The sequence below is a fragment of the Agathobacter ruminis genome (assembly GCF_002735305.1).
In the GTDB taxonomy this organism is placed as follows: Bacteria; Bacillota; Clostridia; order Lachnospirales; family Lachnospiraceae; genus Roseburia; species Roseburia ruminis.
The window spans coordinates 1-40,709 of record NZ_PDYG01000070.1 but is presented as its reverse complement, the minus strand read 5'-3'; the positions used below and the strand labels follow the sequence as shown (position 1 = coordinate 40,709).

General features: G+C 45.5%; 35 protein-coding genes. 32 read left to right on the top strand and 3 right to left on the bottom strand.

The genetic code is table 11. The annotated features are described in order from the left end of the window. Nucleotides 1-228 precede the first annotated feature (228 nt). The 19 genes from CSX02_RS08860 to coaBC all read left to right on the top strand — a co-directional run bounded on the left by CSX02_RS08860 (nucleotide 229) and on the right by coaBC (nucleotide 22,869). A complete protein-coding gene (locus CSX02_RS08860) occupies nucleotides 229-906 on the top strand; it encodes an IspD/TarI family cytidylyltransferase (protein WP_099386405.1) in 678 nt (225 codons plus the stop codon). A 54-nt stretch (nucleotides 907-960) separates the two neighbouring features. Continuing rightward, on the top strand, nucleotides 961-2,034 hold the full coding sequence (locus CSX02_RS08855; protein ID WP_099386404.1) for a galactitol-1-phosphate 5-dehydrogenase: 1,074 nt from the start codon (nucleotides 961-963) through the stop codon (nucleotides 2,032-2,034). 133 nt (nucleotides 2,035-2,167) lie between these two features. Further along, nucleotides 2,168-4,330, top strand: a complete 2,163-nt coding sequence (locus CSX02_RS08850; protein ID WP_242970453.1) for an LTA synthase family protein — start codon at nucleotides 2,168-2,170, stop codon at nucleotides 4,328-4,330. An 85-nt stretch (nucleotides 4,331-4,415) separates the two neighbouring features. Further along, complete coding sequence (locus tag CSX02_RS08845; RefSeq protein ID WP_189281458.1) at nucleotides 4,416-5,984, top strand: response regulator transcription factor; 1,569 nt, start codon at nucleotides 4,416-4,418, stop codon at nucleotides 5,982-5,984. Continuing rightward, nucleotides 5,981-7,783, top strand: a complete 1,803-nt coding sequence (locus CSX02_RS08840; protein ID WP_099386402.1) for a sensor histidine kinase — start codon at nucleotides 5,981-5,983, stop codon at nucleotides 7,781-7,783. Before CSX02_RS08845 ends, CSX02_RS08840 begins: the two co-directional genes overlap by 4 nt. 180 nt (nucleotides 7,784-7,963) lie before the next feature. Further along, nucleotides 7,964-9,475, top strand: coding sequence for a sugar ABC transporter ATP-binding protein (locus tag CSX02_RS08835; RefSeq protein WP_099386401.1), 1,512 nt, complete (start codon nucleotides 7,964-7,966; stop codon nucleotides 9,473-9,475). Beyond that, a complete protein-coding gene (locus CSX02_RS08830; RefSeq protein ID WP_031544086.1) occupies nucleotides 9,475-10,434 on the top strand; it encodes an ABC transporter permease in 960 nt (319 codons plus the stop codon). Before CSX02_RS08835 ends, CSX02_RS08830 begins: the two co-directional genes overlap by 1 nt. A gap of 2 nt (nucleotides 10,435-10,436) precedes the next feature. Continuing rightward, the gene (locus tag CSX02_RS08825; RefSeq protein WP_031544087.1) at nucleotides 10,437-11,444 is read left to right on the top strand and encodes an ABC transporter permease; all 1,008 of its coding nucleotides are present in this window, start codon (nucleotides 10,437-10,439) and stop codon (nucleotides 11,442-11,444) included. 42 nt (nucleotides 11,445-11,486) lie between these two features. Next, nucleotides 11,487-12,566, top strand: a complete 1,080-nt coding sequence (locus CSX02_RS08820) for a substrate-binding domain-containing protein (protein ID WP_031544088.1) — start codon at nucleotides 11,487-11,489, stop codon at nucleotides 12,564-12,566. Nucleotides 12,567-12,717: 151 nt separating this feature from the next. Then, a complete protein-coding gene (locus CSX02_RS08815) occupies nucleotides 12,718-13,680 on the top strand; it encodes an SseB family protein (protein WP_099386400.1) in 963 nt (320 codons plus the stop codon). A gap of 17 nt (nucleotides 13,681-13,697) precedes the next feature. Continuing rightward, a complete protein-coding gene (locus tag CSX02_RS08810; RefSeq protein WP_031544090.1) occupies nucleotides 13,698-14,282 on the top strand; it encodes an HdeD family acid-resistance protein in 585 nt (194 codons plus the stop codon). After that, nucleotides 14,279-14,509 carry a hypothetical protein gene (locus CSX02_RS08805; protein ID WP_031544092.1) on the top strand — a complete coding sequence of 77 codons (231 nt, stop codon included), beginning with the start codon at nucleotides 14,279-14,281 and terminating at the stop codon, nucleotides 14,507-14,509. The genes CSX02_RS08810 and CSX02_RS08805 overlap by 4 nt, the downstream gene beginning before the upstream one ends. Further along, entirely contained in the window at nucleotides 14,502-15,062 is a 561-nt protein-coding gene (locus tag CSX02_RS08800; protein WP_031544093.1) for a TetR/AcrR family transcriptional regulator C-terminal domain-containing protein, read from the top strand. The genes CSX02_RS08805 and CSX02_RS08800 overlap by 8 nt, the downstream gene beginning before the upstream one ends. A gap of 183 nt (nucleotides 15,063-15,245) precedes the next feature. Further along, nucleotides 15,246-17,357, top strand: coding sequence for an efflux RND transporter permease subunit (locus CSX02_RS08795; protein ID WP_099386399.1), 2,112 nt, complete (start codon nucleotides 15,246-15,248; stop codon nucleotides 17,355-17,357). Nucleotides 17,358-17,367: 10 nt separating this feature from the next. Then, the gene (locus tag CSX02_RS08790; protein WP_099386398.1) at nucleotides 17,368-19,446 is read left to right on the top strand and encodes a hypothetical protein; all 2,079 of its coding nucleotides are present in this window, start codon (nucleotides 17,368-17,370) and stop codon (nucleotides 19,444-19,446) included. A gap of 21 nt (nucleotides 19,447-19,467) precedes the next feature. Further along, a complete protein-coding gene (locus CSX02_RS08785) occupies nucleotides 19,468-20,052 on the top strand; it encodes a manganese efflux pump MntP (RefSeq protein ID WP_099386397.1) in 585 nt (194 codons plus the stop codon). 139 nt (nucleotides 20,053-20,191) lie between these two features. After that, on the top strand, nucleotides 20,192-20,974 hold the full coding sequence (locus CSX02_RS08780; protein WP_031544098.1) for a type III pantothenate kinase: 783 nt from the start codon (nucleotides 20,192-20,194) through the stop codon (nucleotides 20,972-20,974). A 41-nt stretch (nucleotides 20,975-21,015) separates the two neighbouring features. Continuing rightward, nucleotides 21,016-21,639 (top strand): ECF transporter S component, encoded by a 624-nt coding sequence (locus CSX02_RS08775; RefSeq protein WP_099386396.1) that lies wholly within the window; start codon nucleotides 21,016-21,018, stop codon nucleotides 21,637-21,639. A gap of 36 nt (nucleotides 21,640-21,675) precedes the next feature. Then, the gene (gene coaBC / locus CSX02_RS08770) at nucleotides 21,676-22,869 is read left to right on the top strand and encodes a bifunctional phosphopantothenoylcysteine decarboxylase/phosphopantothenate--cysteine ligase CoaBC (protein ID WP_099386395.1); all 1,194 of its coding nucleotides are present in this window, start codon (nucleotides 21,676-21,678) and stop codon (nucleotides 22,867-22,869) included. A gap of 63 nt (nucleotides 22,870-22,932) precedes the next feature. Here coaBC and CSX02_RS08765 read toward each other — a convergent pair whose 3' ends face one another. After that, nucleotides 22,933-23,400: a hypothetical protein gene (locus tag CSX02_RS08765; protein ID WP_099386394.1), complete on the bottom strand. Its 468-nt coding sequence runs from the start codon at nucleotides 23,398-23,400 to the stop codon at nucleotides 22,933-22,935. A 262-nt stretch (nucleotides 23,401-23,662) separates the two neighbouring features. Here CSX02_RS08765 and CSX02_RS08760 point away from each other — a divergent pair, with 262 nt between their 5' ends. The 13 genes from CSX02_RS08760 to CSX02_RS08700 all read left to right on the top strand — a co-directional run bounded on the left by CSX02_RS08760 (nucleotide 23,663) and on the right by CSX02_RS08700 (nucleotide 38,692). Continuing rightward, nucleotides 23,663-24,271, top strand: a complete 609-nt coding sequence (locus CSX02_RS08760) for a 2-oxoacid:acceptor oxidoreductase family protein (RefSeq protein WP_099386393.1) — start codon at nucleotides 23,663-23,665, stop codon at nucleotides 24,269-24,271. 10 nt (nucleotides 24,272-24,281) lie between these two features. Then, nucleotides 24,282-24,584 carry a 4Fe-4S binding protein gene (locus tag CSX02_RS08755; protein ID WP_031544104.1) on the top strand — a complete coding sequence of 101 codons (303 nt, stop codon included), beginning with the start codon at nucleotides 24,282-24,284 and terminating at the stop codon, nucleotides 24,582-24,584. Beyond that, nucleotides 24,585-25,766 carry a transketolase C-terminal domain-containing protein gene (locus CSX02_RS08750; RefSeq protein WP_099386392.1) on the top strand — a complete coding sequence of 394 codons (1,182 nt, stop codon included), beginning with the start codon at nucleotides 24,585-24,587 and terminating at the stop codon, nucleotides 25,764-25,766. 4 nt (nucleotides 25,767-25,770) lie between these two features. Continuing rightward, nucleotides 25,771-26,712 (top strand): thiamine pyrophosphate-dependent enzyme, encoded by a 942-nt coding sequence (locus CSX02_RS08745; RefSeq protein WP_031544106.1) that lies wholly within the window; start codon nucleotides 25,771-25,773, stop codon nucleotides 26,710-26,712. A gap of 12 nt (nucleotides 26,713-26,724) precedes the next feature. Further along, entirely contained in the window at nucleotides 26,725-27,594 is an 870-nt protein-coding gene (locus tag CSX02_RS08740; RefSeq protein ID WP_031544107.1) for a LysR family transcriptional regulator, read from the top strand. A 526-nt stretch (nucleotides 27,595-28,120) separates the two neighbouring features. Next, nucleotides 28,121-29,212 (top strand): tryptophan--tRNA ligase, encoded by a 1,092-nt coding sequence (gene trpS / locus CSX02_RS08735; protein WP_031544108.1) that lies wholly within the window; start codon nucleotides 28,121-28,123, stop codon nucleotides 29,210-29,212. A gap of 56 nt (nucleotides 29,213-29,268) precedes the next feature. Next, on the top strand, nucleotides 29,269-30,309 hold the full coding sequence (locus tag CSX02_RS08730; protein ID WP_099386391.1) for a substrate-binding domain-containing protein: 1,041 nt from the start codon (nucleotides 29,269-29,271) through the stop codon (nucleotides 30,307-30,309). Between the two features lies 1 nt (nucleotide 30,310). After that, complete coding sequence (locus tag CSX02_RS08725; protein ID WP_099386390.1) at nucleotides 30,311-31,798, top strand: sensor histidine kinase; 1,488 nt, start codon at nucleotides 30,311-30,313, stop codon at nucleotides 31,796-31,798. Nucleotides 31,799-31,801: 3 nt separating this feature from the next. Next, the gene (locus CSX02_RS08720) at nucleotides 31,802-33,397 is read left to right on the top strand and encodes a response regulator transcription factor (RefSeq protein WP_099386389.1); all 1,596 of its coding nucleotides are present in this window, start codon (nucleotides 31,802-31,804) and stop codon (nucleotides 33,395-33,397) included. Between the two features lie 25 nt (nucleotides 33,398-33,422). Further along, nucleotides 33,423-34,493, top strand: coding sequence for a substrate-binding domain-containing protein (locus CSX02_RS08715; RefSeq protein ID WP_099386388.1), 1,071 nt, complete (start codon nucleotides 33,423-33,425; stop codon nucleotides 34,491-34,493). A 185-nt stretch (nucleotides 34,494-34,678) separates the two neighbouring features. Further along, entirely contained in the window at nucleotides 34,679-35,836 is a 1,158-nt protein-coding gene (locus tag CSX02_RS08710; protein WP_099386387.1) for a substrate-binding domain-containing protein, read from the top strand. Between the two features lie 108 nt (nucleotides 35,837-35,944). Continuing rightward, complete coding sequence (locus tag CSX02_RS08705; RefSeq protein WP_099386386.1) at nucleotides 35,945-37,480, top strand: sugar ABC transporter ATP-binding protein; 1,536 nt, start codon at nucleotides 35,945-35,947, stop codon at nucleotides 37,478-37,480. Nucleotides 37,481-37,504: 24 nt separating this feature from the next. Then, nucleotides 37,505-38,692, top strand: coding sequence for an ABC transporter permease subunit (locus tag CSX02_RS08700; RefSeq protein ID WP_031544117.1), 1,188 nt, complete (start codon nucleotides 37,505-37,507; stop codon nucleotides 38,690-38,692). A gap of 180 nt (nucleotides 38,693-38,872) precedes the next feature. Here CSX02_RS08700 and CSX02_RS08695 read toward each other — a convergent pair whose 3' ends face one another. Both CSX02_RS08695 and xth read right to left on the bottom strand, forming a co-directional pair. After that, nucleotides 38,873-39,778: a class I SAM-dependent methyltransferase gene (locus CSX02_RS08695; protein ID WP_099386385.1), complete on the bottom strand. Its 906-nt coding sequence runs from the start codon at nucleotides 39,776-39,778 to the stop codon at nucleotides 38,873-38,875. Nucleotides 39,779-39,873: 95 nt separating this feature from the next. Further along, nucleotides 39,874-40,629: an exodeoxyribonuclease III gene (xth, locus tag CSX02_RS08690; RefSeq protein ID WP_099386384.1), complete on the bottom strand. Its 756-nt coding sequence runs from the start codon at nucleotides 40,627-40,629 to the stop codon at nucleotides 39,874-39,876. Nucleotides 40,630-40,709 lie beyond the last annotated feature (80 nt).

Here is a 40,709-nt window from a genome sequence, read left to right as displayed (position 1 = left end):
TTTGCGATGAAAAGACAGTTTGTCGAAGTGCAAAATCGGTGAAAGGACAACCTCTTGAAGTGACGCGTACGGCTTTGGAGAATTTCAGTCTTGGGGCCTATCATATGAGGGAGGGCTGAGAAAGGGTGGGCAGTTGTGGCGAATGAGCGACAGAAAGGTGAGCGGGACGGCTGAGGGGAAGTGTGGTATAATGAAAGGTAGTGCGAAATTTGATGGAGAGGGCAAAAGATGAAACGATATGCGGTTATGCTGTCAGGAGGAACCGGGACCAGAATGGGGGATCCGGTGCCGAAACAATATCAGAGAGTGAAGGGCAAAATGCTGTTTGAGTATACGCTGCAGTCTTTGTGTGCGGTCGCATTTGAGGCGATTGTGATTGTGGCTGCGCCTGAGTGGGTGGATGCAATCAGGCAGGTGCTGCCGGACGGAAAGTTTTTGTTTGCTGCGCCGGGCGAAAACCGGCAATTGTCAGTCTGGAATGCGCTGCAGGTGCTGAAGGCTGAGGAGGACGACGCAGTGCTAATACAGGATGCCGCAAGACCGATGACGAAACCGGAATTGATAGAAGCATGCCTGGAAAAACTGGAGCAGGAAGCAGATGCGGACGGCGTGGTGCCGGTATTGCCGATGAAGGATACGGTCTATTTGTCGAGGGACGGAAAGTGTCTGACGCAGACACTCGTGCGAAGCGAGGTGGTCGCAGGTCAGGCGCCGGAAGCATTTCGGTTTGGATTTTATTATCGCGCCACGGAGAAGCTGTTGCCGCATGAGATTCTTACAATCAACGGAAGCGCGGAACCGGCGATGCGTGCCCGGGGACATATCTGTACGATTGCCGGCGATGAGAGCAATCTCAAAATTACGACACCGCTTGATCTGGAGCGGTTTATACATGAATTAGAATGAAATCTTAAGAGAAACTTAAGATTAAATTGACACAAAGGGTGGTAAAATGGCTTTATGAAAGCGTATGTACTCGATGGAATCGGTCAACTGAATCAGCACGAATATGTGCTGCGGGATCTGCAGCCGGGAGAAGCACTTGTACAGGTTGCTGCGGCAGGAATCTGCGGCTCGGATCTTCCGAGAATATTTGAAACGGGAACCTATCATTTTCCGACGATTCCGGGACATGAATTTGCCGGTGTTGTGAAAGAATTATATGCCGACGCAGACGAAGAGATGCTGCGCCAATGGATGGGAAAGCGCGTTGCGGTATTTCCGCTGATCCCATGCAGGACATGTCGGTCATGCGCGAACCATCAATATGAGATGTGTTCCAATTATAATTATCTCGGTTCACGGACGGACGGTGGATTTGCGGAATATTGCATTGTACCTGTCTGGAATCTGCTTCAACTGCCGGATGAGGTTTCATTTGCGCAGGCTGCCATGATGGAGCCGGCCGCAGTTGCACTTCATGCGATTCGCAGAGGCGGCTTGCATCCGGATCATCCGGAGACGGGTATCGGTAAGCGCGTGCTTGTCATGGGCCTTGGCACAATCGGAGGATTGATTGCGCAGTGGCTTTCGCAATGCGGCGTGACAGAGCTGACCGCAACGGGACATCATGCCCCGCAGGAGGAACTGATGCATCGATATGCGAATGAAAATTATCGATTTATCAATACGAATCAGACCGCATGGACCGATGATGAGAACACCTATGACCTGATTTTTGATTGTATCAATGATTCCGAATCTGTGCAGCAGGCGCTTCGTTATGTGAAGCCGGGCGGACAGATTGTGGCTGTCGGCAATCCGAAAAAGGACCTGACTTTGCAAAAAGATATCTATTGGAAGCTGTTGCGCAAGCAGGTTTGCATGACAGGAACCTGGAATTCGTCTTTTTCACATGATTCGAATGATGACTGGCAGATTTTGCTGCGTTATCTGCAGGAACAGAAGCTGCATCCGCAGGCACTGATTACACATCGTCTGCCGTTTGCCCAATTGCCGAAAGGTCTTGAAATCATGCGCTTGCGGGAAGAATTCTACAATAAGATTATGATTGATTTAACAGTTTGTTCATAATTTCCGAATTGAAGAGTTTTACTGTTATTTTTTCATAAAATTTACACATTGTTTTTGTTTACTTTTTTCAGTAACATATTGCATGGTAAAAATAGAAGTTTTGTCGGCATTTATAGATGGAGGTTCTTAGACAATGAAGAAACTGAATGAAAATATGCCTAAATCGAATCATAGATTGTCCGCAATCGGACAAAAAATCAAGAAAGGATTTCAGGCGGTTGGCCGCTTCCTGTTTGTGCGTACAGAGCATGCACATTCAGAGCGCTTTGAAAAAGTAGTCGATGTGTTGAACCGTTATGCGGTTCTCTTCCATATTGCACTTTCACTTTCAATAGTGTTTGTTGTGGAATTGATTTCACGCAGAAGTGTATTGAGTGCGCTCAATTTTATCCGCATTCATCCGCTTGCATATCTGTATAATTCCTTTATCGTATTTGCATCTTTGATGCTGGTATTTCTGTTCCGCAGAAGAGGATTCTTCCGTGTATTGATCACTTCATTCTGGGTTCTGCTCGGAATCATCAACGGTTGTATTCTCTCAAACCGCGTAACACCGTTTACCTATACGGATTTGAAGTGCGTCAGTGACCTTTTGAGTATGACCAATACGAACTATTTCACAGCACAGCAGGCAACTGCGGTTGTATTTGGATTTGTGATTTTTATCCTGCTGATGGTGGCTTTGTTTATCAAAGGACCTCGTTATCAGGGTAAGAAGCATCCTGTAGCTTATCCATTATCGGTTCTGGCTGTTTTGTTCATCGGTATTCCGGCAGCGACAAGCGCAGCAACCAATACCCATATCGTAGATACTTATTTTTACAATATTGCACAGGGTTATGAAGACAACGGTTTCATCTACAGCTTCTCTTCAAGCGTGGTAAACCGCGGAATGAGCAAGCCGGAGACCTATTCAAAAGAGACCATTGATACCATCGAAAATCAGGTGAATACACAGGTGGCAAAGACAAAGTCTTCCAAGCCGAATATCATCTGCATTTTGCTGGAAAGCTTTGTGGATCCGGAGGAATTGACTTACTTAAAGACCAACAAGGATCCGATTAGTTTCTATCATTATCTCGAAGATAATTATACAAGCGGATATCTGACAGTACCGGTAGTCGGTGCGGGAACTGCAAATACGGAATTTGAAATCCTAACCGGTATGAGCATGCAGTATTTCGGTACCGGTGAGTATCCGTACAAAACGATTTTGAAGCAGACAGATTGTGAGTCCATCGCATCCGATCTTTCAAAGATTGGTTATGGAACACATGTGGTACATAACAACGGTGGTAACTTCTACAGCCGTGCAAATGCATTCTCCATGATGGGATTTGATACATTTACCAGCAAAGAGTGCATGAACATCACAGAATTCACACCAAACGGAAACTGGGCAGAGGATGCCATCCTCGTAAATGAGACCATCAAGGCATTGGATGCAACAGAGGGTTCTGATTTTGTTTATACCATTACTGTTGGTACACACGGTGATTATCCGAAGCAGCCGATTCTTGACAATCCGGAATTTGTGGTAACCGGAGCAAACAGTGAGGAATCCGCAAACCAGTGGACTTATTTCGTTAATCAGGCACATAAGACAGATTTGTTCATCCAGAATCTGGTTACAGAGCTGGACAAGCGCGACGAAGATACCATCGTAGTTATGTTTGGCGATCATTTGCCAACCATGGGTCTGACCAATGAGGATACCGTTCCGGGCGATATTTACAAGACCAAATATCAGACATGGAACAACATGGGACTGGAAAAGCAGGATGCGGACCTGTACGCATATCAGCTGCTTGCGTCTGTGACCGATTCAGTTGGTATCCACGAGGGAACCATTTGGAAATATCATCAGAATGAGCTTGCAAACAACGAAGCCAAGCTTGACCGGGATGCTTATCTGAACGGCCTGGAGAATCTGCAGTATGACCTGCTTTACGGCGACCGTTTTGCATATAATGGTGAGGACCTGTATCCGGCAACAGAAATCGTAATGGGAATCGATGAGGTAGTGATTGAGAAGGCACAGAGATTTGAAATTTCAAATGCACTGATGCTTACCGGTTCTTCCTTTACACCATGGACACGTGTCTATGTGAATGATTCGAGAGTGGATTCTGTTTTGGTCGACGGAAAACATATGAGAATCAGCCTTGATGATGTCGAGGACGGAGATGTGATTCAGATGAAAGTACTCGGCTCATCCAATTCCGTATTCCGCGTATCGAATGAATTCGTTTATGACGATCCTACAGTTGAAGATACGGAAACGACAGAAGAATAAAATAATATTCAAAAAGGTGTTGGCATTGCCGACACCTTTTTTTGATGCTATAATTACAATCCAAGGGGTAATTAAGGAGAAGGAAATGAAGATCTTAATAGTGGATGACGAAAGTTTAACCAGAGAAGGGTTGATTGCGTCTGTTGATTGGGCGGCTTTGGGCATTGATGAAATCTACCAGGCTGATGATGGACTTTCCGGATTGGAAACCGCACGGGAGAATAAGCCTGATATTATTTTGTGTGATGTGCGCATGCCACGCATGAACGGGATTGAGATGCTTGAACAGATTGAGGGGTTTGATCCGGATGTAACGGCAATCTTCATGAGCGGTTATTCAGACAAGGAATATCTGAAGGCTGCGATTCAGTTAAAGGCAATCAATTATATCGAAAAACCGATCGAGCTTGGGGAAATGCAGCAGACATTGCAACGCGCAGTGGAGCAGTGCGCGCGTCAGCGACTTCTGGGCAACAAAGGCGTAACGCTCGAATCGGAGCAGGGTGCACAATTAGCCTATCGCTTTACCATGCCTTTTGCGGCACATCGTGATGCAATCGAGGGATTGTTGCGCAATTTTTCTGCTGTATCGGCAAAGAACAAATTCAAGTATATTACAACCTATATCGTGAAACTGCAGGCAATTCCGGAGGACCCGCAAATTCTGCGTCAGATTAAGGAGGCGCTGCAGGGCTATCTGATTCCGATGCATTTGAATGTGATCTATACCGAAAAACGGGTATATCATATTATTTTTCATATTTACGGTGAATTGGAAACAACAGCAGGTACGCGTGAAATGATTGCTTCCCAGATAGCGAAACTGTTTCATGGATGCGGTGCATTTTATATTTCCATCGGCGATACCGTATCCGGATATCAGGAAGCATATCATTCGTATGAGAGTGCGGTCATTTATCTGCAGGACAGCTTTTTCTTTGAGCCGTGTAAAGTACTCAGTGCGTCTGTAATTGATGGCTGCCGGGACGTGGATCAGACCTTGCTGCAACAAAAAATTACCGAAGCCAAGACGATGGTGCGCGAAAGTGGAGAGGAAGCGACCATGCAGGTGCTCGATGAAATCGCGCAGCTGCTCCGCGGCAGACGTGGCATGCTGCAAAATCAAATCAAAGGCCTGTATTACGAACTGTTTCTGTGTCTGTATGACGCGCGCCTTAACCGACAAATGGTGCCGGATATGGCAATCGAAAACCGCGAGAATATCATGGATATCATGGACCAGTGTTTTTCGTTCTATCAACTGCATCAAATGCTGGTGGAAAAGACGCACAGATATTATGCGGATATTAAAGAGAACAGTTCGGAGAACCCGACGGTTGCAATCATTCGCGAATTTATCGCGGGCAATTATGCAGATGCGGCATTGTCTGTAAAAGACATCAGTGATTATGCGAATCTGTCGGTGTCATATGTATGCACCTTGTTTAAGAATGAAACAGGAACCACCATCAACCAGTACATCACAGATTTCAGAATGCGAAAGGCCAAGCAGCTGCTGGCGGATCCGCGCAATCGTGTCGGTGAGGTGTCTGCATGTGTAGGTTATAATGATGGCAATTATTTTGCGAAGAGTTTCCGCAAATTTACCGGACTCTCCCCGTCTGAGTTTCGAGAACAGGTGGTGCGTGCATGAAAATTCCGGTTCGCATCAGAAGTCTGCGGCTGCAGACCAAATTCGTATTATGTATTCTGCTGGCTGCCTGTCTGCCGATCATCACAATCGGCGTGGTATTTTTTGGCCGGTTTTATGATATGTTAATCTCTGATACCGTTAAGTCGGAACAGGTACAGACGGCATCGCTGATTCCAAAAATCAAAGAGCGATTAGGTTCAATTACCGAGAGTATGAGTGAAATCGAAGCTTCGGATTTGTATGCGACCATGTTTCACGGAGAGTTCGACGGAGACCCGGTTGCGCTGATGGAGTCCGATCAGGCAGATCAATTTGCAAAGCTGGCAGAGTCTATTATTCAGGAGACAGCTGTAACCGATATCAAAATCTATTGTTCATTGGATGAGGATTCGCCGATTTATGAGACAGATTTCGGACGTCGTTTTCTCGTGCCTGAGGATCGGATCAAGACGACCTACTGGCATGGTATTTTCAGTGCGACACCTTCAGCATCATTGCACTGTCCGAAATTTTATCTAGGTAATTATGAAATCGAAAATTATGATGACTGCGCATATATGATTCGACGCTCCTGGCTGGTCAATCGCAAATTCGAGACCTGCTACCTGGCTGTATATTATCCGAGTGAGATTTATTCCGGTCTGCTGAGCGAATCGATTACGGTCGATGACTCGGTATCCTATATCATCAATGAGCGTGAGGCCGTGATCGCTACGACCAATGAGGCACTCTCCGGATTGTATCATCTGGATTATTATGACATTCAGGCGCTTCTGATGGCCTCCAACAGTTTCGTGCGACAGGACGTCAGCGGAGGTAGTGTCTATGCTGCTTTTTATTATATCGAGGAAACGCGCTGGTTTGTTGTGACGGTATTGCCCGAGCGGCCATTGCTCCATATGGCAAACAGAACTTTCATACAATTTGTGATCATCTGTATTGTCAGTCTGGTGCTCAGTATCCTTGTAGCAATTGTGATTGCGCATTCCATGACAAGGCGGATTTCCAAACTTTCCAAGCAGATGTCCTCCGTGGAAGAGGGGGCGCCGGTGCCGATGAAAGAGCCGCGTACGCGGGATGAAGTCGGCAAATTGATCAGCTCCTACAATTACATGACACGGGAGATCAATGACCTGATGCAACAGCAGAAAAAGACGGCAGAGGAATTGCGCCTCGCGGAATTCCAGTCTCTGCAGGCACAGATCAATCCGCATTTTCTGTATAATACCATGGACATGATTCACTGGATGTCATTGCAGGGGCGAAATGAGGAAGTCAGCGAAGTCGTGCAGAATCTTTCCCGTTTCTACAAGCTGACATTGAGCCGCAAGCGCGATTTGAGCTCAATCGAAAATGAACTTGAGCATGCGCAGGTCTATCTGCAGCTGATGAACATGCGCTATGATGACAAGATCGACCTGGTGGTCGATGTGCCAAACGAATTATTGCAATATCGCATCCCAAAACTGACTTTCCAGCCAATCCTGGAGAATTCCATCCTGCATGGAATTCTGGAGAAAGAGGAAAAATCAGGAACCATCGTTCTGACAGCCTGGGAGGAAGAAGGCGACATTGTCATCCTGATTTCGGATGACGGAGTCGGTATGACCGAAGATGAAATCGCAAGGATTTTGTCGGAGAATGTGTCGCATGAGCGAAAAGGAAGCAGTATTGCAATTTATAATATTCATAACAGACTGCGATTGCTGTATGGAGAACCATATGGACTGACATACCAAAGCAATGGCGGATGCGATGTCACAATCCGCATTCCAAAAATCAAAAAATCATCTTCATAATCAAATCACAAAAGCTCTTGAGTTTCGGCAAACTGTTGTAAATGCTGACATCAAGAGCTTTTTTGGTGCGAAAGTACCAAGAAAAAATTTACCCTTCATCAAAAAATTTTCCTGTTTTTGAACCCATGTATCAGAGGATAAGATAAACATGTAAAAAGGAATCAGGAAAGGAGAAGGAGCGTGTCTGAGTATGTATTGGAGCTAAAAGGGATTACCAAGATCTTCCCGGGTGTAAAAGCGCTTAATAATGTCCAGTTTCAACTGAAAAAGGGTGAGATTCATGCTTTGATGGGTGAAAACGGAGCAGGCAAGTCGACCTTCATTAAAGTAATCACGGGAGTACATCAGGCCGAAGAGGGCGAGATGTATTTGGACGGAACGAAGGTAGATTTCAAGGGACCGGGTGATGCGCAGGCTGCAGGAATCGCAGCGGTATATCAGCATCCGACGAGTTACCCGGATCTGAGTGTAACAGAAAATATTTTCATGAATCATGAAATTAAAAAAGGCGGGGTGCTTCAGTGGAAGCAGATGAACCGTGAGGCACAGGTGTATCTGGATCAGCTCGAAGCTGATTTCAAACCGACTGCCGAGATGGGAACGCTTTCTGTGGCACAGCAGCAGATGGTTGAAATTGCAAAGGCAATCTCAACACATGCGCGCATCATCATTTTGGATGAGCCGACTGCATCACTGACTGCAAACGAATCGGAAAAACTTTACAAGATTGTGGAAAAGCTCAGAGATGACGGCGTATCCATTATCTTTATCTCACACCGATTTGAAGATATGTATCGTCTGGCATCAAGAGTTACGGTTTTCCGTGATTCGCAATATATCGGAACCTATGATGTAGATAAAATTACAAATGCAGATTTGATCAAGGCAATGGTTGGCCGTGAGATTTCGGATATGTATCCGAAGGTTGCGGTTGAGCCGGGAGAAGAAGTTCTCCGCATCGAGAATTTTAGCCGTCTTGGCTACTTCAAGGATGTCAGCCTGTCCGTTCGTGCAGGTGAGATTGTCGGACTGACCGGACTTGTCGGTGCCGGCAGAACCGAAGTGATGGAAGCGGTATGCGGAATCACTGCAAAGAATTCCGGAACCGTATTCTTAAATCAAAAAGAGGTACATGTGAAGAATCCGACGGATGCAGCTGATCTTGGAATCATTCTTTTGCCGGAGGATCGTCAGAAAACAGGATTGATCATGAGCTGGGGGCTGGGACGCAATGTCACACTTCCAATCATGAAAAAGATGCGCAACGGATTGTTCATCAATGAAAAGAAAGAGAACGAACTTGGCAAGAAGTTCCTTGAGGAAGTTGATACGAAAGCGGTTACCGTTTTTGACCCGGCAAGTTCCCTTTCCGGAGGAAATCAGCAAAAGGTTGTGGTGGCAAAGGCACTCGCACAGGACAACATGAAGGTGGTCATCATGGATGAGCCGACCAAAGGTGTGGATGTCGGAGCCAAAGCTGAAATATATGCCATTATGAGCGATTTGGCAAAGCAGGGATATGCCATCATCATGATCTCATCCGAAATGCCTGAGATTCTTGGTATGTCAGACCGCATTTATGTGATGTGCAACGGACGCATTACAGCAGAGCTGGATGCAAAGGAGGCGACACAGGAAATCATCCTTGAGCATTCCATGGAAAAAACTGAAAAGAAGGAGGCAGTAAGATAATGCAGAAACGCGAATTAAGTCTGGTAATCGTACTCGTTCTTCTGATTGCGGTTGTTAGTTTTGTCAATCCATCGTTCTTTACGATCGACAACTTTTTGGACATTTTAAAAAATAATGTAGTTACACTGATCCCGACATTGGGAATGCTGATGGTGCTTTTGATCGGTGGAATCGATATTTCCATTGCATCAACAATGGCGCTGGCCGGAATGGTGGTCGGATTGCTGTTCAAATACAACAAGATTGAGAGCACATTACTGGCATTTATCATTGCTCTTGCAATCGGTGCGGTATGCGGATGCCTGATGGGAACCATCATTGGTCTGGGCAATGTCCCACCGATCATTGCAACAATGGGAGGTATGTATATCTTCCGCGCATTGGCTTATATCGTAGGAGACAGCCAGTGGGCAGGCGCAGAGGCGCTTGGGAATTACAAGGACTTCGCGCTGAAAAATATATGTGGCGTGAATGTGACAATCTGGATCACATTATTATGCTATATTCTTTTCTTCATCCTTCTAAAGTGGACTAAGTTTGGCCGTAATATTTACGCAGTCGGAAGCAATGCTGAAGCTGCTCAGATTTCCGGTATCAAAGTAGCCCGTGTAAAAATCGCCGTTTACACAATTATGGGTGTGCTTTGCGGACTGACCGGAGCCCTGAACACTTCCATTTATGCTTCCGCGCAGCCAAACAGTCTGACAGGAAAGGAAATGGATGTAATCGCGGCTTGTGTAATCGGTGGTGTCAGTATGAGCGGAGGCCGTGGAACCGTTGCCGGTTCATTGCTCGGCGGACTTGTTTTGGCAGTCATCGCAAAGGCGCTTCCATTGATTAAGATTCCGGCAATTGCACAGAATACAATCAAGGGTGTCCTGATTGTTGTGGTTATTATCGTCAATGTCATTACGCAGCGCATGATGAACAAACGTGCACTTGCGAGAAGGGAGATGTAATCATGGCAGGAAAATCAGGAAGAACCATAAATGCAACACCGCAGAATGTGTGGAGAAAGCGGATACTCAGCTGGGAGGGCGTGCTGATTGTCATACTGGCAGTCGTGCTGGTACTCTGCAGAGCAATGTCCGCAACCTATACACTCGAAAATGTATTGCGTGAAATGCCAAAATATTTGGCGGAAATGTTTTTGATGCTTCCGATGGCATTTATCTTGATGATGGGTGAAATCGATATTTCGGTCGGCTCCATCGTGTGTCTGTCGGGAACACTCGGCTGCTTTGCAGTCAACGCGGGAATGCCATTCCCGGTTGCTTTGCTGATTATGCTCGGTACAGGTTTGATCTGTGGGGCAATCAACGGAGCCATCATTGTTATCTTTCCGGAATTGCCATCCATGATCGTAACCCTCGGAACACAGATTATTTTCCGCGGAATTGCAGAGATCATGCTTGGTGGCGGCGGCAGTATCGCAGCCAAAAATGCGGACGGATTCCGCGCAATCGGAAAGAGCCTGGGCATTGTCCCAATCGTATTTTTCTTAGTCATCATCTCCGGAGCCATCTTTGTTATTATCTCCACAAAGATGAAATTCGGTCGCGAATTAATGGCAATTGGAAGTAATCGCTTGACCGCATTCTATTCCGGAGTTAAGGTAAAGAAAGTGTTGTTTATCAGCTATGTAACAATGGGTGCATTTTCTGCACTGTGCGCCATTTTCTTTACCGCTGCAACATACGGCGCAAATACCACAACGGGAAAAGGCTTCGAAATGGATGCCATTGCGATGGCAGTATTCGGCGGTATCTCGTCCACCGGTGGTAAAGGAAAGATGATTGGTGGTATTCTTTCCGCATTTGTAATCGTATGTTTGCGCATCGGGCTTGGCCAGAAGAATGTCAATTCTCAGGTCATCCTATTGATCATCGGTATCCTTTTGATTGGTGCAGTCCTGTTGCCGAATATTTCCGCACGAATTTCGGCCAACAAGAAAAAAGCAATCAGCTAGGGGTATCACAAAAACTATATTTTTTCTAAGGGAGGAAAAAACATGAAAAAGAAACTTTTAAGCTTACTTCTTTGTGCAACTCTCGCAGCCGGTGCATTGGCAGGCTGTGGCGGTGGTGGAAGCACCACAGATACGGGTTCAAAGTCTTCATCCGAAAGTAAGGGCGGAGACAGCGGCAAGAAGCAGTATGCAATCGTACCAAAGAGTGCCGGAAACCCATACAACGAGAAGGAAGTAGAAGGATTCAAGGCAATCATTGAGGCCAACGGAGGAGAAGCCGTTGTGAACTATCCTCAGGATGCAACTGCAGATGCTCAGATTACCGTTATCAACTCTTTGATTTCACAGGGTGTTGATTCCATCGCAGTCGCAGCAAATGATGAGAATGCACTTCAGTCCGTATTGGAAGATGCAATGTCAAAGGGAATCAAGGTTTCCTGCCTCGATTCATCTGTAAATGCTGACAGCCGTCAGACTTTCGCAAATCAGGCCGGTGTGAAGGAAGTAGCTCAGGCACTTTGCGATGCGGTTTATGATATTTCCGGTGGTTCAGGAGACTGGGCAATCCTTTCTGCATCATCTCAGGCAACCAACCAGAATGCATGGATCGAAGCAATGAAGGGCATCATGGCAGACGACAGCAAGTATGCAGACTTAAACCTTGTAGAAGTTGCATACGGAGATGACGAAACTCAGAAGTCTACTGACCAGACACAGGCATTGCTTGCAAACTATCCAAACTTAAAAGTAATCTGCGCACCGACCACTGTAGGTGTTGCAGCTGCAGCAAAAGTTGTTCAGGATACAGGCGCAACCTGCCGCGTAACAGGACTTGGACTTCCATCTGAAATGGCTGAATACATTGGCAAGCCGGACAGCGGAAAGTCTTGCCCATATATGTTCCTGTGGAACCCAATCGACCTTGGAAAGCTTTCAGCATACATCTCTCTTGCACTGGTTGACGGAACCATCACAGGTGCAGCAGGAGACACCTTCGAAGCAAAGGAACTTGGCGTAACTTACACCATTACCGAAGCAGCTGACGGTGGCACAGAAGTAATCCTTGGTGCTCCATTCGAGTTCAATCCGGACAACATCGAAGAGTGGAAGACCGTATACTAAATCGTTACCTATATAAACTAAAAATAATCTTACCCCTGAAGGACCGGCCGTTTGGCCGGTCTTTCGCATGTGGCCGCCAAGGTTGCAAATGGCTGAACGGATGTGTATAATTTAGTGTATATGTGACGACTAATACAGAATGGAGCAAAGTATGGCAAAGATTACGAAATTCCCGGGGCCACGTAAGAATGGAGCACCGAAGGTGCCACAGAGCCCGCAGGAGACGATAGATGTAAAGAATCCGGAAGTGGAGGAAAAGATGACCAGTTATGTGGCAGATAAAACGCCACAGAACCTGAATGCGCTTGTAGAAGCTCTCGTCAAGACCAGAGTGCTGAATCCTGCGACACTGAATGATCAGAAATTCCCGATTCCGGTGGCAATTAAGAACAAAAACGGAGAAACCTTCCTGCCGATTTATACGGAGAAGACACAGATTCCGAAGGATCCGCAGTCGGCTGTCATCATGAATCTGCCGTTCCTCGCGGTTGTGGAAGTGGCTTTGAAGAATCCGGAAAGCGCAGGGGTGGTCATCAATCCATTTAGCAACAATCTGATACTGAAGAGACCATTGCTTGAGCGCATCAATGAGGTGGAGACCGCAAGGCGCGAAGGCAAGCCGATTCCGCATGCACCGGTTCAAAAAGAGATTAAATTGACGGAGGAACAGTATTTGCTCTTTGAGCGCAATCGCTATGAATTTGCGTCATTGCCAGCAAAATTCTTTGAGGATGTGGATGCGTTTATGGAGACGCTGAGCAAACGCAAAGAGGAATATATCGACGAATTGTTTGAAGAGAGCTATCAGCAGAAACGCATGTATCCGTATCTGCCGGAAGACTTTTCGGTAATGGCGCTTGGCCTGTCTGAATCGACAACCGCCATCCGTCTGGATATGCCAAGTCGTGACCGTGGAATTCCTTGCAGTCTTCGTATCTATATGGTGCGCGATAAGGAAGCGGATATTGCCCGTTATTTCCTGATTGAGCAGGGAAAAGAAAAGGTGGAGCTGACCGAGATGACAGCAGAAAAGAAGCATGTATCCCATGGCGAAGCACCGGTTGAAGGGGCAGAACTGCAGACGATTTTGGACTTGATTCAGGAAAATAAATAAAAAAGCGGGAGAAGACTATGAGAGAATTTTTTAAGAGAATTCGGATTGACTATTCCTTATCATCATTGATTACCATTGCTTTGGGAATTTTCTTCGTGGCACATCCGAGTTTTACATTTAGTGCGGTGGGTGTGATGGTCGCAGTGATTCTGTTGGTGATGGGTGTGATTTTACTCAGCTCTTATATGTTCAGACCGGAAGCATATGGCATCTCGGCATTTATGGGTGCGGTACTGATGCTTTTAGGAATCTGGATTTTGATTCAGCCAAAGATTGTAATGGCACTGATTCCGATTATTTTGGGTGTGTTGATGTTCTGGCATGGCATCCGTGGAATGAAGACCGCAGTTGAGGCAAAGAATTTTGGAAGTGAACATTGGTGGATTGGATTTTTGACCAGTGTGGCATCTGTTGTATTCGGTATTTTCTTTGTCATTGATGCATTTGGTGTGCTGGATGTGATGGGTGTGGTATTTGGAATCGGATTGATTTTCAATGGCATTTCCAATCTGATTTGTGTCACTGACGCATCGCGTTCCGAGCGCCAGTATCGCAGAGATCATCCGATTGATACGGAATTTATAGAGGATCGTCACGCATGAGACAGATGGAATTCAAGATGGAGCGTCCGGGGCTGACAAAGCCCGGAGAGCACCTGAAAATAACAGAGAGCAAACTCCCTACTTCCTATTATTATACGATTGAACATGCAATTGCCATGTCCGGAAATTATGAAGTAAGCCAGCGACTGAAAAGCCGTGAAGGTGTGGTCGTAGATGTGCGCGAAACGGAGAAAGGTTACTTTGTAACCATGGAATTTGATGAATAATAAACCTGGAATTGATGAGGCGCTTGCTGCAAGCTTTAAAGAACTTGCGGATAAGAGGCCTCTTGAAAAAATTACAATTAAAGAAATAACCGATTGTGCCGGTGTCATCAGACCAACCTTTTACAATCATTTTCAAGACAAATACGAATTGATGGAATGGATCATCAATACGGAGCTGTTGCTCCCGATGAGACCATTGATTGAAGCCGGGATGATTAAAGAAGGCATGACCCTGTTGTTTACCAATATTGGAAAAGACCGGGTATACTACGGCAAGGCGGTCAAGATGGACGGACCGATCAGCTTTCACCAGATTGCAATGAAAGCAGTCCAGCAGTTTCTCGAACAGATTCTTGGCGAGATGACAAGCGGCAAGTCACCGCGGCATGCATGGCTGTCTACGGAAGTGGTATCAACCTACTATGCGCAGTCGATGGTTTTTGCGGCAGAAGAATGGATCAAGGGCAATATGGATCTCGATCCGGCTGAGATGGCAGAGGCATATTTATATATTATGTCCCGCTCCTTTACGGATATTATTAATGAAATGTAACACGCATTTGTGGATGACACAGATGCGTGTTTTTGTTTTTGGGGGATATACAAATCGACAATTTTGTATATGGAACCGGACGAATCACCGAAATTGAATATTCATTTTGCAGACAATACAGAGTAAAGTAACTCTCAGGAAAAAACAGCATTTCAGTAAGAACGAAGAAAGTGAGTGAAGAAAATGATTAAGTTTGGAAAGGCAGTTGTGAAATGGAGAGTGCCGATTCTGATATTGTCACTGTTGTTGATGATACCCGCAGCAATCGGATACTTCAACACAAGAGTCAACTATGATATTCTTTCGTATCTGCCAAAAGACATTGAGACAATGGAAGGCCAGGACATCCTGCTGAACGAGTTCGGCACGGGAGCCTTCTCATTGATTGTCATAGACAATACGGATGACAAACAGATTGAGACGATTGCAGACAGCATTTCGGATGTCGATCATGTCAAGAAAGTGCTCTGGTACGGAAGTGTGGCGGATTTGTCCATCCCGAGAGATATCCTTCCGGAAAAAATGTATGAATTCTTTAATAATGCAGATGCCAATTCTCAGCTGATGGCAGTCATCTATGATGAGTCAATGGCCTCTGATGAAACAATGGCAGCACTTGACCGGATTGATGAGCTGGTGGATGAACATTGTCATGTGAGCGGAATGGCTTCCGTAATTCGTGACATCAAGAATCTTTCGGAAAAAGAAACACCGATTTATGTCGTTATCGCGGTTGTACTTTCGCTGATCATCCTGATGCTGACCATGGATTCCGCTCTTGCGCCGGTTCTGTTTTTGCTCAGTATCGGAATGGCAATTGTTTATAATATGGGAACCAACTTCATGGGAGACGGAGAAATCTCTTATGTGACGCAGGCACTGGCAGCAGTCCTTCAGCTCGGTGTTACCATGGATTATTCCATTTTCCTGTGGCACAGCTACGAGGAGCAGACAGAGCGATTCAACGGAGATAAGAAGCGTGCGATGGCACATGCCATTTCCAATACCATTACTTCGGTAGTCGGCAGCTCCATCACCACCGTGGCCGGATTTATCGCTTTGTGTTTCATGAGCTTTACTCTGGGTCTTGACCTTGGTATTGTCATGGCCAAAGGTGTATTGTTTGGTGTGCTTGGATGCGTCACCATCCTTCCATCCATGATTTTGATTTGTGACAAAGCCGTACAGAAGACCAGACACAGGGTTATCATCCCGGATCTGGGTGTGATTGCGGACTGGATTACCAAGCATTATCTGATCTTTATCGCATTATTCCTGGTAATTCTCGGACCGGCAATTTATGGATATACACATACAAAAGTTTATTACGATCTGGCCGGATCGCTTCCGGATACACTGGCAAGCCGTCAGGCCGACGCAACATTACAGGAACAGTATGAGATGGGAGCCACCCATATTGTGCTTGCAGATGCGAACATGACGGAAAAGACCTGCAACGACATGGTTTCAGAGCTGAAATCGGTTGATGGAGTCAAGAATGTGCTGGCACTTGACTCCTTCCTCGGTGGAACCATTCCGGAGGAAATCCTTCCTGATAAAGTAAGAGAAATCTTCAAAAACGGAAATTATCAGATGATGCTCGTATCCAATGAATATGCAATTGCATCGGATGAAGTCAATGACCAGATTGAGCAACTGAACAAGATTGTAAAGTCTTATGATGACAAAGCGATGGTAATCGGAGAGGCGCCATGTACCAAAGACCTGATTGAAATTACCAATCTCGACTTTGCCCGTGTCAGTGCCGTATCCATCGGAGCAATCTTCCTGATTATTCTGATTGTATTCAAATCCATCAGTCTTCCAATCATCCTGGTGGCTGTCATTGAGTTTGCAATCTTTATCAACATGGGTATTCCGGCATATACAGGAACCGTGCTTCCGTTTATCGCATCTATCGTAATCGGAACCATCCAGCTGGGTGCAACCGTCGACTATGCGATTTTGATGACCAACAAATATAAGAAGAACCGCTTCCTTGGAATGGACAAACAGCCGGCAATCGCCGCTGCATTAAAGAGCTCCATTCAGTCGATTATGGTCAGTGCATTTGCATTCTTTGCAGCGACCTTCGGTGTGGGAATGTATTCCGACATTGATATGATTTCTTCTTTATGTATTCTGATGGCACGCGGTGCAATCATCAGTATGTTTACGGTAATCTTCGTATTGCCGTCCATGTTTATGGTATTTGACAAGATTATTATTCACAGCAGTGTCGGTTTTCGTGACAAGAGCAAGATAAGCACAAGACCTGCAACCGTTGGAAAGTGAGGATAAAATTATGAAATTCAAGGAATTAAAGAACAAATTAAAAGACCGTTTTCTGATTACCGCGAGCGCAGGCGTTCTGGTATTCTCTTTGATCGTTACCGGTGTGACATGCACCGCTTATGCAGCAAAGAATCGTGATCAGGCTGCATCAACCGTCGAGGACAAAGATGACACGGACAAACTGGTGGATGACATCCTTGGCGATGGCAAAGTGACAGAGAAGAATATCGGAAAAGAGGAGACTGTCTATCTGATTTCCGATGCATCCGGAAAGGTCAATAAGACCATCGTATCCGATCATCTCGTCAACAAAGAAAAAGCAGCACAGCTGGATGATCGCAGCAATCTGACGGATATCACCAATGTCAAAGGCGATGAGACATTTGAGGAAAAGGACGGCGCGTTGACCTGGAAGGCAGACGGCAATGATATTTATTATCAGGGAACCACCAGCCAGGAAGCACCGATTACCCAAAAGGTGACCTACAAACTCGACGGCAAGGAAGTCACACCGGAAGAGCTCGCAGGTAAGAGTGGAAAAGTAACCATCCGTTTTGATTATACAAACAATACCAAGTATGTTGCCAAAGTTGACGGAGAAGAATGCGAAGTTAAGGTACCGTTTGCAGCAGTCAGCGCATTGGCACTCAATGACAGATTCTCCAATGTGGAAGTGACAAACGGCAAACTCGTAGATACCGGAAATGGCAGCATGGTTGTGGGATATGCAATTCCGGGATTGACCGAAAGTCTGGATCTGGATGATTCCGCACTTGACGGAATTCAGATTCCGGAATATGTGGAAGTAACAGCAGATGTCAAGAATTTCGAAATGAATGTTGCCATGACGGTGGCAGTCAATGCAGGCAATTTCCTTTCTTCAGGAGATTTGTCATTTGACAGCATCGATGATCTGGTAGATGCATTAAGTGATGCTTCTTCACAGCTTTCAGATGGTTCGACCGATTTGGCAGACGGAATGAAGACCCTGCAAAAGGGATTAAAAGATTATACCGCAGGTGCATCCAAGATCAATAATGGAATCGCAACCCTGCAGAATAAGTCAGGCAGCCTTGTGAGCGGTGCAAGTGATTTGAATGATGGGGCACAGGCACTTTCCGAAGGCCTTGTCAGCTTAAACAGCGGTGCAAAAGATCTGTATGGCGGATTGAAGTCACTCGAGAGCGGCGCTTCCGATCTGTATGAGGGAATCGGCAAACTGAGTGCAGGTGCAACCACCCTCAGCAATGGCCTTTCTACCCTGAATGGTTATTCAGACAGCATGGCTAAACTGATGGAACTCGGTGTCAAATCAATCCTGAATGATTTGAATGCTTCAGCATCCTCTGTATTCGGCGCATTGGCAGCAGTCACCTCAAAGCCTGCGCTGGCAACTGTTACCGTGGACAACATGACTCAGGTTTACGGTGCAATGAAGCAGAACGAATCAACTGTTGTCGCTGCAATTGTAGGATCCGGTGCAATGGATGAAGCACATGCAACCGGAACGGTACAAACCGTAGAAGGATATCTGGAGCAGGCCATCGGCGGACAGCAGCTTGCAAGCGGAATCAAGCAGAATCTGAGTGCTTTGAGCACAGGCGCAGACACACTTGCAACCAACCTGAGTACTGCTGAGGCAGGTGCAAAGAAGGTTTCCGGCGGAGCTACTGCCGCAAAGAAGGGCGCCAAGAAAATATATAACGGTGCAACCACCGCCAAAGAGGGTGCTGCCAAGATTGCAGAAGGCACACAGACACTTGTCGATGCAATGCCGAATCTGACAACCGGAATCAAGGCACTGGCAGACGGATCAAACAAACTTGTTGCAAATAACAAGGCACTTTTGGATGGTGCACAGAAATTAACAGACGGTTCTGCAAAACTTGCAGACGGAATCACCACCTTCAACAAGGAAGGAGTACAGAAGATTGTGGATGCATATGACGGAGATGTCAGCGCATTGCTCAATCGTGTGGAAGCAGTCAAGGATGCAGCCGAAAACTACGGTGCATTTACCGATGCTGCGGATTCTGTAAATACCAGTGTGAAGTTCATCTACAAGCTTGCTGAAATCAAGGCAGAATAAAACAAGGAGACGCATCAGATTATGGGCTGGTTCGAGAATTTGTTGATTGTCGCGGGAATATCTTTGGACTTGTTTGCCAATATGGAATGCCAGGGATCTCTGGTCGCAAAAGTAAATAAGAAACATCTGACGCTGATCTGCCTGATTGTCGGGGCGTGGCAGCTGGCAGCTCTTTTCGTCGGATATTTCTTTGCAAATCTGCTTTTGACAAAGCAGCATATCGCGAACGACTTTTTGGTCGGAGAACTGATTGCGGTAATTATCTTTCTCGGACTGGGTTGTCGCCTGATTGTAAAAGGCATCAAGAATGAGCGGATTCAGGAACATCTCGAGATGACGCTCGGCTATAAACGATTCATCAGAATGGCTTCTCTTACAAGCATTTATACCGTGCTCGCGGGAATCGCATTTGCTTTCTTCGGGACGGATATGCGCATGATCTTAATCATGATCGTGAGCTTTAGTATCGTATTTGTCATTTCCGGTATGTATGTCGGATACCATTATGGTTTTGAAGCAAAAGGAAAAGCATATTTTGCGGGAACTTTTCTGCTGTGGGCCGCGGGGATTGATTTGATTGTACGGCTCGTGATTCAATACCGGTAAGGAGCTTTGCGCCACGCGTGATGCGTGGCGCACAAGCTCCTTTTTTGATGCGGTTTTTTTCGGGTACAATACTTGCAATGACTGTGTGATAATGATATAAAAAGAGAGTAAAAACGCAATCAAAGAAATGGAGAAAAATATGGTACTTGCATTAGATGTAGGGAACACGAATATTACATGCGGTGTGTTTGCGGATGAGGAGCTGGTGGCTTCTTTTCGTGTCACCACCAAGATTCCCCGTACATCCGACGAATACGCGATTGTATTGGAAGAATTATTGGAAAAGAATGAGATTCGCGCTGAGGAAATCGAAGATGCGATTATCTGCTCGGTTGTGCCGAACATTATGCATTCACTCGAGAGTGCGCTGATCAAATATTTTGATATTTATCCGATGGTAGTGGAAGCCGGAATCAAGACCGGTATCCGCATTGTTACACCGAATCCGCAGCAGATTGGAGCGGACCGTATTGCGGATGCAGTCGGCGCTTATGAGTTGTATGGCGGACCGGTGATTGTCATTGACTTTGGCACTGCGACCACCTATGATTTTGTGGATGCGCAAGGCGCTTTTCTCGGTGGCGTGACAGCTCCGGGACTTCGCATTTCCGCAAAGGCTTTGTGGGAAGATGCGGCAAAGCTGCCTGAAGTGGAAATCAAGAAACCGGATACGGTATTGGGCAAAGAAACGATTCACAGTATGCAGTCCGGACTGGTTTACGGACAGATTGGACAGACCGAGTATCTGATTGATCAGATCCGCAAAGAGACCGGCATCGCAGATGCAAAAGTGGTCGTTACCGGTGGATTGGGTAGAATTATTTCCGAGGGAACCGCAAAGGTAGATATCTATGATCCGAATCTAACCTTAAAGGGTATTAACCTCGTTTATAAGAAACAAAAAAGAAAAATCAAAAAATAATACGCTGTATTTCATCATTGAAAACGGCAGTAGGAGGAACAATGGACCAAAATAATAACAAGAGATTAAATGTAAGATTTATGACAGAGCTTGCATTGCTGACCGCAATCGAGCTGATTATGTGCTTTGTGCCGGGATTGGGATATATTCCGATCGGCGCGTTAAAAATTACATTGCTTTGTATTCCTGTCGCTGTCGGCTCCGTCGTACTCGGACCGAAAGCAGGCGTCTTTCTCGGATTCGTATTCGGTATGTCAAGCTTTCTGGATCCGGCCAAGTCTGCCATGATGGCAGTGATTCCGGTACAGAGTTTTGTCACTGCAATTGTACCGCGTCTGTTTGTCGGACTGGTACCGGGACTGGTATTTATGGCATTGCGCAAGACGCGCATTCCACACTCCGTGAGTGTGTCAATTGCCTGCCTTCTTGCCCCGCTGACCAATACCGTTTTATACCTGCTGTTCTTTGTCATCTTCTTAAGACAGTACATGCTTGAAATTAATCCGGATGTCTACAATTTCTTTGGCAATCACGGATTCCTGGTTAGCTACGGAATGATGTTTGCGCTCAGCGCACTCAATATTGTGCTTGAGGCGGTTGCCGGACTTGTAATCGGATCTGCAATTTGTAATGTTCTGTTGCATACCGTCAACAAATCGAAATAGTCCGCTGTTGCATTTCATAAAACAGGAGGATTCTTTATGTTAAAAGGAAAATGCATTGTACTCGGGGTGACAGGAAGTATTGCGGCATACAAAATCGCAAGCCTTGCTTCTGCGCTTGTCAAACTGCATGCGAATGTACATGTGATTATGACAGAGAATGCAACGAATTTTATCAACCCGATTACATTTGAAACACTGACCGGAACAAAATGTCTGGTCGATACCTTTGATCGCAATTTCGAATTTCAGGTAGAGCATGTCTCGCTGGCAAAGCAGGCAGATTTGTTTCTGGTCGCACCGGCATCTGCCAATGTCATCGGCAAGATAGCAAACGGAATTGCGGACGATATGCTGACCACTACAATCATGGCAGCCAAATGTCCGAAGCTGATCTCTCCGGCAATGAATACGAATATGTTTGAAAACCCGATTGTTCAGGACAATCTCAAGAAGCTGGAGCATTATGGCATGCAGGTCATTTCTCCGGCAAGCGGATATCTGGCATGCGGCGACACCGGTGCAGGCAAGATGCCGGAGCCGGAGACACTGCTGCAATACATTTTGCAGGAAGTCGCCTATCCGAAAGATTTGTGCGGCAGGCATGTTCTGATTACCGCGGGACCAACGCAGGAGAAAATCGATCCGGTCCGTTATATTACGAATCACTCGACCGGTAAGATGGGCTACGAGACCGCAATCCACTGTGCGCGTCGCGGTGCACAGGTGACATTGGTCGCAGGACCGACGAATTTGCCGGATCCGTTGTTCGTCGAAACAATTCATGTGACATCGGCGGCGGAGATGGCGGAAGCGGTGAAAACCCGCTTTAAACAGTCTGATATCGTGATTATGCCGGCGGCTGTGGCGGATTATCGTCCAATCAATCCGGCAGATGAAAAGATCAAAAAAGACAAGAATACGGATGAGGCATGTATCCGCTTAGAGCGCACAGAAGATATTCTGTCGTATCTCGGACAGCATAAACGGGCAGACCAGTTTATTTGCGGATTTTCGATGGAGACCGAAAATATGTTGGAAAATTCCCGTGCAAAGCTGAAAAAGAAAAATGCAGACATGATTGTCGCAAACAATCTGCGCACAGAGGGTGCGGGATTTGGTACAGATACCAATGTGGTAACACTGATTACGGCGACAGAATGTCGTGAGCTGGAATTGATGAGCAAAGACGAAGTTGCACGCGCAATTGTGGATGCCATCATCCAAAAATAAGCAAATCAAAAAGCAAGGTTTCCTGACCGGATAAAGTCGGAAAACCTTGCTTTATTTTTATTGTTATGAATTTTGCAGTTCGGATAACATATCGGTGAAAGCATCCTTTTTTTCCGCCAGGATACTCGCAGCCTGCGCAGCAGTATCTTCGCTAATCGGGCCGGTGCCGTATGCGCCGGAATAAGAATTGGTCGCAGCATTGTAATTCGCCTCATTTTGCGCAGCAAAAGCAGCTTCGATTTCCGCCTGCTTGACTGCTTCGTCGGCAGCTTTTTCTGCTTCCAATCGTGCAAAAATCTCGTTGGCATTTCGAATTGCTTCTTCCTGTTCCGGAGTTAATTCCGCTTCCGGTTCGGCAGCAGTCATGCCGGGTTCGTCAACGGGCGGCTCACAATAATCCGAACCATCTGTATCTGCATCTACAAAACGAACATTCCAGCTTTTGATGACACTGCTGGAAATCTTGAGTTTTTCATCGCGTTGGGCAATTAAGTCGACAGGATATTGCGGTTGATGATCAAATTGATACATAGGCATTCTCCTTAAACTGTTACTTTTGTCCTAGTTCTTATATCATATACCCATTTGAGCCAAAATGCAAGCGAAGGCGTTGAATTCCAATCATATAGTTGAATTGGTTTCATCTTATTTGTGAAAAGCTTTTCACATTTTCACTTTACTTTGTTAAAATGTGCGCTATAATTATAAATGTTAGGCACGGTGTAGAAAAAGATTCACTCGTAAGATGAACAAAAGTGTAAAAGAGATTGTAAGGAAAGAGAGAGCGTTGGCAATGAGCAAAGATTTAGAAATCAGATGGCACGGCAGAGGCGGACAGGGCGCCAAGACAGCAGCCCTTCTTCTGGCCGATGTTGCATTTTCAACCGGTGCGCATGTGCAGGGATTTCCGGAATATGGACCGGAGCGAATGGGTGCGCCAATTACGGCATATAACAGAATCAGCAGAAAGCCGATTCGGGTACATTCCAATATTTATGATCCGGATCTGGTTATGGTAGTGGATGAGACATTACTGGAATCGGTCAATGTGACGGCAGGACTGAAGCCGGACGGAGCCATTGTAATCAATACCCCGAAGTCGGTGGAAGAAGTCAGACCGCTTCTGCAGGGCTATGAGGGAAATGTCTATACGATTGATGCGAGAAAAATCTCAGTGGACGCATTGGGCAAATATTTTCCGAATTCGCCGATGCTTGCGGCAGCAGTTGCTGTCAGCGGCGTGATGGATCAAAAGGATTTTATCGAACAGATGAGAGGATCCTATAAACATAAATTTGCAAAAAAACCGGAAGTGATTGATGGAAATATGCGCGCGCTGACACTGACACTGGATGCAATTGCACCTGCGCTTTCCGGAAAGAAACCATTGTGCGCAGAATAAGGGAGAGATTATGAGAACAGATGTAAGCAATTTGAATGAACAGACACCACATCAGAATCTGACGGAAGGGCTGATGTATTTTGGTGCAGGTAGTACCAAACAATTCAATACCGGAGAGTGGCGTACCAACACACCGGTATTTTTGGCAGATAAGTGTAAACAATGCCTGCTTTGTGCTCCGGTTTGCCCGGATTCGAGCATTCCGGTAGTGAACGCAAAGCGTTTGGATTTTGATTATGAGCATTGTAAGGGCTGCGGTATTTGTGTAGAGGTTTGCCCGTTTGATGCAATTGTGATGAAGGAGGGCAAATAAATGGCACGCAAAGACCGAATGTCCGGAAATGAAGCAGTATCGTATGCAATCCGGCAGATTAACCCGGATGTCATGCCGGCATTTCCAATCACACCATCCACGGAGATTCCGCAGATGGTTTCAACCTATATCGCAAACGGACAGATGGATACGGAATTTATTCCGGTTGAATCAGAGCACTCTTCCATGTCCGCAACCATTGGTGCAGAAGCTGCGGGCGCTCGTTCACTGACTGCGACGAGCTCAGCCGGTCTGGCACTGATGTGGGAAGAATTGTTGCTGGCGGCCAGCAATCGCATGCCATGTGCGCTTGCATTGGTAAACCGTACACTTTCCGGCCCGCTGAACATCAACTGTGACCATTCTGACGGAATGGGCGCGAGAGATACCGGATGGATTCAGATTTATGCGGAGAACAATCAGGAAGCGTATGACAATTTTATCCAGGCATATCCGATTGCGGAGGATCCGCGTGTGCATCTGCCGATTATGATCTGTCAGGACGGATTTATCACAAGTCATGCCGTGGAGAATATCGAGTTGCTTGAGGATAAAGAGGTAAAGGAGTTTGTCGGAGAGTATCATCCGGAAGAATTCCTGCTGAATCCGGGCAAGCCGATTGCGGTTGGACCTTATGCAGTCAGCAATTATGTCATGGAGGCACGCAGAAACCAGCTGGAAGCACTCGAGCGTTCCAAGGAGGTTATCCTCGAAGTGGCAGACAAATTCAGACAGTTATCCGGAAGAGGTTTTGGCCTGTTTGAAGAATATAAAACAGAAGATGCAGATTATATTATGGTCATTATCGGATCTGCTGCAGGAACCGCAAAGGAAGCTGTCGATCAGCTCCGCGAAAAAGGCAAAAAAGTCGGTGTCTTAAAATTGCGTGTGTTCCGTCCGTTCCCTGCAGAAGAGATTGCAAATGCAATCAGACATGCGAAGGCTGTTGCAATCATGGACAGAACCGAAAGCTACAATACACACGGAGGACCGCTCGGCAGTGAAATCGAAGCCGGTCTGTATCGTGCAAAGGCGACAGTCATGGCAGTGAATTATATTTACGGTCTGGGTGGTCGCGATTTCACAGTGGATCATGCGGCCTCTGTTTTTGCAGAGCTCGAATCAGCTGTAGAAAATGAGACAGAAGTGAAACAATATCAATATATCGGATTGAGAGAGTAGGGCAATGGCAAATTATAATTTGAAAGAAGTAATGAATAAACCGGAGCGACTGGCTCCAGGTCATCGTATGTGCGCAGGCTGTGGCGCAACCATCGGTGTCAGAGCAGTGCTTCGCGCTCTTCATGAGGGCGATCGTGCCGTAATCGGAAATGCGACAGGCTGTCTGGAAGTATCCAGCTTCACCTATCCGTACACGGCATGGGAAGACAGTTATATCCATAATGCATTTGAAAATGCTGGCGCAACACTCAGCGGTGTGGAGACCGCCTACAAAGCACTGAAAAAGCGCGGTCGTTTGCCAAAGGATGAGAATTTTAAATTTATCACATTCGGTGGAGACGGTGGTACCTATGATATCGGTTTTCAGTCTCTGTCCGGTGCAATGGAACGAGGCCATGATCTGGTCTATGTCTGCTATGACAATGGTGCTTATATGAACACCGGTATCCAGCGTTCCTCTGCGACACCGATGTATGCGGATACGACCACTACACCGGTTGGATCGGAATCAAACGGCAAGATGCAGAATCGTAAAGATCTCGCAGCAATTATCGCGGATCATGATGTGCCATATGTGGCACAGACCACCTTCACTTCGGATTTCCGCGACCTGCATTTGAAAGCAGAGAAGGCAATCTATACGGAAGGACCTGCATTTTTGAATCTGATGACTCCATGCCCGAGAGGATGGAGATATGACGCAAAAGATATCATGAAAATCTGCAAACTCGCGGTAGAGACCTGTTACTGGCCAATGTTTGAGGTGGATCATGGCAAGTGGCGCCTGACCTATGAGCCGAAGAAGAAGCTCCCGATTGAAGACTTCCTCAGAGAACAGGGCAGATTCAAGCATTTATTTAAGCCGGGAAATGAAGACCTCTTGGTGCAGTTCCAGGCAGAAGTAGACAGAAGATGGGAAGATTTGCTGTATAAGTGTGCACGCTAGGAGAGTATTTGTATGACACTATTAACCTATCAGGTATTCAAAACAGTTGCGGATATCGGAAGCTTTCATAAAGCCGCCGATATTCTCGGTCTGACGCCTTCCGCAGTCAGTCATTCTGTTTCCGCACTGGAATCGGAACTTGGATTTGCGGTACTGAATCGAAGCAAGAGCGGCGTGACCCTGACCAATTACGGAGAGCATCTGCTCCCTTATGTCAATGCGGTATTGAATGCAGACGAGAGCCTGCATCAGTTTATCGCGGAGACAAACGGATTGAAACAGGGAAAAGTCAAGATGGCTGTCTTTTCTTCGGTTTGTACGAACTGGTTGCCGGAAATCCTCAGTTCCTTTCACAAGAAACATGAGGGCATCACGATTGAAGTGTTCCAGGGAACGTATGATGATGTGTCTTACTGGCTGAAAAACGGAGTGGTGGACCTGGGATTTCTTTCCGTGTCTGCGGCAAAAGACATTCCGATAGAACCACTGTTTCGCGATCCGTTGTTATGTGTTCTTCCAAAAGGGACCAAGAAAAGCGGTAAGACGATGACCATAGAAGAAATGCGTACGCATCAGTTTGTCACACAGCGTGAGTCGACGGATGCGGATATCCAGAATTTCCTGAAGGAAAACAAACTGGATGTGCAATCGCATTACCATGTGGTGGATGACCTTGCGACGGTGCGCCTGGTCGAAAAAGGATTTGGAATCTGCCTGATGCCGGAGCTTGTTATGAACGATATCCCATACGAGGTGGATACCTACCCGGTTGAGCCGGCGGCTGCGCGCATCATCGGAATTGCAACCATGAATCCAAACTTCATGGCGCCGGCTGTTCGCACGATGTATCGCTACATCATCGACTATTACAAGCGCATTTAGTTTTTCAATATGCAAAAGGCGAGCATCACTCATGTGTCTTTTGATGAATGAACGATTTTGGAAAAAGGTTTATGAAGTGGCGGACATCACCTTTATTGATATTATGTACTCCTCAATCTAAGGGATAACCGGGTTCAGACTCCGTTTGCCAAGTAAAATGACAAAATGAGTTTTGTGTTTATAGGCACCATGCATTACGCAACGTCGTGTTGCAATCGCATTTGCGCCGCCTTCCGTGGCGGCGCATACCTATAAACATCAAAACTCATTTTTATTTCACTAGGGCTCACTCCAATTCACCCGGGTATCCTTTAGATGAGAAGTACATATACGAAAGTTTTTGGTGCCCGCCAACGATAAACCTTTTTCAAAATTGTGTAGGCATTCAAAAGACACATGTAAAGTCTGCAAGCTTTTGCATATATGAAAAACACTGAATGGTAATTAATGGTGATGAAGAAATCTTGAATTTGTGCAGTCTGTCTGTTATGATAATTAAGATTGAAATTATCTGGAGGAAAGAAAAATGAGTAAGATTATTCTGACCGGAGACAGACCAACGGGACGCCTTCATATCGGACATTATGTCGGATCGCTTCGTCGCCGTGTGGAATTACAGAATTCCGGTGAATTTGATAAGATATATATTATGATTGCGGATGCGCAGGCATTGACGGACAATTTTGATAATCCGGAAAAGGTACGCCAGAACATTATCGAGGTTGCATTGGATTATCTTTCTGCCGGACTTGACCCGGCCAAGAGCAATCTCTTCATTCAGTCACAGATTTCCGAACTGACGGAATTGACATTCTTTTATGCAAATCTTGTGACAGTATCGCGCCTGGAGCGCAATCCAACTGTTAAGAGCGAGATTCAGATGCGCGGATTTGAGCGCAGTCTTCCGGTCGGATTTTTCACCTATCCGATTTCACAGGCAGCTGATATCACAGCATTCAAAGCGACAACCGTGCCGGTTGGAGAAGATCAGCTCCCGATGATCGAGCAGACGAGAGAAATCGTTCGCAAATTTAATTCCATTTATGATGAAGTACTGGTGGAGCCGGATGTATTGCTTCCGGAAAACGAAGCGTGTCTGAGACTTCCGGGTGTGGATGGCAATGCAAAGATGTCGAAGTCGCTCGGCAATGCCATTTATCTTGCAGATGATTCCGAGACTGTGCGCAAGAAAATCATGAGCGCCTATACAGATCCGACACATCTTCAGGTGTCCGATCCGGGACATGTGGAAGGCAATGTGGTATTTACTTATCTGGATGCATTCAGTACAAAGGAGCATTTTGAAGAATATCTTCCGGATTATGCATGTCTGGATGAATTGAAAGAGCATTATACTCGCGGTGGACTTGGGGATGTCAAGGTCAAGAAATTCCTCGTCAATGTCATGGAGGAAACACTTGCACCGCTTCGTGCGCGACGCAAAGAATTTGAGAAGGATATTCCGGGAGTTTACGAAATCTTAAAGGCAGGCACCGAGGTGGCACGCGAAACTGCGGCACAGACACTTGCGGAAGTCAAGAGAGCCATGAAGATTAATTATTTTGAGGATGTGGATCTGATTCAGTCACATGCCAAGAAATATGAAAGTGAATCATAAGAATACAAAGCGCGCAGAGCATTGCTCTGCGCGTTAACACTAGGAGCAAAAGGTTGATGAGCAGGCAAAAGCGAGAGGACAAACGGATTCGGCGAAAATTGTTATTATTGATGCCATGGGCATGTATTGTCGTGGTCATTGCCGCCTTACTCTGGTATCAGGGGACTGTCATATTATCAAAAGATAATATGGAAGTGCACAAGACATACAAGCGACATTATGCGCTGGTCACCGGCGGGACGGATGATGTCTTTTGGAGCAGTGTCTATGAGAGTGCATATGCGGTTGCAGCAGAACACGATGTCCTTCTGGAACGCTTTGGATATGATCTCGCTGTGAAATATTCCAAAGATGATTTGCTTGAGATGGCAATCGAAGCCGGCGTGGACGGCATCATTGTGGAGGGCGATGAAGATGAGAGAACGATTGAACTCATCAATCGCGCAGTATCGCAAAATATTCCTGTAGTGACAATCTTAAGTGACTGCTCCGGCAGTATGCGGCAAAGCTATGTCGGTGTGAACAACTATGATATTGGACAGAATTACGGAGAGGCAATTGCAAAACTAATTGGAGAGACCCCGTCATCGAAATTGAATGTGCGTGTGATCCTCGAATCAAAGGAAGCAGATGTCGCACAGAATCTCGTTTTGCTTGGAGTGCGCGAAAATCTCGAAAAATATTACGGAGAAGGATCGATTGATGTGACATCCGGAACCATCAGCGAACCGGATGACTTTGCGGTAGAAGAATATATGCGTGATACATTTTTGGACCGTGCACAATTGCCGGAATTCATTGTTTGCCTGAATTCGATTACAACGCAGCAGGCGTATCAGGCTGCGGTTGATTACAACGCGGTGGGATCGTGCAAGATTCTGGGCTATTATGACTCGGAAAGCATATTGTCAGCTGTATCAAAGGGAATCATTTCATCAACCTTGTCCGTGGATACAGAGCAGTTGGGACGATATGCAGTTGAGAATCTGAATGATTATATCGAGACCGGATACACCAACGGATACAATGCTGTGGATATGAAGATGATTGACAGAGAAAAAGCTGCTGAAATATTAGAACAGCGAAAGGAGCAATAGTATGCGCAAATTGATACGAAAGCTGCAACAGCAATCGTTGCGCCGCAAATTGATTTTGTTGTTCTCCTTTTTTGCACTCGTCATTTTGAGTGTCAACACTTTGATCTTTTCCAGATTCGGCCGAATGCTCAACCAGCTCGGCGGCGTATACGAAAGCAACCGTCAGCTGAATGAACTCGACAGTGTCATCACGGATTTGCAGGCGAGTATAGATGAATATGTCAGCACCCGTAGTTTTGATTCGATCGAGAGCTATTACGATAATGAGCAGAATCTGCGGAATCACGCAGAAACCTTAAACAATGAGGCAAGTGACAACGCACTTTTGCTGGCGGAGAAGAATATCAACGGCTTATGTCATTCCTATCTGGAACTGGCGGAGCAGACGGTAGATGCAAAGCGCGGGCGCAATGTCGAACTGTATGCGCAGCTTTCCGAACAAACGGAGAAGCTCGGTGCGCAGATTCATACCTATATCTACAGTTTGAACAACGAATTGTTCAAATCCAATTCGCAGACCTATCAGCGTGTCAGCCAGTCCATCAAAAAACTCGAGCTGGTCAGTGTGGCAGCATTGCTGGTGATTATTCTTGCAAGTGTTGCAATCATTTCGGCAAGCATGGCGATGATTGTCAAACCGCTCAATCGTCTGGCAACCGCGGCCAATACGGTCGCATCCGGTAATTTTGAAATTGATGTGTTGCCGGTTTATATGCAGGATGAGGTCGGCGTTGTGACACGTGCGTTTAACCAGATGGTAGCCAGCATCCGGGAATATATTGTCAAACAGCGCGAGACACTCGAACGCGAAAATGAATTGAAAGAGAACGAGCTTCGCATGCAAAATCATTTGCGCGAGGCTCAGCTGAAATATTTACAGGCGCAGATCAATCCACACTTCCTGTTCAATACCTTAAATGCAGGCGCACAGCTTGCCATGATGGAAGATGCAAAGCGTACGGGAGAACTGCTGACAAACACGGCTGCATTTTTCCGTTATAATGTGCGCAACAGCGAGGATGCGACAATCGGTGAAGAGGTGCGCCTTGTAGACAATTATATCTATATCTGTAATGTCCGGTTCCCGGATGAAATTCATTACGAGAAGGACATTGATGAATCACTCGAAGATATGAAGCTTCCGAGCATGATCTTGCAGCCTCTGGTGGAAAATGCATTTAATTACGGAATCCGCAATCTTGAGCGGCATGGAATGATAGAGCTCGAGATTAAAGAAAAGAACGGACGGATTTGCATCAGCGTGTGGGATAATGGTCGTGGAATCAGTCCGGAACGAATTGATGAGATCTTAAATTCACCGCATCCGGCGCCGGATCCGCGTTCTTCCAGCTCAAACGGCGTCGGAATCCGCAATCTGCTTGAACGGTTGCGGCTGTATTTCGAGAATGATGTGACATTCGAAATTATCAGTGAAGGTGCGGAGATGGGAACCGAAATATTAATCACCATTCCGTGTATAAAGGGGTAGAATATGTACCGAATATTATTGGCAGACGATGAGGGAATTGTACTGGACTCCCTGAAAATGATTATTCACAAAAATTTTCCGGAGGAATTCCAGATAGAAACGGCACGCACAGGCCGCGATGTCATTGAACTGGCAGAAGTCTTTCGACCTGATATTGCATTTATGGATATTCAGATGCCGGGCATCAATGGAATTGATGCCATGCGTGAAATCAAAAAGATTAACACCAACATTATTTTTGTCGTGCTGACTGCGTACGACCGGTTCGAATATGCAAAAGAATCAGCCAATCTGGGCGTCTTCGAATATATGAACAAACCATTTACGGCAGATGCCATTATCGAAGTGCTCAACCGTGTCATCCGCAAAATCAACAGCAACCGCAAAAAGCGCAGTGACGATTTGAAAATAAGGGAAAAGATGGAGACGGTAACCCCGATTATCGAGACGGGATTTGTATACTCCATCATGTTTGAAGAATTCTCGGAGGATGAGGTAGAAAATTACAAGCAGCTCCTGGAACTGGATTGTGAGAACGGCTGTATGATGGTATTTGCGGTCGGCGAAGATCAAAAAGGCAGTCAGATGACCAATGCTGTCGGTGCCGGCGTGAAGATTCAAAAATTCTATGCAAAGATTCGGGAACAGATCCATGAATGCTGGAGGGATGCGATTGTAGGCTCCATTATTTCCAGCCGTATTCCGGTTTTTTTGCCGCAGGATAAACCGAAGATGGACTATGAAGAACGTATCGAGATGATTGACCGCAACCGTGAGCTGGCGCGCAATCTGTTTAAGCTGACCGACTGCAAATTCCGTATCGGAATCGGTTCTACCGTGAAACTGCGCGACAGTCTTCGCTCGTATGAGGAGAGCATCAATGCTCTGGCCAATTCAGTCGGAAGTGTGGCGCACGTGGATGATATGCCGCTTTCCTGTCAATATGATGACGAATATCCGGTTGAGCTCGAAGGACAGTTGTTTGAGAGTCTGCGGGCTGCGGATGTCGAGACCTGTAAGCGCCTGGCGGCGGATTTCTTTGACTGGATGATACAGGCATACGGGGAAACAGAACCGGCCGTTCGTGTGAAAACCATTGAATTTGTACTTTGGGCAGAGCATGAGGCATATCTGGTCGGTGCAATGAAATATCATTTTACGGACCGCTCGGATTATCTGCTGCGCGTGACATCGGCTGAAAACAACAGCTCATTACGTGATTGGTTTGTGGGCAAATTCCGTGACGCCTGTTCGAAGATTGCGACCAAACAGGAAAATCATGAAAATCATGTGGTCGCAGAAGCAAAAGCATTTATTCAGAAGAATTTCGGAAATGATATTTCGCTTGACGAGCTTTCGCGTGTGCTGAATTTGAGCCCATACTATTTCAGCAAGCTGTTTAAGGAAGAAACGGGTATGACATTTATGGAATATCTGACAAATCTGCGTCTGGATCGTGCAAAGGATTTGCTGAAGAACAGCAATTTGACAATGAAAGAAATCTGTAGTGATATCGGATACGGAGATCCGAACTACTTTAGCCGTATCTTCAAAAAGAATCTCGGCATGACGCCGACGGAATATCGTGAACTAAATTAAGAAAACGATTGAGGTGGGGGAAAGAATGGAGAAGAGAAAAAAGAAATATCTGAACCGGATGGTTGCGGCGGTGATGACGCTTTTGTTGACGGCCGGTTGTGCGGGGGCTGAATCGCCGGAGCCGGATGTGGTGGATGATGAAAAAATTCAGATTGGAATTACATTCGATACCTTCATATTGGAACGGTGGCAGCGCGACCGCGATGTATTTGTCTCCGCAGCGGAAGAACTTGACGCACAGGTCAATGTGCAGAATGCAAACGGCGATATCGACCGACAGAGAGATCAGATTGATTATTTCATAGAAAAAGGAATGGATGTCATTGTCGTGATACAGGTGGCGGATGACAACAAGACTTTGAAAAGAGCGATTGACCGTGCACACAATGCCGGTATTCCGGTGGTGGCATATGACCGACTGATTCTGGATGCGGATGTGGATCTGTATATCTCTTTTGACAATGAAAGAGTCGGTGAACTGATGGCGGATCATATGATTCAGCAGGTGGGCGAGAACGGGACCGTCGTGCAGATATGCGGACCGCTCTCAGATAACAATGTTTCCATGGTGATGAAAGGCTTTGAGAATGAAGTAAAAAAGAGGGGCATGACCATTGTGGAAACGGATTACTGTTCGGGATGGATGTCGGAATACGCATTCGAATACGCATCCGATTTCCTGACATCCAATCCGGCACCATCCGGATTTATGTGTGGAAATGATGCACTTGCGGGCAATGTCATTCGAGCCCTGTCAGAGTCGAGACTTGCCGGAAAAGTGTGTGTTGTCGGTCAGGATGCAGATCTCGATGCCTGCCAGCGAATTGTGGAAGGCACGCAGAGCATGACAGTCTATAAGCCGATTGAAAAGCTTGCGCGCAGAGCGGCTGAGCTTTCCGTGGCACTTGCAAAAGGGAAAAAGATTTTGAGTGTGGTCAATCGAATTAATGACGGAACCTATGATGTTCCTTATGAAAAGATCACACCCGTAGCGGTTACGGCAGAAAATATGGATCAGGTCATTACCGGAAAATATCACGAAGAAGCCGATATATACAGAAATGTACGCTCCCATAAATCTTCCGTAAACGATTGAAATAGGAAAAAGGTACCTAGCACATTTTTGAGCAGGATGACTTGCAGGACGCAAGTTTGTCCTGCTCTTTTTATTTGCGCCTGAACCGGTAAGACAAAAATTTCAAGAAGATGACAATTTTTTCCTGTGGAAATCATGGTAATTTATATTTGCAAAGAAAAACACCACATAGGGAGGGTTTAAGAATGAAGAAAAAAATTCTTGCAGGTTTACTTACTACAGCTATGGTAGCTTCCATGGTAGTAGGATGTGGCGGAAATACTTCCGACACCGGAAAAGGTGGAAGCAGCAAATCTGATTCTGCCAAAGGCAAGCAGAGCGTAGGTATCGCAATGCCTACACAGGCACTTGAGAGATGGAACCGTGACGGCGAGTACTTAAAGAAGCAGTTCGAAGATGCCGGATACGATGTTCAGCTGAAGTATTCAGATAACGACGAAGGAAAGCAGGTTACTGATATCCAGAACATGATCGCAGATGATGTTGATCTTCTTGTAATCGGAGCAATCAACGGTGAAGCATTGAACACATGTATGAACGAAGCTGCAGATGCTAAGATCCCGGTAATCTCTTACGACCGTTTGATTTTAAATGACGCTGTTTCTTACTACGTATCATTTGATAACTACACAGTAGGAAAACTTCAGGGTGAATTCGTTGAGAAGGAACTTGATCTTGCAAATGCAGGCGACAAGACCTACAACATGGAGTTCACAGCTGGTGATCCGGCAGATAACAACGCTGGATACGTCTATCAGGGAGCTTATGACGTATTAAAGAAATATATTGATGCAGGTACATTAAAGGTTGTTTCAGGACAGACTGATTTCTCTTCTGTAGCAACAGAGAAGTGGCAGACAGACGTAGCTCTTGACAGAGCACAGAACATCTTGTCTTCATACTATGTAAGCGGAGAGCAGCTTGATGCATGGCTTTGCTCTAACGACTCTACCGCTCTTGGTGTAGCACAGGCAATCCAGACTGACTACAAGGGAAGCAATAAGCCAATCATCACCGGACAGGATGGTGATATCGCAAACCTTAAGAACATTGTAGACGGAATCCAGACAATGTCAGTTTACAAGAATGTATCTAACGAAGCCGTTGTTACTTTGGAACTTGCTAAGGCAATCCTTAACGGTGAGACCATCGACGAAAGCCTTACCAGCAAGTTCGATATCGAGTGTGCTTATGATACAACATCATACTCTACCTCAGACGGACATAACTGCCCATCATTCTTGTTAGTTCCTACAGTAGTAACCAAGGACAACCTTGACTACTTAGTAGATACCGGCCTTTACAAGTGGGACGGAGATTATTTAGCATCAGCTACTGAATAATCAGTTTTATTTGAATCAAATGCCAGGCGGCAGATGAATAGTCTGCCGCCCGTATTTTGTAAAAAGATAACTTTTGACTGTGGAATATTTGGAAAGGAGGATAAAACTTTGGCCGATACGATTTTACAGATGAAATCGATAACCAAGGAGTTCCCTGGGGTCAAAGCGCTTGATAATGTAAATCTGGAAGTAGAAAGAGGAGAAATTCATGCCTTAATCGGCGAGAATGGAGCCGGAAAATCTACTCTGATGAATGTGTTATCGGGCACTTATCCGGTAGGCTCTTATACAGGAGAGATTTATTACGAAGGCGAATTATGCCAATTCAAAACTTTGAAGGATAGCGAGGAAAAAGGAATCGTTATCATCCATCAGGAACTTGCACTGATTCCACTTCTTACAATCGGTGAGAATATGTTCCTGGGAAATGAAATCAGAAAAAAGAGTGGATCCATTGACTGGGATCGTACTTTCAACGAAGCGGAAAAGCATATGAAGCAGGTTGGATTAAACGAATCTGCTCAGACATTGATCAAGGATATCGGAACAGGAAAGCAGCAGCTGGTTGAAATTGCAAAAGCTTTTGCAAAGAACGTTAAGCTGTTGATTCTGGATGAGCCGACCTCTTCATTGAATGATGAAGATGCAAAAATGCTTTTGGATCTCTTGATCAGCTTTAAGGAAGAAGGATTAACTTCCATTATTATTACGCATAAATTAAATGAAATTATTTACTGTGCCGATAAGGCAACAATTATCCGCGATGGTGCTACCATCGAAACACTTGTAAAGGGTGTGGATGAATTCAGTGAGGACCGCATCATTAAGGGCATGGTTGGACGTGCGCTTGACGATCGTTATCCGGAACGCGAGCACAAGGTATCTGACGAGATCAGCCTTGAGGTAAAGAACTGGACAGTACATCATCCGCTTTATCCTGACAAGGTTGTGGATAACAACATTTCGTTCAAGGCACACAAGGGCGAAGTAGTTGGATTCTCCGGATTACAGGGTGCAGGTCGTACCGAGCTTGCAATGAGTATCTTTGGTAAGAGTTATGGTACCGGAATCTCAGGCAAGGTATTTGTAAACGGAAAAGAAGTAAAGATGAACAGCCCGAAAGATGCAATCAAGCAAGGTGTTGCTTATGTAACAGAAGACCGTAAGACAAACGGACTGATTTTGGGTGAGTCAATTCGATTCAATACTTCTCTGGCAGCATTAGATAAGATTAGTGGCAATGGTGTCATCGACAGAAACTTAGAGCAGAATGCAGCTGAGCAGATGACAGAAGAAATGGGAACCAAGACCCCGACTGTAAATCAGATGATCGGTAATCTTTCAGGTGGAAATCAGCAGAAGGCATTACTTGGAAAATGGATGTTTACAGAACCGGATATCCTGATTCTCGACGAGCCGACAAGAGGTATCGATGTTGGAGCGAAATATGATATTTATTGTCTGATCAATTCTATGGTTGAAAAGGGCAAAACAGTCATCATGATTTCTTCCGAGATGCCGGAACTTCTTGGTATGTGTGATCGAATCTATGTAATGAACGAAGGCGAACTGGTTGCGGAATTGGATGCAAAGGAAGCAACTCAGGAAGCAATTATGGCTTCAATCATTCGTTCTTCAAAGTAAATTTGCGAAAGGAGATTTGTTGAAATGGCAAATGAAACAAAGACGAAAAGCGGAATCAGCGTGTCCGACTTTTTCTCAAAATATACAATGATCATCGCTTTGGTAGCGGTATTTATCTTATTCTATTTTTTGACTGAGGGAAGACTGCTTCTTCCACAGAACATGTCAAACCTTTTGATTCAGAACGGTTACGTATTCGTAATGGCATGTGGTATGTTGTTATGTATCTTAACTGGTGGTAACATCGACCTTTCCGTTGGATCTGTAATTTGTATGGTTGGTGGTGTAGCTGCAGTTATGATTACCAACAAAGATATGAACCCGATTCTTTCTATCGTGGTATGTCTTTTGATCGGATTACTTGCCGGTGTTTGGCAGGGATTCTGGATTGGATATGTAAGAATTCCACCGTTCATCACCACACTGGGTGGTATGTTTATCTTCCGTGGTATTGGTCGATTGATTCTTGATTCCAAGACCATTGCAGTACAGAATGAGACCTTCCTTAATATCTTTATGAAATATATCAAAATTCCGGGACTGGATGATGGAGACTTCCTCATCACTCCTATGATTGTTGGAGTTCTTGCTGCTGTATTTGTTATTTTCTCTACGGTTTTAGGCCGTGCGAAAAAAGCAAAGAAGGGATATCGTCAGAACAACATCATTGCTGATTATGGCAAAGCAATCGCAATTGCTGCAGTGATTCTGTTCTATTGTACAAAGCTTTCCCAGTACAAGGGAATTTCCATCATGCTGGTATGGGTAGTTGTAATTTGCCTGATTTATCATTTCATTACATCTAAGACAGTATTGGGACGTTACTTCTATGCTGTAGGTGGAAACGAAAAGGCAACCAAGCTTTCCGGAATTGATACCAACAAGGTTTACTTCATTGCATACGCAAACATGGGCCTTTTGGCTGGTCTTTGCGGCCTTCTTTGCCTGGCTCGTGTAGGATCTGCAAATGGTTCAACCGGTACTTCTTTCGAAATGGATGCAATCGGTTCCTGCTTCATCGGTGGTGCTTCGGCATACGGTGGATCCGGATCCATCCCTGGAGCTATCATCGGAGCATTACTCCTTGGTGTAATCAACATGGGTATGTCCATTATGGGTATCGGCGATTCATGGCAGTATGTTGTAAAAGGTGCTGTACTTTTGATCGCAGTTATCTTCGATGTAGTATCAAGCCGTAAGAAAGGACGTTAGTCAAAATTATCTTTTTACCTCGAGGGGCTAAAGCCTTCGGTGATAGCCCCTCGTAATCCCCCAGATAATTAGTACTTCAAGATATATTAATTTCTTTTTTACCCTTCAAGAAAACCCGTGGCAATGCCACGGGCTTTTTGCATGTCAAAGGTCAAAGTTCATTCCTTATGAAATAAAATATTATTCTCCAACAAATCGACCACTTGCACCTTCCGGTAAAACAAGACCGGATTCGGAAACCGGCAATCCGATTTCTTCAGCAGTGAATGTGCCATTATAATTTTTTAATACCGTCTGCATCATATAGGTGAGGACAGCCGGCTGCAATCCTGTAGTATAGGAATTGATTAAAAAGAATAAAGGCTCTTTGGTGAGCAACTGCTCACACAATTTGATCAGGTTGTAAATCGAATCTTCGATTTTCCAAATCTCGCCCTTCGGTCCACGACCATAGGATGGCGGATCCATGATGATGGCATCATAGTGATTGCCGCGGCGAATTTCGCGCTCTACAAATTTCACACAATCATCAACAAGCCATCGAATAGGTGCTTCACCCAGTCCGGATGAAATCGCATTTTCTTTGGCCCAAGTGACCATTCCTTTGGATGCGTCCACATGGGTGACACTTGCACCCGCAGATGCTGCGGCAAGGGTTGCGCCACCGGTATATGCAAACAGGTTTAATACTTTGATTTCACGATTTGGATTTTTCTGTTTCGCGTTATATATAATAGAAGAAAACCAATCCCAGTTTGTTGCCTGCTCCGGAAAGAGTCCGGTGTGCTTAAAAGCAAAAGGCTTTAAATGGAAAGTAAGCTTTCCATTATTATAAGGGCCATCGATTGGCAACTGGTATTGAATGCTCCATTCCTCCGGCAAATCAAAGAATTCCCATTCGCCACCGCCTTTGGAGCTGCGGTGGTAGTGTCCGTTTTTATTTTTCCATCCTTTATGTGTATGAGCTGTATCCCAAATGACCTGTGGGTCCGGGCGCACCAGATTGTATTGCCCCCAGCGCTCAAGCTTTTCTCCGCCGGAGCAATCCAATACCTCATAATCTTTCCAATTGTTTGCAATCCACATAGACAGAATCCTTTCTGATTTCTTTATTGATAATTCAATGGTTTTGATAATTCAAATAAGTGCAAATGATAATTTACAGCATAAATATGTGCTTGTCAATCAAAGTCTAATTCGATTGGGCAGTGGTCGGATCCATAAATATCCGTATGTATTTTTGCATCCTTCATGCGTTCTTTCAAATCTTGCGAAACGAGGAAGTAGTCAATGCGCCATCCGGCATTCTTTTCGCGTGCCTTGAAGCGGTAAGACCACCAGGAGTAAATCTGTTCCTGATTCGGATAAAAATAGCGGAAGCTGTCGATAAAACCGGAATTTAAAAGCTCAGTCATCTTTCCTCGTTCTTCATCTGTAAAGCCTGCGTTGCGTCGATTTGTCTTTGGATTTTTCAAATCAATCTCCTGATGTGCCACATTTAGATCGCCGCAGACAATCACGCCTTTCTTCTTATTTAAAGTAAGCAGATATTCCCTGAAATCATCTTCCCATTTCATGCGATAATCAAGGCGTGCCAATTCATTTTGCGAATTCGGCGTGTAGCATGTGATGAAATAATAATCTTCAAACTCCAGGGTGATGACGCGTCCCTCGTGATCATGCTCCTCGATTCCGATTCCATAAGAAACAGAAAGAGGTTCTTCTTTAGAGAAAATTGCGGTTCCAGAATATCCTTTCTTTTCTGCGTAGTTCCAATAAACATGATAGCCGCTGCGCTCCTTGTCGAATTGTCCTTCCGAGAGTTTGATTTCCTGCAGGCAGAATAAATCGGCATCAATGCGTTCAAAAAAATCCCAAAAGCCTTTTTCAACAGCGGCACGAAGGCCGTTTACATTCCATGAGATAAATTTGTTCATATATAATAAGTTCCTTTCATCTGTTCAAGTCTCGCTCGCGAGACTTGGCGCGAGATTTGCGTCAGCGTAGCTGACATATT

Bases quoted from the DNA above. Each gene is read 5' to 3' on its own strand.
- CSX02_RS08820 (WP_031544088.1), top strand. From the start codon at position 11,487: ATGAAAAAGAAACTTTTAAGCTTACTTCTTTGTGCAACTCTCGCAGCC.
- CSX02_RS08800 (WP_031544093.1), top strand. From the start codon at position 14,502: ATGAATAATAAACCTGGAATTGATGAGGCGCTTGCTGCAAGCTTTAAA.
- CSX02_RS08700 (WP_031544117.1), top strand. From the start codon at position 37,505: ATGGCAAATGAAACAAAGACGAAAAGCGGAATCAGCGTGTCCGACTTT.
- CSX02_RS08795 (WP_099386399.1), top strand. From the start codon at position 15,246: ATGATTAAGTTTGGAAAGGCAGTTGTGAAATGGAGAGTGCCGATTCTG.
- CSX02_RS08780 (WP_031544098.1), top strand. From the start codon at position 20,192: ATGGTACTTGCATTAGATGTAGGGAACACGAATATTACATGCGGTGTG.
- CSX02_RS08860 (WP_099386405.1), top strand. From the start codon at position 229: ATGAAACGATATGCGGTTATGCTGTCAGGAGGAACCGGGACCAGAATG.
- CSX02_RS08720 (WP_099386389.1), top strand. From the start codon at position 31,802: ATGTACCGAATATTATTGGCAGACGATGAGGGAATTGTACTGGACTCC.
- CSX02_RS08855 (WP_099386404.1), top strand. From the start codon at position 961: ATGAAAGCGTATGTACTCGATGGAATCGGTCAACTGAATCAGCACGAA.
- CSX02_RS08785 (WP_099386397.1), top strand. From the start codon at position 19,468: ATGGGCTGGTTCGAGAATTTGTTGATTGTCGCGGGAATATCTTTGGAC.
- CSX02_RS08765 (WP_099386394.1), bottom strand. From the start codon at position 23,400: ATGTATCAATTTGATCATCAACCGCAATATCCTGTCGACTTAATTGCC.
- CSX02_RS08840 (WP_099386402.1), top strand. From the start codon at position 5,981: ATGAAAATTCCGGTTCGCATCAGAAGTCTGCGGCTGCAGACCAAATTC.
- CSX02_RS08775 (WP_099386396.1), top strand. From the start codon at position 21,016: ATGGACCAAAATAATAACAAGAGATTAAATGTAAGATTTATGACAGAG.
- CSX02_RS08745 (WP_031544106.1), top strand. From the start codon at position 25,771: ATGGCAAATTATAATTTGAAAGAAGTAATGAATAAACCGGAGCGACTG.
- CSX02_RS08750 (WP_099386392.1), top strand. From the start codon at position 24,585: ATGGCACGCAAAGACCGAATGTCCGGAAATGAAGCAGTATCGTATGCA.
- CSX02_RS08730 (WP_099386391.1), top strand. From the start codon at position 29,269: ATGAGCAGGCAAAAGCGAGAGGACAAACGGATTCGGCGAAAATTGTTA.
- coaBC (WP_099386395.1), top strand. From the start codon at position 21,676: ATGTTAAAAGGAAAATGCATTGTACTCGGGGTGACAGGAAGTATTGCG.
- CSX02_RS08760 (WP_099386393.1), top strand. From the start codon at position 23,663: ATGAGCAAAGATTTAGAAATCAGATGGCACGGCAGAGGCGGACAGGGC.
- CSX02_RS08825 (WP_031544087.1), top strand. From the start codon at position 10,437: ATGGCAGGAAAATCAGGAAGAACCATAAATGCAACACCGCAGAATGTG.
- CSX02_RS08695 (WP_099386385.1), bottom strand. From the start codon at position 39,778: ATGTGGATTGCAAACAATTGGAAAGATTATGAGGTATTGGATTGCTCC.
- xth (WP_099386384.1), bottom strand. From the start codon at position 40,629: ATGAACAAATTTATCTCATGGAATGTAAACGGCCTTCGTGCCGCTGTT.
- CSX02_RS08815 (WP_099386400.1), top strand. From the start codon at position 12,718: ATGGCAAAGATTACGAAATTCCCGGGGCCACGTAAGAATGGAGCACCG.
- CSX02_RS08850 (WP_242970453.1), top strand. From the start codon at position 2,168: ATGAAGAAACTGAATGAAAATATGCCTAAATCGAATCATAGATTGTCC.
- CSX02_RS08830 (WP_031544086.1), top strand. From the start codon at position 9,475: ATGCAGAAACGCGAATTAAGTCTGGTAATCGTACTCGTTCTTCTGATT.
- trpS (WP_031544108.1), top strand. From the start codon at position 28,121: ATGAGTAAGATTATTCTGACCGGAGACAGACCAACGGGACGCCTTCAT.
- CSX02_RS08740 (WP_031544107.1), top strand. From the start codon at position 26,725: ATGACACTATTAACCTATCAGGTATTCAAAACAGTTGCGGATATCGGA.
- CSX02_RS08805 (WP_031544092.1), top strand. From the start codon at position 14,279: ATGAGACAGATGGAATTCAAGATGGAGCGTCCGGGGCTGACAAAGCCC.
- CSX02_RS08790 (WP_099386398.1), top strand. From the start codon at position 17,368: ATGAAATTCAAGGAATTAAAGAACAAATTAAAAGACCGTTTTCTGATT.
- CSX02_RS08755 (WP_031544104.1), top strand. From the start codon at position 24,282: ATGAGAACAGATGTAAGCAATTTGAATGAACAGACACCACATCAGAAT.
- CSX02_RS08845 (WP_189281458.1), top strand. From the start codon at position 4,416: ATGAAGATCTTAATAGTGGATGACGAAAGTTTAACCAGAGAAGGGTTG.
- CSX02_RS08810 (WP_031544090.1), top strand. From the start codon at position 13,698: ATGAGAGAATTTTTTAAGAGAATTCGGATTGACTATTCCTTATCATCA.
- CSX02_RS08715 (WP_099386388.1), top strand. From the start codon at position 33,423: ATGGAGAAGAGAAAAAAGAAATATCTGAACCGGATGGTTGCGGCGGTG.
- CSX02_RS08725 (WP_099386390.1), top strand. From the start codon at position 30,311: ATGCGCAAATTGATACGAAAGCTGCAACAGCAATCGTTGCGCCGCAAA.
- CSX02_RS08710 (WP_099386387.1), top strand. From the start codon at position 34,679: ATGAAGAAAAAAATTCTTGCAGGTTTACTTACTACAGCTATGGTAGCT.